Annotated in this window: 53 protein-coding genes (1 of these 53 only partly in view); 29 read left to right on the forward strand and 24 right to left on the reverse strand. The window is 63.1% G+C overall.

What is annotated here, in order from left to right:
• Positions 1-219 precede the first annotated feature (219 nt).
• The 6 genes from cobA to P3T42_RS13330 all read right to left on the reverse strand — a co-directional run bounded on the left by cobA (position 220) and on the right by P3T42_RS13330 (position 6,416).
• Complete coding sequence (gene cobA / locus P3T42_RS13305; RefSeq protein ID WP_074302752.1) at positions 220-975, reverse strand: uroporphyrinogen-III C-methyltransferase; 756 nt, start codon at positions 973-975, stop codon at positions 220-222.
• A 72-nt stretch (positions 976-1,047) separates the two neighbouring features.
• Complete coding sequence (locus P3T42_RS13310) at positions 1,048-2,364, reverse strand: sulfate adenylyltransferase subunit 1 (RefSeq protein ID WP_171991779.1); 1,317 nt, start codon at positions 2,362-2,364, stop codon at positions 1,048-1,050.
• A gap of 18 nt (positions 2,365-2,382) precedes the next feature.
• Entirely contained in the window at positions 2,383-3,345 is a 963-nt protein-coding gene (gene cysD, locus P3T42_RS13315) for a sulfate adenylyltransferase subunit CysD (RefSeq protein ID WP_074302754.1), read from the reverse strand.
• Between the two features lie 85 nt (positions 3,346-3,430).
• A complete protein-coding gene (locus tag P3T42_RS13320) occupies positions 3,431-4,171 on the reverse strand; it encodes a phosphoadenylyl-sulfate reductase (RefSeq protein ID WP_429306313.1) in 741 nt (246 codons plus the stop codon).
• Positions 4,168-4,713: a DUF934 domain-containing protein gene (locus tag P3T42_RS13325; RefSeq protein WP_074302103.1), complete on the reverse strand. Its 546-nt coding sequence runs from the start codon at positions 4,711-4,713 to the stop codon at positions 4,168-4,170. The genes P3T42_RS13320 and P3T42_RS13325 overlap by 4 nt, the downstream gene beginning before the upstream one ends.
• A 23-nt stretch (positions 4,714-4,736) precedes the next feature.
• Complete coding sequence (locus P3T42_RS13330; protein ID WP_429306314.1) at positions 4,737-6,416, reverse strand: nitrite/sulfite reductase; 1,680 nt, start codon at positions 6,414-6,416, stop codon at positions 4,737-4,739.
• A gap of 217 nt (positions 6,417-6,633) precedes the next feature.
• Here P3T42_RS13330 and P3T42_RS13335 point away from each other — a divergent pair, with 217 nt between their 5' ends.
• The 3 genes from P3T42_RS13335 to P3T42_RS13345 all read left to right on the forward strand — a co-directional run bounded on the left by P3T42_RS13335 (position 6,634) and on the right by P3T42_RS13345 (position 9,280).
• Positions 6,634-7,575, forward strand: a complete 942-nt coding sequence (locus tag P3T42_RS13335) for a CysB family HTH-type transcriptional regulator (RefSeq protein ID WP_074302105.1) — start codon at positions 6,634-6,636, stop codon at positions 7,573-7,575.
• Positions 7,576-7,754: 179 nt separating this feature from the next.
• Positions 7,755-8,915 carry an ABC transporter substrate-binding protein gene (locus P3T42_RS13340; RefSeq protein ID WP_429306315.1) on the forward strand — a complete coding sequence of 387 codons (1,161 nt, stop codon included), beginning with the start codon at positions 7,755-7,757 and terminating at the stop codon, positions 8,913-8,915.
• A gap of 107 nt (positions 8,916-9,022) precedes the next feature.
• Positions 9,023-9,280: a hypothetical protein gene (locus tag P3T42_RS13345; RefSeq protein ID WP_074302107.1), complete on the forward strand. Its 258-nt coding sequence runs from the start codon at positions 9,023-9,025 to the stop codon at positions 9,278-9,280.
• A 52-nt stretch (positions 9,281-9,332) separates the two neighbouring features.
• On the opposite strand, the gene P3T42_RS13350 is transcribed toward P3T42_RS13345, so the two are convergent.
• The 7 genes from P3T42_RS13350 to P3T42_RS13380 all read right to left on the reverse strand — a co-directional run bounded on the left by P3T42_RS13350 (position 9,333) and on the right by P3T42_RS13380 (position 17,053).
• Positions 9,333-10,040, reverse strand: coding sequence for an NAD(P)H-binding protein (locus P3T42_RS13350; RefSeq protein WP_074302108.1), 708 nt, complete (start codon positions 10,038-10,040; stop codon positions 9,333-9,335).
• A gap of 53 nt (positions 10,041-10,093) precedes the next feature.
• Positions 10,094-11,245, reverse strand: a complete 1,152-nt coding sequence (locus tag P3T42_RS13355) for a Gfo/Idh/MocA family protein (protein WP_429306316.1) — start codon at positions 11,243-11,245, stop codon at positions 10,094-10,096.
• 112 nt (positions 11,246-11,357) lie between these two features.
• Positions 11,358-12,416, reverse strand: a complete 1,059-nt coding sequence (locus P3T42_RS13360) for a sugar phosphate isomerase/epimerase family protein (protein WP_074302110.1) — start codon at positions 12,414-12,416, stop codon at positions 11,358-11,360.
• 58 nt (positions 12,417-12,474) lie between these two features.
• The gene (locus tag P3T42_RS13365) at positions 12,475-13,437 is read right to left on the reverse strand and encodes a substrate-binding domain-containing protein (RefSeq protein ID WP_074302111.1); all 963 of its coding nucleotides are present in this window, start codon (positions 13,435-13,437) and stop codon (positions 12,475-12,477) included.
• A gap of 90 nt (positions 13,438-13,527) precedes the next feature.
• Positions 13,528-14,541: an ABC transporter permease gene (locus P3T42_RS13370; protein WP_074302112.1), complete on the reverse strand. Its 1,014-nt coding sequence runs from the start codon at positions 14,539-14,541 to the stop codon at positions 13,528-13,530.
• Complete coding sequence (locus P3T42_RS13375; protein WP_429306317.1) at positions 14,522-16,009, reverse strand: sugar ABC transporter ATP-binding protein; 1,488 nt, start codon at positions 16,007-16,009, stop codon at positions 14,522-14,524. The genes P3T42_RS13370 and P3T42_RS13375 overlap by 20 nt, the downstream gene beginning before the upstream one ends.
• Positions 16,010-16,012: 3 nt before the next feature.
• Positions 16,013-17,053, reverse strand: a complete 1,041-nt coding sequence (locus P3T42_RS13380) for a LacI family DNA-binding transcriptional regulator (RefSeq protein ID WP_429306561.1) — start codon at positions 17,051-17,053, stop codon at positions 16,013-16,015.
• A 234-nt stretch (positions 17,054-17,287) separates the two neighbouring features.
• On the opposite strand from P3T42_RS13380, the gene P3T42_RS13385 reads away from it, so the two are divergent.
• The 5 genes from P3T42_RS13385 (at position 17,288) to P3T42_RS13405 (ending at position 22,193) form a co-directional block, all read left to right on the forward strand.
• A complete protein-coding gene (locus P3T42_RS13385; protein ID WP_429306318.1) occupies positions 17,288-17,941 on the forward strand; it encodes a protein-L-isoaspartate O-methyltransferase family protein in 654 nt (217 codons plus the stop codon).
• Positions 17,942-17,949: 8 nt separating this feature from the next.
• Positions 17,950-18,273: a rhodanese-like domain-containing protein gene (locus P3T42_RS13390; protein ID WP_074265535.1), complete on the forward strand. Its 324-nt coding sequence runs from the start codon at positions 17,950-17,952 to the stop codon at positions 18,271-18,273.
• A gap of 380 nt (positions 18,274-18,653) precedes the next feature.
• Positions 18,654-20,030, forward strand: coding sequence for a DUF3443 family protein (locus P3T42_RS13395; protein ID WP_429306319.1), 1,377 nt, complete (start codon positions 18,654-18,656; stop codon positions 20,028-20,030).
• A 172-nt stretch (positions 20,031-20,202) separates the two neighbouring features.
• Positions 20,203-20,640 (forward strand): DUF2844 domain-containing protein, encoded by a 438-nt coding sequence (locus P3T42_RS13400; protein ID WP_074302117.1) that lies wholly within the window; start codon positions 20,203-20,205, stop codon positions 20,638-20,640.
• 32 nt (positions 20,641-20,672) lie between these two features.
• Entirely contained in the window at positions 20,673-22,193 is a 1,521-nt protein-coding gene (locus P3T42_RS13405) for a DUF3443 domain-containing protein (protein ID WP_429306320.1), read from the forward strand.
• A gap of 109 nt (positions 22,194-22,302) precedes the next feature.
• On the opposite strand, the gene P3T42_RS13410 is transcribed toward P3T42_RS13405, so the two are convergent.
• Positions 22,303-23,640, reverse strand: a complete 1,338-nt coding sequence (locus P3T42_RS13410) for an aspartate aminotransferase family protein (protein ID WP_429306321.1) — start codon at positions 23,638-23,640, stop codon at positions 22,303-22,305.
• Between the two features lie 362 nt (positions 23,641-24,002).
• Here P3T42_RS13410 and urtA point away from each other — a divergent pair, with 362 nt between their 5' ends.
• From urtA to ureG, 13 genes are all read left to right on the forward strand, one after another.
• A complete protein-coding gene (urtA, locus tag P3T42_RS13415) occupies positions 24,003-25,301 on the forward strand; it encodes an urea ABC transporter substrate-binding protein (protein ID WP_074302120.1) in 1,299 nt (432 codons plus the stop codon).
• Positions 25,302-25,460: 159 nt separating this feature from the next.
• Positions 25,461-27,086: an urea ABC transporter permease subunit UrtB gene (urtB, locus tag P3T42_RS13420; protein ID WP_429306322.1), complete on the forward strand. Its 1,626-nt coding sequence runs from the start codon at positions 25,461-25,463 to the stop codon at positions 27,084-27,086.
• Position 27,087: 1 nt separating this feature from the next.
• Positions 27,088-28,278 (forward strand): urea ABC transporter permease subunit UrtC, encoded by a 1,191-nt coding sequence (gene urtC / locus P3T42_RS13425; RefSeq protein ID WP_074302122.1) that lies wholly within the window; start codon positions 27,088-27,090, stop codon positions 28,276-28,278.
• Positions 28,275-29,138 (forward strand): urea ABC transporter ATP-binding protein UrtD, encoded by an 864-nt coding sequence (gene urtD, locus P3T42_RS13430; protein ID WP_074302123.1) that lies wholly within the window; start codon positions 28,275-28,277, stop codon positions 29,136-29,138. Before urtC ends, urtD begins: the two co-directional genes overlap by 4 nt.
• Positions 29,139-29,980: 842 nt before the next feature.
• The gene (gene urtE / locus P3T42_RS13435) at positions 29,981-30,673 is read left to right on the forward strand and encodes an urea ABC transporter ATP-binding subunit UrtE (RefSeq protein ID WP_074302124.1); all 693 of its coding nucleotides are present in this window, start codon (positions 29,981-29,983) and stop codon (positions 30,671-30,673) included.
• Positions 30,674-30,817: 144 nt separating this feature from the next.
• Positions 30,818-31,699, forward strand: a complete 882-nt coding sequence (locus P3T42_RS13440) for an urease accessory protein UreD (protein WP_429306323.1) — start codon at positions 30,818-30,820, stop codon at positions 31,697-31,699.
• A gap of 544 nt (positions 31,700-32,243) precedes the next feature.
• Positions 32,244-33,047 carry a transporter substrate-binding domain-containing protein gene (locus tag P3T42_RS13445; RefSeq protein ID WP_074302126.1) on the forward strand — a complete coding sequence of 268 codons (804 nt, stop codon included), beginning with the start codon at positions 32,244-32,246 and terminating at the stop codon, positions 33,045-33,047.
• Between the two features lie 161 nt (positions 33,048-33,208).
• Complete coding sequence (ureA, locus tag P3T42_RS13450) at positions 33,209-33,511, forward strand: urease subunit gamma (protein WP_074266173.1); 303 nt, start codon at positions 33,209-33,211, stop codon at positions 33,509-33,511.
• A 19-nt stretch (positions 33,512-33,530) separates the two neighbouring features.
• On the forward strand, positions 33,531-33,836 hold the full coding sequence (locus tag P3T42_RS13455) for an urease subunit beta (protein ID WP_074302127.1): 306 nt from the start codon (positions 33,531-33,533) through the stop codon (positions 33,834-33,836).
• Positions 33,837-33,906: 70 nt separating this feature from the next.
• The gene (ureC, locus tag P3T42_RS13460) at positions 33,907-35,613 is read left to right on the forward strand and encodes an urease subunit alpha (RefSeq protein ID WP_429306324.1); all 1,707 of its coding nucleotides are present in this window, start codon (positions 33,907-33,909) and stop codon (positions 35,611-35,613) included.
• A gap of 2 nt (positions 35,614-35,615) precedes the next feature.
• Complete coding sequence (gene ureE, locus P3T42_RS13465) at positions 35,616-36,245, forward strand: urease accessory protein UreE (RefSeq protein ID WP_429306325.1); 630 nt, start codon at positions 35,616-35,618, stop codon at positions 36,243-36,245.
• A complete protein-coding gene (locus P3T42_RS13470; RefSeq protein WP_429306562.1) occupies positions 36,232-36,912 on the forward strand; it encodes an urease accessory protein UreF in 681 nt (226 codons plus the stop codon). The genes ureE and P3T42_RS13470 overlap by 14 nt, the downstream gene beginning before the upstream one ends.
• A gap of 12 nt (positions 36,913-36,924) precedes the next feature.
• Entirely contained in the window at positions 36,925-37,572 is a 648-nt protein-coding gene (gene ureG, locus P3T42_RS13475) for an urease accessory protein UreG (RefSeq protein ID WP_074302131.1), read from the forward strand.
• 34 nt (positions 37,573-37,606) lie between these two features.
• On the opposite strand, the gene P3T42_RS13480 is transcribed toward ureG, so the two are convergent.
• The 5 genes from P3T42_RS13480 to P3T42_RS13500 all read right to left on the reverse strand — a co-directional run bounded on the left by P3T42_RS13480 (position 37,607) and on the right by P3T42_RS13500 (position 43,438).
• A complete protein-coding gene (locus P3T42_RS13480) occupies positions 37,607-38,359 on the reverse strand; it encodes a Fic family protein (RefSeq protein ID WP_429306326.1) in 753 nt (250 codons plus the stop codon).
• A gap of 117 nt (positions 38,360-38,476) precedes the next feature.
• Entirely contained in the window at positions 38,477-39,778 is a 1,302-nt protein-coding gene (gene waaA / locus P3T42_RS13485; protein WP_429306327.1) for a lipid IV(A) 3-deoxy-D-manno-octulosonic acid transferase, read from the reverse strand.
• Between the two features lie 67 nt (positions 39,779-39,845).
• Positions 39,846-40,730, reverse strand: coding sequence for a Kdo hydroxylase family protein (locus P3T42_RS13490; RefSeq protein ID WP_429306328.1), 885 nt, complete (start codon positions 40,728-40,730; stop codon positions 39,846-39,848).
• A 124-nt stretch (positions 40,731-40,854) separates the two neighbouring features.
• Positions 40,855-41,856: a lipopolysaccharide heptosyltransferase I gene (gene waaC, locus P3T42_RS13495; RefSeq protein ID WP_074302135.1), complete on the reverse strand. Its 1,002-nt coding sequence runs from the start codon at positions 41,854-41,856 to the stop codon at positions 40,855-40,857.
• Between the two features lie 187 nt (positions 41,857-42,043).
• Entirely contained in the window at positions 42,044-43,438 is a 1,395-nt protein-coding gene (locus P3T42_RS13500; RefSeq protein WP_429306329.1) for a phosphomannomutase/phosphoglucomutase, read from the reverse strand.
• 255 nt (positions 43,439-43,693) lie between these two features.
• Here P3T42_RS13500 and P3T42_RS13505 point away from each other — a divergent pair, with 255 nt between their 5' ends.
• The 4 genes from P3T42_RS13505 (at position 43,694) to galE (ending at position 48,075) form a co-directional block, all read left to right on the forward strand.
• Positions 43,694-44,968, forward strand: a complete 1,275-nt coding sequence (locus P3T42_RS13505) for an oligosaccharide flippase family protein (RefSeq protein WP_429306330.1) — start codon at positions 43,694-43,696, stop codon at positions 44,966-44,968.
• A 125-nt stretch (positions 44,969-45,093) separates the two neighbouring features.
• Complete coding sequence (locus tag P3T42_RS13510; RefSeq protein WP_429306563.1) at positions 45,094-45,879, forward strand: glycosyltransferase; 786 nt, start codon at positions 45,094-45,096, stop codon at positions 45,877-45,879.
• A gap of 18 nt (positions 45,880-45,897) precedes the next feature.
• Positions 45,898-47,034 (forward strand): glycosyltransferase family 4 protein, encoded by a 1,137-nt coding sequence (locus tag P3T42_RS13515; protein ID WP_429306331.1) that lies wholly within the window; start codon positions 45,898-45,900, stop codon positions 47,032-47,034.
• Positions 47,035-47,046: 12 nt separating this feature from the next.
• Positions 47,047-48,075 carry a UDP-glucose 4-epimerase GalE gene (gene galE, locus P3T42_RS13520; RefSeq protein WP_429306332.1) on the forward strand — a complete coding sequence of 343 codons (1,029 nt, stop codon included), beginning with the start codon at positions 47,047-47,049 and terminating at the stop codon, positions 48,073-48,075.
• A gap of 84 nt (positions 48,076-48,159) precedes the next feature.
• Here galE and P3T42_RS13525 read toward each other — a convergent pair whose 3' ends face one another.
• The gene (locus P3T42_RS13525) at positions 48,160-49,461 is read right to left on the reverse strand and encodes an ArnT family glycosyltransferase (protein WP_429306333.1); all 1,302 of its coding nucleotides are present in this window, start codon (positions 49,459-49,461) and stop codon (positions 48,160-48,162) included.
• A gap of 323 nt (positions 49,462-49,784) precedes the next feature.
• Between P3T42_RS13525 and P3T42_RS13530 the strand changes: the two genes are divergently transcribed.
• On the forward strand, positions 49,785-50,780 hold the full coding sequence (locus P3T42_RS13530) for a glycosyltransferase family 2 protein (RefSeq protein ID WP_074302141.1): 996 nt from the start codon (positions 49,785-49,787) through the stop codon (positions 50,778-50,780).
• Here P3T42_RS13530 and P3T42_RS13535 read toward each other — a convergent pair.
• Positions 50,716-52,083 (reverse strand): O-antigen ligase family protein, encoded by a 1,368-nt coding sequence (locus P3T42_RS13535; RefSeq protein WP_429306334.1) that lies wholly within the window; start codon positions 52,081-52,083, stop codon positions 50,716-50,718. The two genes, P3T42_RS13530 and P3T42_RS13535, sit on opposite strands and share 65 nt — an antisense overlap.
• A gap of 50 nt (positions 52,084-52,133) precedes the next feature.
• On the reverse strand, positions 52,134-53,147 hold the full coding sequence (locus tag P3T42_RS13540) for a glycosyltransferase family 4 protein (RefSeq protein ID WP_429306335.1): 1,014 nt from the start codon (positions 53,145-53,147) through the stop codon (positions 52,134-52,136).
• A 7-nt stretch (positions 53,148-53,154) separates the two neighbouring features.
• Here P3T42_RS13540 and P3T42_RS13545 point away from each other — a divergent pair, with 7 nt between their 5' ends.
• On the forward strand, positions 53,155-53,430 hold the full coding sequence (locus P3T42_RS13545; RefSeq protein WP_429306336.1) for a hypothetical protein: 276 nt from the start codon (positions 53,155-53,157) through the stop codon (positions 53,428-53,430).
• A 240-nt stretch (positions 53,431-53,670) separates the two neighbouring features.
• Here P3T42_RS13545 and P3T42_RS13550 read toward each other — a convergent pair whose 3' ends face one another.
• Entirely contained in the window at positions 53,671-53,943 is a 273-nt protein-coding gene (locus P3T42_RS13550) for a hypothetical protein (RefSeq protein ID WP_074302142.1), read from the reverse strand.
• Between the two features lie 433 nt (positions 53,944-54,376).
• Here P3T42_RS13550 and P3T42_RS13555 point away from each other — a divergent pair, with 433 nt between their 5' ends.
• Positions 54,377-54,763, forward strand: a complete 387-nt coding sequence (locus P3T42_RS13555; RefSeq protein WP_074302143.1) for a GtrA family protein — start codon at positions 54,377-54,379, stop codon at positions 54,761-54,763.
• An 11-nt stretch (positions 54,764-54,774) separates the two neighbouring features.
• The gene (locus P3T42_RS13560; RefSeq protein ID WP_429306337.1) at positions 54,775-56,646 is read left to right on the forward strand and encodes a hypothetical protein; all 1,872 of its coding nucleotides are present in this window, start codon (positions 54,775-54,777) and stop codon (positions 56,644-56,646) included.
• Here the strand turns inward: P3T42_RS13560 and P3T42_RS13565 are convergent.
• Positions 56,643-56,724, reverse strand: partial view of a methyl-accepting chemotaxis protein gene (locus P3T42_RS13565; RefSeq protein ID WP_429306338.1) — the final stretch only. The gene runs 1,577 nt beyond the window's last position; the window shows 82 of its 1,659 coding nt (coding positions 1,578-1,659); its start codon lies beyond the right edge, outside the window — the gene reads right to left on this strand; its stop codon occupies positions 56,643-56,645. The genes P3T42_RS13560 and P3T42_RS13565 overlap by 4 nt on opposite strands.

Consider the following 56,724-nt stretch of genomic DNA (forward strand, 5'->3'; position numbering starts at 1 on the left):
ACGTTCCAGGGCATGGATGGGTCCGGGCGTTCGATTGCCCGAAAGTGTCAACCATGTCCCCGTACACCTGTCAGCTATGTCTCCAGTCTGTACACGGCGGCAAAGAAAGTAAGTGCCGCCCCGCACAGGGGCATCGCTAATAGACCACTAAGAAAGCAAGGAAAGGCCAACAAGATAGGAACAACAACAAAAACCAAGCCACAGCAGGCAAAGACCCTATCAAGCCGCACTAAGCAACGCGTCCAAGGAAGCCCCCACCTGCTCCCCATTCCGCACAGCAAAAGCCTCCCCAATCATAAGAAGACTAGGCTGAGAAGCATCGAGCCACTGCTGAGCCTCGCCGCAGGCAAGCGCAGAAAGCGTGAGTGTGAGCATCCGCTCACGAGCCGTGCTGCAGGCTTCGACGATGGCCACAGGCGTATGCCCATCACGCCCAGCATCAATCAACTGCTGAGCAATCTCGGGCCCACTATCCCGTCCCATATAGAACACGAGCGAATCCGCATTCACCTGCTCACGAATCGCCTGAGTATCAGCCGCCCGGCTATGGGTCGCCAACGCAACGCTACGAGACACGCCGCGCAGCGTCAAAGACCGCTTCAAAGAAGCCGCACTAGCCAGCGCAGCCGTAATCCCAGGCACAACCTCATACTCAATCCCAGCCGCCTCTAGCGCCCGCATCTCTTCATCAGCACGCCCAAACAACATAGGATCGCCGCCCTTGAGGCGAACAACAACTGCATGCTCCCGCGCCGCATCCACAATCTGCTTGTTGATGAACTGCTGCGCGGTGGAAAGCTGTCCACACCGCTTGCCAACCGCAATCTTGCGCGCATGCGCCGCATACTCCAGCATCTCCGGCTCGACAAGCGCGTCGTGCAACACCACATCCGCCGCGCCAAGCAACCGAGCGCCCCGAACCGTGATGAGATCCGCAGCCCCTGGCCCTGCGCCGATCAGATACACCTTACCCATTTGCCTCAACCCCATTCGTCCGGTTCGTGCAAAACCGCAGCCGCGTACACCCATCAAGCCGTGGCGGATCCGTCAGGCCGAAAACGCCCGGATCATCCCAGCCGCCACCGTATGGTGCGTCGCCTCGTCGATCAGCACGAATGCCCCCGTGCCCTGATGCGAGTCGTACACGTCGCACACCAGCGGCTTTTGCAGCGTCAACGCCACCCGACCAATGTCGTTCATCGTCAGATCGAGACGGTCCGTCGCATGCGACAGCGTATGCACATCCAGCACCTGCCTGATCGCGCCAATGCGCGCAAACACGGTATTCGTGGTCTGCTTCAGCAAATACTTGCGTTGCGTCGACAACGGCGTGTCGTCAAACCAGCACAGGTCGGCTTCGAGCTTCTTCGCCGGTTCCGGCGCCGCTGCACGCAGCACGAACGTATCGCCGCGCGACACGTCCACGTCTTCCGTCAGGCGAATCGTCACCGTCTGGCCCGCAAAAGCGCGGTCCACCTGCGCCGTGCCGCCCGGCACCGGAGCAATGATCTCCGCCACCGTCGCTTCGCGGTTCGCCGGCAGCACCACGATCGTGTCGCCCACCTTCACTTCGCCCGCTTCGATCCGGCCCATGTAGCCGCGGAAATCGTCCGCCTGGCTGCCGTCCTGGCGCGCCACCCACTGCACCGGGAAACGCAGCGCCTGGCCCGTCGGAATCTCCACCGGCAACGCTTCGAGCAGGTCCAGCAGCGGCTCGCCCGCGTACCACGGCATGCGTTCGCTCGCCGTCACGATGTTGTCGCCCTTCAGCGCCGACACCGGCACGAAGCGCACATCGCTCAGACCCAGTTGACGCGCAAGCTCGACATACGCATCGCGGATTTCGTTGAAGCGCGTTTCGCTGTAGTCGACCAGGTCCATCTTGTTGATCGCCACAATCGCATGCTGCAAACCGAGCAGCTTGACGATCGCGCTATGGCGCTTGGTCTGCGGCAGCAGTTGCGCCACGCCGTTTTCAAACGTGACGCGCGTGGCGTCGACCAGAATGATCGCGGCATGCGCCGTCGATGCGCCCGTCACCATGTTGCGCGTGTACTGCTCGTGACCCGGCGTGTCGGCGATGATGAACTTGCGCTTCGCCGTAGCGAAGTAACGGTAGGCAACGTCGATGGTGATGCCCTGCTCGCGTTCGGCTTCGAGGCCGTCCGTCAGCAGCGACAGATCGATTTCGTCGCCCACGGTGCGCTTGTTCTTGGCGCGCGACAGTGCCGACAGTTGATCGCTCAAAACAGCCTTGCTGTCGTACAGCAGACGTCCGATCAGCGTGCTCTTGCCGTCGTCGACGCTACCCGCCGTAATGAAGCGCAGCACGCCGAGGTCTTCCGGTTGATGAATGCTCATGATTTCACTACCCTCGTGTGCTTAGAAATAACCCTGCTTCTTGCGCTGTTCCATCGCGGCTTCGGACACCTGATCGTCCATCCGCGTCGCGCCGCGTTCCGTGATCTCGGTCACGGCCGTTTCGGCGATGATCTTCTCGAGATCGTCGGCGTCGCTTTCCACCGGGCAGGTGCAGCTAATGTCGCCCACCGTGCGGAAGCGCACCTGGGCAACTTCGCTCGTCTCGCCTTCACGCATCGGCGTGAGCGGCGTGACCGGCACCAGCAGGCCGTTGCGGCGCACGATTTCGCGTTGATGCGCGTAATAGATCGACGGCAGTTCGAGCTGCTCGCGGGCAATGTATTGCCACACGTCCAGTTCAGTCCAGTTCGAGATCGGGAACACGCGCAGGTGTTCGCCGTTGTGCAGACGCGCGTTATACAGGCTCCACAGTTCCGGGCGCTGCGCCTTCGGATCCCATTGGCCGAATTCGTCGCGAAACGAGAAGATCCGCTCTTTGGCACGGGCCTTTTCTTCGTCGCGGCGCGCGCCGCCAATCAACGCGGTGAATTCATGTTCGGCGATCGTTTCGAGCAGCGTCACCGCTTGCGCGGCGTTGCGCGAATCCGTCTCGCGGCGCAGGCGCACGGTGCCGCGCTTGATCGAATCTTCGACGTGGCCCACCACCAGCTCCGCGCCGATTTCCTCAGCACGGCGATCGCGGAAGTCGATCACTTCCTGATAGTTATGGCCGGTGTCGATGTGCACGAGCGGAAACGGCAGCACGGTCTTGCGGTTCGCGCCGAGGCCGAATGCCTTCAACGCCAGATGCAGCACAACGACCGAGTCCTTGCCGCCCGAGAACAACAACGCGGGCTTGCTGCATTCGGCGACCAGTTCGCGCAGGATGTGAATCGATTCAGCTTCGAGCCAGTCGAGGTGATCCATCCGGTTCGCCGTGTTGGTGAGCGGTGCGTTGACAGTGGAATCGAGCGTGGTGCTCATGTTCGGGTCCTTCGTGAGTTCGTGTCGCAGGCGGTTGCCCGCGTCACGCAAATATTCTATCGAGAATCGAAACCGGCTTCGGCGTTCAGGCGGAAGCGTTTTCGCTGACGACGGCAATTGGAATCGTGGTGATGTGCAGGCCGCATTCCTTCGTATCGCGCGATTCCCACCACCAGCGTCCTGCCCGGCTGTCCTCGCCGGGACGAATCGCCCGCGTACACGGTTCGCAGCCAATGCTCGGATAACCGCGCGCATGCAGCGGATTGACCGGCACGTCGAAAGCCGTCAGGTACGCCCACACATCGGCTTCGGTCCAGTCCGTCAGCGGATTGAACTTGGCGATATTGCGCGCCGCGTCGTGCTCTTCCTCGTGCAGTTCGGCACGCGTCACCGACTGTTCGCGACGCTGGCCCGTGACCCACGCGCTCACGTCGGACAGTGCACGGTTCAGCGGCTCGACCTTGCGGATTTCGCAGCAACGCTTGCGCAGGTCGACGCTTTCGTAAAACGCGTTCAGGCCATGCGACGCGACGTACTCGTCGACCGATGCCTGTTGCGGATGAAACTGTTCGATCGCGTAGCCATAGCGCTCTTTCACACGGTCGAGCATGCCCAGCGTTTCCGCATGCAGGCGGCCGGTGTTCAGCGAGAAGATGCCGATCTTCACGTCGCGCGAAAGAATTGCGTGAGTGAGCAGCATGTCTTCGGCCGCGAGGCTGCTGGCGAACTTCACGTTCTCGTGGCGCGCCGCGATCGAATCGAGCAACGCATTCAGGCGCTCGATCTTCGCAGCCAGCTCGGGCTTCACAGACGCAGCGGCAGTCATACCGAAGCCTTCTGCGCAGCAGCCGCTGCTTCGCGGCGGCGGAACAGCGGCGACGGGTTGTCCACGGCGCCCTGATACTGCACGGTGAATTCGTCGAACGCTTTCAGTGCATCGTGCAGGTCTTTGTCTGCACGCAAGGCGTACGCGTCGAAGCCGCAGCGGAACATGAACGTCAACTGGTCGCGCAGCACGTCGCCGATCGCGCGAACTTCGCCCTTGTAGCCATAACGCTCGCGCAGCAGGCGCGCAATGCTATAGCCGCGGCCGTCGCGGAACACCGGGAAGTCCACGGCGATCAACGCAATCTTGTCGAAGTCGTTCACGATGTCAGCCGGTTCGCTGTCCGGCGCGAGCCACACGGCGATTTCAGCGGCGCTGCGCGAGGCCGTCAAGGCCTCCCGCTCAGCCTGCCACAACGCGAGCGGCACGATCAGCTTGCCGGCCGGCAACGCGTCCACTGCGGGCAAGGCACCGTCTTCCGCGGCACGCACCACCGTCCAGTCGTCGTTGACGATCGTGCGGTTCTTGATGATAGAAGCCATCTGTTCAGTATCCTTTGTCTCGGTTACGCGTGAGCCGGTTGACGCGATGCGTACACGCGTTCCTTGAACGGGGTCATGCCGATGCGGTTGTACGTTTCGATGAAGCGCTCGCCTTCAATGCGATGCTCCACGAACGTATCGATCACCTTCGACATCACGTCCGGCATCTCTTCCGCCGAAAACGACGGGCCGATTACACGGCCGAGATGCGCGCCCGTCGCGCCCGTCCCCTGCTCGCCGCCGAGCGTCACCTGATACCACTCCGAGCCGTCCTTATCGACGCCCAGAATGCCGATGTTGCCGACGTGGTGGTGACCGCAGGCATTGATACAGCCCGAAATGTTCAGCGACACGTCGCCGAGGTCGTACACGTAATCCAGATCGTTGAAGCGTTCCTGGATCGCGAGGGCAATCGGAATCGACTTCGCGTTCGCCAGCGAGCAGAAATCGCCGCCCGGGCAGGCGATGATGTCGGTCAGCAAACCGATATTCGGCGTCGCAAAACCTTGCGCCTTGGCCTTTTCCCACAGGTCGAACAGATCGCGCTTCTTCACGTTCGCCAGAATCAGGTTCTGTTCGTGCGACACGCGAATCTCGCCCAGCGAATACGCGTCGGCCCAGTCGGCCACGGCTTCCATCTGCGCATCCGTGGCGTCGCCGGGCGCGATCGTGGTCGGCTTCAACGACAACGTCACCGAAGCATACCCGGTCACCTTGTGGGGACGCACATTGCGCTCCACCCAGCGGGCGAAGCCGCGGTTTTCCAGCAGATGCTTTTCGAACGAGGCGTCGGTGTCCGGCAGATTGTCGTACTGCGGCGGCTGGAAGTATTGCGACACGCGGTCCACTTCGGCTTGCGTCAGCGTGGACGGGCCGTCCTTCAGGTGCTGCCATTCCTCTTCGACTTCGGCCGAGAACTTCTCCGGGCTCAACGCCTTCACCAGGATCTTGATGCGCGCCTTGTAGATGTTGTCGCGGCGACCGTAGCGGTTGTACACGCGCAGCACGGCTTCGCAATAGGTCAACAGATGCTGCCAGGGCAGATCGCGGCGAATGATCGCGCCGATGATCGGCGTGCGGCCCATGCCGCCACCGGCCAGGATGTCGGCCACCAGTTCGCCCTGCTCGTTGGTCTTCAGATACACGCCCATGTCGTGGATCTGCACGGCCGCGCGGTCTTCCTTCGAACCGGACACGGCAATCTTGAACTTGCGCGGCAGCCAGGCGAATTCGGGGTGGAACGTCGACCATTGACGCAGGATTTCGGCCCACGGACGCGGATCGACGAACTCATCGGGCGCGACGCCGGCGAACTGGTCGGCAGTGATGTTACGGATACAGTTACCCGAGGTCTGAATGCCGTGCATCTGCACCGCAGCGAGCTTGCGCAGGATTTCCGGCGTTTCTTCGAGCTGGATCCAGTTGTACTGGATGTTCGAGCGCGTCGAAAAATGGCCGTAACCGCGGTCGTGTTCGCGTGCGATCTGCGCCAGCACGCGCATCTGGTCGCTGCGCAGGTTGCCGTACGGAATCGCGATGCGGTGCATGTACGCATGGCGCTGCATGTACAGGCCGTTCTGCAGGCGCAGCGGACGGAACTCCTCTTCGCTCAATTCGCCCGACAAGCGGCGGCGAACCTGATCGGCGTATTGCGCGACCCGTTCATCGACGATGGTCTGGTCGTACTGATCGTATTGGTACATTCGGGGACCCCAGTTTGCGTTACACGCAGCGCTCCGGTTGCGCCACGCAAAGACCTCAGCCTTTGCCAGTGCGGCTGAGCGGGACCTTCGAGACCCCCCGCTCATTTGCTAATGACAAAAACAGATATCCATATTGAAAAAGATGGGGAAATAGTAATAAACTCCCCATATACTTCAAACGACTAAAAAATTCTTTTGATATGCTCAGAGGTTATATATGAACCTGCACCAGTTCCGCTTCGTGCGTGAGGCCGTGCGGCAGAACTTCAACCTCACCGAAGCGGCCAAGGCACTGTATACAAGCCAGCCTGGCGTCTCGAAGGCGATCATCGAGCTCGAAGACGAGCTGGGCGTCGAAATCTTCACCCGGCACGGCAAGCGCGTGCGCTCGCTGACGGAACCGGGGCGCATTATCCTCGCTTCCGTCGAGAAGATCCTGCAGGAGGTAGAGAGCCTGAAGCGCGTCGGTAAAGATTACGCGGCGCAAGACCAGGGCAACCTCGTGATCGCCGCCACCCACACGCAGGCCCGCTACTCACTTCCGGCCGCCATCGCCGAATTCAAGAAGCGCTTCCCGAAAGTTCACCTTTCGATTCTGCAAGGCAGCCCCACGCAGGTCGCGGAGATGGTGATTCACGACCAGGCGGATCTGGCGATCGCCACCGAGGCGATCGCCAACTATAAGGAGCTGGTCTCGCTGCCCTGCTTCCAGTGGCACCACGTCGCCGTGATGCAGCCGGATCACCCGTTGCTCGACCGCAAGCTGCTGTCGCTCGACGATCTGAGCCAATTCCCGTTGATTACGTATGACAACGCGTTTGCGGGCCGCACCAAGATCAACGAGGCGTTCCGGCTGCGCGGGCTCGCGCCGGACATCGTGCTGGAGGCGATCGACGCCGACGTGATCAAGACCTACGTCGAACTGGGGCTGGGCGTCGGCATCATGGCCGATATCGCCTTCAACGCCGAGCGCGACCGCCACCTGCGGGCCATGCCGGTGGGCCATCTGTTCGGCAGCAACGTCACGCGTGTGGCGCTGAAACAGGGGGCTTACCTGCGCAGCTATGTGTATACGCTCGTCGAACTGTTGTCGCCGAGCATGAACCGCAAGCTGATCGAACAGGCGCTCAAGGGCGAACACGAAAGCTACGAGCTGTGAAGAGTGCCCCCAAACCTGTCGCTTCGCGCCAGGCCCCCCGAGGGGGTGCCAAGAAAACTTGGGGCGGCCCGGCGTTTTCTTGGCGCGTGCCCCCAAACCTGTCGCTTCGCACCTGCCAAACTCTTGCATTGCGCTTTTTGAGCCGCTTCAATTTCCGCTTCCCGCTACGGAGATTTTCGATGATGTCGTATAAAAAGAGCCTGCGCGGCATCGCCGCGCTCGGGGCCCTGCTGGCCGCAACGGCCGCACATGCCGACCTGAAAGTCGGCATCGATCTGTCGAGCACCGGCCCTGCAGCCGTGATCGGCATTACCAGCAAGAACGCCATGCTGATGTGGCCGGACACGATTGCCGGACAGAAGGCCGACTACATCATCCTCGACGACGGCTCGGACCCGGGCGCCGCCGTGCGCAATATCCACAAGCTGATCAACGAGGACCACGTCGACGTGATCGTCGGGCCGAATATCACGCCGGCCGCGATGGCCGCGCTGGACCCGGTCGCGGACAGCCAGACGCCGATGATCACGCTGATCGGCTCGGCGAGCGTCGTCGAACCGCAGGAAGGCAAGCGCGTGTGGGCCTTCAAGATGGCGCAAACCGATAGCGCGATGGCCGACGTGATGACCCGCTACATGTCGAACCACAACGTCAAGACGGTGGGCTTCATCGGCTTTGCCGACGGCTACGGCGAAAGCTGGCTCAACGAGTTCTCGAAGTTCGCGGCGCTGCGCCACATCCAGTTAGTTGCCACCGAGCGCTTCAACCGCACGGATGCGAGCGTCACGGGTCAGGTGCTGAAGGTGATGGCGGCCAAGCCCGATGCGATTCTGATTGCGGGTGCGGGGACGCCGACCGTGTTGCCGCAGCGCACGCTGATCGAACGCGGCTTCAAGGGCCCGATTTACCAGACGCATGGTATCGCGACGCCGGAATTCATCAAGCTGGGCGGCAAGGATGTCGAAGGGACGTTGTTCCCCACGCAGCCCGTGGTGGTGGCGCGCACGCTGCCGGCCGATCATCCGGCGAAGAAGGCTGCGCTAGCCTTCGTCAACGCGTATGAGGCGAAGTACGGTCCCGGCTCGGTCACGCAGTTTGCCGGCGATGCGGCCGGCGTGTATCCGCGCTTGCAGGATGCCGTGGCGCGGGCGCTGAAGACGGCGCAACCGGGGACTCCAGCGTTTCGTGTCGCGCTGCGCGATGAGTTGGAACACGCGCATGAACTGGTGGTGCCGAACGGGGTGGTCAATACCAGCGCGAAGGATCACGTCGGGCTGGATCAGCGGGCGAGCGTGATGGGGATTATCAAGGACGGGAAGTTTACGTATTTGAGTCAGTGAGCGGTCAATGATCTGGGTGGGCCGCGGCCGGAAGGCTCGCGGAACCACGCAGCGGCGACGCGTTGTTGTTACAGTAGTCGTCTTTCTCCCCTCCAGCAGTCCCCACCATGCGCACCACCCGAGCCATCCACGCCGTCGAGCGGCTGAAAACCCGCAGCGGCAATCCGCAGTTTGCGGCGATCAGCCTGTCCGGCGGGCTGTTTTATCTCGTCGACAAATCGAGCGGCACCGACAAGAAAGTCTCCGACCCGCTAACGCTCGACGACTTCGTCAAATTCGTCGACGCGTTCGGTCCGCCGAAGCCGCGCAAGGCGAGCAAGCTCGACCTCGCGTTCGAAGAGCAGATCAGGAAGAGCAAGAGCTGAAACCTGCCCGAGTGGGCCACGTCAGGCGCCTGGCGCGAGCCGAACCCGGCCGCTAACGGCACAACGGCGGCGCGCGATGCAGCGCATCGTTCTCGATGATATTGACGCCACGCGTATCGTCGCTGAGCACCTCGGTCACCAGCGCCCGCGCCACCCGCTCGACGGAAACGGAGCGCCACTTCAGCGGCAAATACACGCCAAGGTGCCGCGCGACGCTCTCCAGCGGCCGGCTCTCGGTGCGCTCGCCCATCAGGAACGAAGGCCGTACGATGGTCAGCACCGGATAGTCGAGTTTCTTGAGCCCGTCCTCCACATTCCCTTTCACACGGCTATAAAAAGTCCGCGCGTGCGCATCGGCGCCGATCGCGCTGACAATCGCAAAGTGGGACGCACCATGGCGGCGCGCAATGCCGGCAATCCGCAGCGGATACTCGTAGTCCACTTTACGGAACGCGTTCTGCGATCCGGCCGTGCGGATGGTCGTGCCCAGTGCGCAGATCACCGAATCGACCTTGAAGATGTCCGAATCCGCGTCGGGCCAATCGTAGTCGATCACATGCTCGACGACCCGGTTGGTCGCAGCCGACCCCGTCACCGCCGCACCCGACGCCCGCCGCACCAGCATGCGCACCTCGCCGACCCGGTCGTCGCGGGCGAGCAGGCGCAGGCACGCACTCCCGACGAGGCCCGTGCCGCCAAGCAGCAACACGGTCTGTTTGCGGACGACATTGGCCTGACTGGACGCGAAGGAGGTCGACATGCGTGAGTCCGTAAAAAGGGGCACCGCCGCATCTTACCGCGTCGACAAAACCCTTACCCGGCTCGCACTTCCTGAAGCTGTCCTTGCGCCGCGCTGCTCGCGAGTACCGCCTCGATGAAATGCAGACCCGCAACACCGTCGTCGACGGTCGTGAGAAGCCGGCTTTCGGGCGGAGGCGCTTTGCCCGCATTCAGCGCCTCGATCTGCAAGGCAGCGTCCTGATAGAGCTGCGCGAACGCCTCCAGATAGCCCTCAGGATGCCCCGCCGGCACACGCGTGGCATGCGCCGCGATCGCGCTCGTCACCCGCCCGCGCGTGAGACGCTGCGCTGCGCCGCCCAGCGGCGTGAACCACAGTTCGTTGGGGTTCTCCTGATCGAAGGCGAGACCCGCCTTCGTGCCGTAGACGCGCAACCGTAACGCGTTCTCCGCGCCGCTCGCCACCTGGCTCGCCCACAGCATGCCGCGCGCGCCGTTCTCGTAGCGCAGCATCGCCTGCACGTGATCGTCGACGCGGCGGCCAGGCACGAAGGTGTGCAATTCGGCCGAGAGCCATTTAGGCTTCATCCCGGTCACGAACGACGCAAGGTGATACGCATGCGTGCCGATATCGCCGAGGCACCCTGCCGGGCCGGCCTGCTGCGGATCGGTGCGCCAGCCGGCCTGTTTGTTGGTGCCGGATTGTTCGATCGGCTCCGCCAGCCAGTCCTGCGCGTATTCGACCTGCACGACGCGCAGCGCGCCGAGTTCGCCGGCCTCAACCAGTTCCCGTGCGTGACGGACCATCGGATAGCCGGAATACGTATGCGTCAGCGCGAACAGCCGCCTCTTCTCGTGCGCGAGCCTGGCCAGCGCCTGTCCTTCGGCGAGCGACACGGCGAGCGGCTTGTCGCAGATCACGTGGATGCCCGCTTCGAGAAACGCAGTCGCCACCGGCGCATGCAGATGATTCGGCGTGACGATCGCCACCGCGTCGATGCCGTCGTCCTGGCGCGCGGCTTCCGTCTGCGCCATCTCGCGCCAGTCCGCGTAGCTGCGAGCGATGCCGGCTTCCGCCGCGCTCGCGTGAGCGCGCTGCGGATCGGACGACAACGCGCCCGCCACCAGTTCGAAGCGGTCGTCGAGGCGCGCGGCGATCCGGTGCACCGCGCCGATGAACGCGCCCTGCCCGCCGCCGACCATGCCCAGCCGTAACTTTCGTGTCATGGAAGAAACTCCTTTGATGATGCGCCCAAGTCGCTCAAGTCGCTCAGGTCGCTCAGGCCCGCGTCGCCGCGCGCAGGTGACGCTAGCGTTCGCCGCAACGACGCTCCGACGCTCAGATGCCCAGCACGCGCTTCAATTGCGCTGTATCGACGCCGCTGCCCGCGAAGTCGTCGAACGCATGTTCGGCGACGCGAATGATGTGGCGGCGAATAAACTCGGCGCCCTCGCGCGCGCCATCTTCCGGATGCTTCAGCGCGCATTCCCATTCGAGGACGGCCCAGCCCGGATAATCGTATTGCGCCATCTTCGAGAAGATCGCGCCGAAATCGATCTGGCCATCGCCGAGCGAGCGGAACCGCCCTGGGCGTTCGGTCCAGTTGCTGTAACTGCCGTAGACACCCGCCTTGCCGGTCGGACGAAACTCCGCATCCTTCACATGGAAGGCCTTGATGCGCTCGTGATAGATGTCGATGAACGCGAGGTAATCGAGTTGCTGCAGCACGTAGTGGCTCGGATCGAACAGGATGTTCGCGCGGCGCTGGCCGCGCGTTCCGCTCAAACGCTCCAGAAAACGCTCGAAGGTCACGCCGTCGTGCAGATCCTCGCCCGGGTGCAATTCGTAGGCGACATCCACACCCACCTCGTCGAACGCGTCGAGAATCGGCGTCCAGCGGCGCGCCAGCTCATCGAACGCGGCATCGACGAGACCCGCGGGCCGTTGCGGCCACGGGTACACATACGGCCAGGCGAGCGCGCCCGAAAACGACACATGCGTGTCGAGCCCGAGTCGTCGCGACGCCTGCGCCGCCAGCTTCAGTTGCGCGATCGCCCATTCGGTACGCGCTTGCGGATTGCCCCGCACGTGCGGCGCGGCGAAGCCGTCGAACAGCAGGTCGTAGGCAGGATGCACCGCCACCAGTTGGCCCTGCAGATGCGTCGCCAGTTCGGTGATCTCGACACCGGCGTCGGCCACGACGCCCAGCAGCTCGTCGCAATACGTCTGGCTCGCCGCGGCCTGTTCGAGGTCGATCAGACGCGCGTCGACGGGAACCTGAATGCCCTCGTAGCCGAGACTCGCAGCCCACGTGGCCATGTTTTCCAGCGTGTCGAAGGGCGCCTTGTCGCCCAGGAACTGGGCCAGGTAAATCGCCGGTCCCTTGATGGTCTTCATCGTGTCGCTCCTCGGTCAAAGGCTGGGCCGCACGCCGCCGGGCGCGCGGCCCAGCGCGTTAAAACGGCGAATCCGGGAAGTAGTAGTCCTTCGCGTTGTCTTTCGTGACGAGCACCGACGGCACAATCGTCTTCGCCGGCAGCGTCTGGCCCTTCAGACGGGCTTCGGCGGTCAGCTTGATGGCGTCGTAGATGAACTTCGGCGAATACGTGACGTCCGCGTTGATCAGCTTGTCGCCGTCCAGCACGCGCTTGATCATCTCTTTCGAGCCGGCGCCGCCCAGCACTTCCTTGATGTCGGTGCGCTTCGCCTGATCGATGGCCTTGAGCACGCCCACCGACATGTCGTCATCGGCGGACCAGACCGCGTCGATATGCTTGAAGCGCGTCAGGTAGTCCTGCATGACCTTGAACGCATCGTCGCGATTCCAGTTGGCGTATTTGGCGTCGAGCACCTTCACGCCGGGGCAGGCCTTCAACGCTTCGGTGAACGCGCTATAGCGTTCGTTATCGAGCGTGGTCGGAATGCCGCGCAACGCGACGATGTCGCCCTGGCCGTTCAGGCTCTTGCAGAAGTACTCGCCGGCCAGCCTGCCGAATGCCGTGTTGTCGCCGGCCACGTACGCATCCTGCGCGCTGGTGTCGGTCAGGCCGCGATCCACCACCGTCACGTAGATGCCCTTCTTCTTCACCTGCGCCACCGGCTGCGTCAGCGAAGCCGATTCATGCGGGAAGATCACGAGTGCGTTGATCTTGTTGACGGTGACCATGTCCTGCAACTGGTTGGCCTGCTCCGGCGCGCTCGCCGACGTTTTGAGGATCACCTTCAGGTCCGGATGCGCCTTCTCCATGTCCTCCTTGGCCTTGTTCGCCCACCAGTCGATGCCGCCCGTAAAGCCGTGATCGGCCGTCGGGATCGCCACGCCCAAGATAACCTTGTCGTCGGCACGCGCTGCGCCGGCGGCCCCTAGTATCCCCAACGCCAGCACGCCGGCGCCGATCGCTCGAATGACCTGCTTCATGGTGTGTCTCCAGTGTTTATGAGGCGCTTTCGTGCGCCAAGGATTATTGAACTGCTTGCCGCCATGCCTGCATGTGCCCACTGCTCCTCTTTACCGCCGCCCGCGCTGCAAAAACGCCACAACGATAATCACCGCCCCCTGCACCGCCGCGTTCAGATACACGCTGATGATGCTGGTGAGATTCAGAATGTTCGCGATCACCGACAGCAGGATCGCGCCGATCACCGTGCCGATCACGCGCCCCTCGCCGCCCTTGAGCGCGGTACCGCCGACCACCACCGCCGCGATCGCCTCCAGCTCCCACAGGATGCCGGTAGTGGGCGTGGCCGAACCGAGGCGCGGCACGTAGAGCACCGTCGCCACGCCCACACATATACCAAGGAGTACGTAAGTCACGATCTTCACCGTATCGACGCGAATCGCGGCATAGCGCGCAACCTGTTCGTTCGAGCCGATCGCCTGCACGTGCCGGCCGAACGCGGTGCGGTTCAGGATCAGCGTGCCGCCTGCCGCCACCACCAGAAACACCCAGATCGGCACCGGCACGCCGAGCAGGCTCGCGTAATACACGGGACTATAGAGATCGGTCAGCGAGTTGTTGAGCGTGAGCGCGCCGCCGTCGGCCAGCCACGTGAGCACCGCGCGAAAGATGCCGAGCGTGCCCAGCGTGACGATGAACGGCTCGATACGCCCCTTGGTGATCAGCAGGCCATGCGCCCAGCCGAACAGTCCGCCGAGGACAAACGCCAGCGCAATGCCGATGGCGATGATCGCAAGCGGCGCGAAGGTGTGTCCGCCGACACCCGCCGACAAGCCGTTCATCAGCCAGATCATGCTGCCGGCGATCAAGGCGGCCATCGAACCGACCGACAGATCGATGCCGCCGGAAATGATCACAAAGGTCTCGCCGACCGCGATGATGCCGATGAACGACGTGCGCGTAAGCACGTTCATCAGGTTGTCGACGGTGGCGAAATCGTGATTGAGCAAGGTGCCGACAATGCACAGCACGACGAGGCCCACCAGCGGCCCCAGCCCGTACAGATGATGCGCGAGACGCATCGCGCGGCCGGCTTGAGCGGCTTCAGTGGGTGCCGGTCGCATGGGCGATCAACTCCTCTTCGGTCAGGTGGTCGAGATCGAGCGTGGCCTGCAGGCGACCCGCACGCATCACGGCGACGCGATGGCACAGGCCGATCAGCTCGATCAGTTCGGATGAAATGACGATCACCGCGCGCCCTTGCGCGGCGAGCCGGTGAATCAGGAAATAGATGTCGCGCTTCGAGCCGACATCGACGCCGCGCGTCGGCTCGTCGAGCACGATCACATTCGGCCTCGGCTGCAGAAACTTGGCGAGCGCGAGCTTCTGCTGATTGCCGCCAGAGAGCATGCGGGCGCGGCTCGACAGGTCGCCGGTGCGAATGCCGAAGTCCGCGACGGCCTGCTTGAGCGCCACGCGCCCCGCTTTCAGATCGAGCAACGGATGCGCGTACTGCTCGAGCGTCATCAGCGTGAGGTTGTCCTGCAGGTTCAGATTGACGTGCAGCGCCTTGCCTTTGCGGTCCTCGCTGAGATACGTGAGGCCGTGGCGCATCGCATCGAGCGGCCGTTTCACTTCCACGACATGGCCGCCAATCTCGATGCGCCCCGCGCTGCGGCGACGCAGGCCAAGGATGGCCTCGAAGGCTTCGGTGCGGCCGGCGCCCACGAGACCCGCGAAGCCGAGCACTTCACCCGCGCGCACCTCGAAACTCAACTGCTCGACCCAATCCGGCACGACCAGGCCTTCGACCTTCAGGGCGACTAAAGCGTCAGCCGCCACCGCGGCCTTGTCCGGGAACATATCGGACACGTCGCGCCCGACCATCAGGTTCGCCATCTGCTGACGCGCGAGCCCCGCGGTCGCGCCGCGCGCGACGAAGCGGCCATCGCGCATCACGATCACCTCGTCGGTGATGTGCTCGACTTCATCGAGCTTGTGCGAGATGTAGATGATCGTCACGCCCTCGGCCTTGAGTTTCGTCATCAGCGCAAACAGGCGCTCGGTCTCGGATGGGGTGAGCGTGGCCGTGGGCTCGTCCATGATCAGCAGACGCGCGTTACGCGACAACGCCTTGGCAATTTCCACCATCTGCTTTTCCGCGACGATCAGCTCGCGCACTTTCGTATCCGGCGGTTTCTTCAAGCCCACCTGCGCGAGATAGCGCGTTGCCTCCGCGCGCATCGCCGCATCGTCGAGCAGCCAGCCACGGCGTTTTTCGTGCCCCAGGTACATGTTCTGCGCAATCGACAGATGCTCCGCCAGGTTGAACTCCTGGTGGATCAGCACGATGCCCGCCGCTTCGGCCTCGCGCGAACTGGCGAACTGCTGCGCCTGACCGTCGATCAGCAGCGTGCCGGTGGTCGCCGCCTCATAGCCGGCGAGGATTTTCATGAGCGTCGATTTGCCCGCGCCGTTCTCGCCCAGCAATCCGTAGATGCGGCCCGGCGTCAGTTCGAAACTCACGCCATGCAGCACGCGCACCGGGCCGAAGTCTTTGCGGATGTCGTCGAAGCGCACGGCGAGGCTCATGGCTTACGCACTCCCGCGAATCACGAGCCGGTGCGGCAACAGCACGCCGGGCACGTTGGCCAGCGGATTGGCCAGGCGCTGCAGCAGCAGGCGCGCGGCGGTTTCGCCGAGCTCGCGCATGGGCTGCGCGATGGTCGTAAGCGGCGGGTCGATCTGCGCTGCGAGCGAGATATCGTCGAAGCCGACCACCGCGACGTCGTCCGGCACGCGCTTGCCGACACTGCGCAGGCCGTGGATCACGCCGATCGCCAGTGTGTCCGACACCGCGAAGATGGCGCTCGGCGCGTCGCGTTGCGACATCAGCAGCGCGGCGGCCGAGGCCCCCGCTTCGTAGTCGAGACTGTTCAGGTTCATGCGCCAGCGCTCGTCGGGCGTGATGCCGGCTTCGCGCAGGGCGTCGAGGTAGCCTTGCTGGCGTTGCCGCGCGTAGAGGTAGGCGACGTCGGAATTGATCAGGCCGATGCGCCGATGCCCTTGCGCCAGCAAATGACGCACGGCGTCGCCGGCCGCGCGGTAGTTGTCGATCCCCACGTACGGCACGCCGACCGCCGGATCGAACTCGCAGCACGCCACCCACGGCAGCGCGCCCGATTCCTCGGCGAGCGCCTGCTGCACGGTGGCCGGGTCCAGACAGATGGCGCCGTCCGCGCGACGCCGCCGCAGCAGGTCGAAGTAGCTGCGCTCGCGGCCGGGATCGGCACCCGTGTCGCACAGCAACATGAAATAGCCGTGCTGGCGCGCCACGCCGTCGATGCCGCGCACGATCTCCGCGTAAAACGGGTTGCCGACGTCCGGCACCATCGTCAGCAGCAGGCGGCTCTCAGCCGTGCGCAGGTTGCGGGCGAGTTCGTTGACGCGGTAGCCGCTCGCGTCCACCGCCGCCAGCACCTTGTCGCGCGTGGCGGGACGCACGTTCGAGTGGCCGTTCAGGACCCGCGACACGGTCGCCACGGACACGCCGGCCTGCTCGGCGACGCCCGCAATGGAATTGCCGTCGGACGGCGGGCTTCCGGTTCGGGGTTCGTCAGTTTCAGATTGAGGCAGTCGGGCCACGTTTTTTTGCCGCGAAAATGTAATCGATTACATTTTTGAGCGATGGTCCGGCGAATCGCAAGGACCGTCTTGTAGGGATTAACACGGGCCGGGTTGGCACCAGGTTGGCCCCGGATTGCCGCCCTGTTGCCCGTCAGGAGACGGGTTTCGCCCCCGGTTTGGTACAATTCCGAAGTTGTCCCGAACCCCCACGAGTCGCACCTAAACCGAACCGCCGAATCCACCATGAATATCGAACAAGCGCGTTTCAACATGATCGAACAGCAGATCCGTCCCTGGGAAGTGCTCGACCAGGACGTGCTGAACCTGCTGTCGATCGTCAAGCGTGAAAATTTCGTCCCCACGGTCTACCGCGAACTGGCTTTCGTCGACTTCGAAGTGCCGCTGCCGGCCGGCCAGCACATGCTGGCGCCGCGCGTCGAAGCGCGCGTGCTGCAGGAACTGGCGGTGAAGAAGCATGAGAGCGTGCTGGAAATCGGCGCGGGGTCGGGTTACATGGCGGCGCTGCTCGCAAACCGCGCGCAGCACGTGCTGAGCGTGGATATCGAGCCGGAACTCGCCGAACTGGCGAAGGCCAATCTGGCCGCCAACGGCGTGCTGAATGCGGAAGTCGTCACCGGCGACGCCTCGCGCGGCTGGCCGACGGCTGCACCCTACGACGTGATCTGCGTCTCGGGCGGCCTGCCCGTCCTGCCGCAAGAAATCCTCGAGCATCTGAAGATTGGCGGCCGTCTGGCGGCGTTCGTGGGCACCGCACCGGTGATGAAGGCGCAGATCATTACGCGCATCGACGAGAAGCAGTACCGCATTGCCGATGTGTTCGAGACTTACGTCGAACCGCTGATCAACGCTCTGCAGCCGCCGCGCTTCAAGTTCTGAGACCACTGATGCAAAACCTGACCGCTCCCGCTCTGGCCGAATGGCTTGCCGATCAATCGCGTCCCGCGCCCGTGCTGCTCGACGTGCGCGAACCGTGGGAAATCCAGACGGCGTCGATCGCCGGCGCCGTGTCGATTCCCATGCGTGAGATTCCGGCCCGCAGCGAAGAACTCGACGACGACGCGCAGATCGTGTGTGTTTGCCATCACGGCGCGCGCAGTGCGCAAGTGGCGATGTTCCTCGAATCGCGCGGACATAAGAACGTGTTCAATCTGCAGGGTGGGATTGATGCGTGGTCGCGCCAGGTTGATCCGGCTGTACCGACGTATTGATTTGAGTCGGGTTGTGCACGGGCCGCGGTCGTTTTAGCTGCGGCTTGTGCAGTCCGATTGATGTTTTCCTGGTTGCACCTGGTTGTGAGGCAGGCCTCTCCATGAGGCACCCTCCAGCGCGTTGAGAATCCCCCAGCCATCGCAACAGCAGCGCTGCAGGCGCCACAACGGCGCGTACGCTCCCGTCCTGTACTCCCCTCTGCTTCACGATCTTCCGCGCCTCCGCCTTTACCCGCGTTTCGGCTAATCGCTGAACGCGGCGATGTTTCGCTTGATCGCTCCAGAAATTTCCCAAGGTATCCTCAGCAACGTCTCTGGCACCATGCTGCGACCTGTTCGATCCGCAGTGACGCGCGTCGATTCCCGTAGAGCAAGAGACCATGAAAACATCCCGTTCGACGCTCGGCGTTGCGATGCTTGCCTTCAGTATGGCGCTTTCAGCCTGTGGCGGAGGCGGCAGCGCAGGCAACGGTAACGCCTCGGGCAACTCGGCCATCGACTGGCCGGCCACGCCTAACTCGCCTGCCGCCCCCAGTTGGCCTGCCAATTCGGGGAGCGGCTCGTCCACCAGCAACAGCACACCGGGCGGCACCATGCCGGCCAATCCGACCAATGCCCCAGCCAACGGGCCGGCCACCATTACGCCGGTCAGTGGGTCGAATACCGCAACGATCACCGTCGACGGCAAGACCATGATCAACCAGCCGTATGTGACGATCACGCTGTGTGCGTCTAACGCACAGGGCAGCAGTCAATGCGCGACGGTCGACCGCATGATCCTCGACACCGGTTCGAGCGGCGTGCGAGTGGTAGCCAGCGCGCTCAGCAGCGCCTTCGCCGCGCAGATGCCGGCGCAAACCGGCGCAACCGACGACCCAGGCGGCAACGCGCCGATCGCGCAATGCGCGACGTTCGGCTCCGGCTTCACGTGGGGCTCGGTGAAGCGGGCCGCGGTGACGATCGGCGGTGAAACCTCGAGCGTGATACCCGTCCAGCTGATAGGCGACGCAAAGTTTGCCGTGCCCACCGATTGCAGCGCGCGCGGCGGCAAGGACCTCAGCACGGTGAGCGCCTTGGGCGGCAACGGCATCGTCGGCATCAGCAATCTGGTGTATGACCACGCGGCTTCGGCGAACACGATCTACCCCGCGGCGTTCTACTATTGCTCGAGCGCCACCTCATGCACCAATACCCGCGTGGCCGTGAGCAAACAGCCGATGAACCCGGTTGCCGCGTTCCCCAGCGACAACAACGGCACGATCATCCGCTTGCCGGGTTTGTCGTCCGCGGGAGCGGGCGGCGCCACGGGACAAGTGATATTCGGCATCGGCACGCAGCAGAACAACACGATGCCATCGGGCGTGAATATCCTGCCGCTGAATCAATACGGCTATTTCACCAGCGTCTATAAGGGCCGCTTGCTCACCGTGAGCGCGGTGGACAGCGGCACCAACATGTTCGTCTTCCCGGACAGCGCAATCCCAATCTCGAACGGCTTCTACGTGCCTGCGGCGCCGCTTGCGCTTGCCGCGATCTTCCAGGCTGCGAGCGGAGCCGGTACGCCGATCAACGTCCCGTTCGAGATCGCTAACGCCAATAATCTGTACGCGAGCGGCAATGCGGCCTTCAATAACTTTGGTATGAACGCGTCGGGGATGGTTCTCTGGGGGCTGCCGTTCTTCTATGGCCGCACCGTGTACACCGTACTCGAGAACGCGAAGGTCGGCGCGCAGGCCGGGCCGTTCGTGGCCTTCTAACGCGCGGCTACCGTGCTACGTGCCGGCGGGCAGACGTCGTGCGGCCTCCGCCGGTCAGCTTTATCCAGGCACCGTCAATGAAGCGCTTTCCGGCTTCGCTTTAAGACGTTTCCGACCGTTTGGCTCGCCGCTCGCTGGCAACATGCTCCGACCTATTTTTCGGAGCAATGTGATGAAATTTGTAAAGATCGCGCTGGCGATTGCAACGTTATTGCCGCTCGCGTCTTACGCGACGCTGGGTGGCGCGCCGGGCGCGGCCTCGTCTGCTCCGAAGGGGCTTCGTTCGATGCTCCAGACCACGGCAGCCTACTCCGTGCATGCATCCGTCGATGCCGACGGCGTCACCGTGCGCGAGTACACGCTGCCGGACAACGTCGTCTTCGCCGTCACGTGGCAGGGTCCGGTGCGGCCCGATATGAGCGCGCTGCTCGGCAGCTATTTTCAGCGCTTTGTCTCCGCAGGCGAAGGACGTGCCCACGGCACCGGTCCGATGATCGAGCGCAGCGGCGATCTCGTGATTCAGTCCGCCGGCCGGCCCGGCAATTTCTTCGGTAAGGCGTATGTCCCGCGCCTCGTGCCCGCCGGCGTCAATGCAGACGATCTGCAGTAAGACGAACTGTAGATTCTCTGGAAAACGCGATTATGAAGAAGTTGAACAAGACACTGTGCTTCGCACTGCTGAGCGCTAGCGTGGCGGTTTCCGCGTGTGGCGGCGGTGGTGCTGGCGATAAGGGCGATGGTAATGCGGCGCAGGATAAGGGTGACACGGTGGTGCCGGTTACGCCTACGCCGAGTCCGAGTCCTTCGCCGAGTCCGACACCAGGTCCCACGCCGAACCCACGCCCGACGCCTACGCCGACGCCCACTCCTGCACCGAGTCCGACGCCAGCTCCGAGTCCGACGCCTACGCCGGTCCCTACGCCGACTCCAACGCCAACTCCAACCCCAACGCCTACACCAACTCCTACACCTACACCTACACCAACTCCAACACCGACTCCAACACCGACTCCAACACCGACTCCAACACCGACTCCAACACCCGTCGTCAATAACACTGCACCGATCGTCGTTGACCGGACGATGAACGGCATCAACAGCCTCTACGTGACCGCGACGATCTGCTATCCCGGCACGCAAGGTAGCAACCAATGCGCGACCGTCGATCACATGCTGCTCGACACCGGTTCCGTCGGCGTTCGCGTACTAGCAAGCGCGCTCGGCTCGGCACTCCCTTCGCAATTGCCCGCACAAACCGGCGCCACCAACGACCCGACCGGCAACGCGCCGATTGCCCAATGCGCGATCTTCGGTTCCGGCTATACATGGGGGTCTGTCAAGCGAGCGGACGTGTCGATCGGCGGCGAATCCGCCGGGAATCTGCCCATCCAGGTCATCGGCGACGGCGCCTTTGCTACGCCGTCGGATTGCGTTTCACGCGGCGGGACCAACATCGGCGCCATCGCGAAGCTCGGCGCGAAGGGCGTTATCGGTATAGGGTCGGGCATACGCGACTTCCCGGCCGCTGCGCAAACCGTGTTGCCAGCGACCTATTACTACTGCGCGTCGTCGGGTTCTTGCACTGGCGCACGCGTGCCGCTCGATACGCAAGTGATGAACCCTGTCGCCGACTTCACGTCGGACAACAACGGGACGATCATCAGCCTGCCCCCGCTGCAGGCAGGAGGTCAAGCTACCGCGATGGGCCAACTGATATTCGGCATCGGCACCCAGCAGAACAATGCGTTACCCTCGAGCGCGAACATTCTGAAGTTGGATCAGAACGGCCTCTTCACAACGGTCTATAAAGGCAGCGCGCTGACCAGTGCGATCGATAGCGGCACGAACGTGTACTACTTCCCCGACACCACGATCCCGACCGCGTTCGTATGGCCGGACACGTGGTACGCCCCGTCGACGCCGCTCAGCTTGTCAGCAGGCCTGAAGGCGAGCAATGGCAGCGGCTCGTCCGCAACGGTACCGTTTTCATTGAGCAACGCGGCCAACCTGCTGGCGAATCCTTATGCCGCCTACGATAGTCTCGGCGCACCGTTGTCCGGGGGATTCATCTGGGGCTTGCCGTTCTTCTACGGCCGCAACGTGTATACCGTGCTCAACAACGCCAAGGTCGGTTCGCAAACCGGACCGTTCGTCGCCTTCTAAATGACGAGCGTCACGCGCGACTAAAAACGAGAGGCTGGCGCCGCAAGGCTGCCAGCCTCTCGTCATCGCAGGGCGCACGCTCACCCCTCAGCCACGCCTACCGCGCTTCCTAAGCCACCTCCTTCAACACCTCCCTCACCGTGGCAAAAATCTCCGCGATCTGCCCGTCCTCAACGATAAGCGGCGGCGAGAACGCCAGAATATCCCCCGTATAACGCGTCAACACGCCCTTCTCATAGCAGCGCACAAACACGTCATACGCCCTGGCCCCGGGCGCTCCCTCACGCGGCGCCAGTTCCACCCCACCCACCAGACCCAGATTACGCACATCGATCACATGCCGCGCATCGCGCAGCTTGTGAATCTCCCGCTCGAACACCGGCGCCATCCGCGCCGCGCGCTCGAACAGACCCTCGCGCTCGTACAGATCGATCGTCGCGCACGCCGCCGCAGCCGCAATCGGATGCCCTGAATAGGTATAGCCATGAAACAGCTCGATGCCGGCCGGCGCCCCGTTGACGATCGAGTCGTGAACCTTTGCACTCGCCGCCACCGCCCCCATCGGCGCGGCGGCGTTGTTGGTGCCTTTGGCCATCGTCAGCAGATCGGGCGTCACGCCAAAATATTGCGCGGCAAACGGCGCCCCAAGCCGGCCCCAGCCGGTGATCACCTCGTCGAAGATCAGCAGGATGCCGTGCCGGTCGCAGATCTGGCGCAGCCGCTCCAGATACCCCTCAGGCGGAATCAGCACACCGGTCGACCCCGCTACCGGCTCGACAATCACCGCCGCAATCGTCGACGCGTCGTGCAGCGTCACGATGCGCTCCAGTTCGTCGGCCAGGTGCGCGCCCCACTTGGGCTGCCCCTTCGAAAACGCCGCCTCCCTGATATTGAGCGTATGCGGCAAATGATCGACCGCAGGCAGCAAGCCGCCCGAGAACGCCTTGCGGTTCGGCGCAATCCCGCCCACCGAGATGCCGCCGAAGCCCACGCCGTGATACCCCCGCTCCCGCCCGATGAAGCGCGTGCGTTGCCCCTCGCCCCGTGAGCGGTGATACGCCAGCGCGATCTTCAACGCGGTATCGACGGCCTCCGAGCCCGAGTTCACAAAGAAGATGTGCTTCAGGTCGCCGGGCGTGTGCCGGGCGATCTTCGTGGCTGCCTCGAAGGCCTTCGGGTGCCCCATCTGGAAGGTGGGGGCGAAATCCATCTCGGCCGCCTGCGCCTGCACCGCCGCCACGATCTCGTCGCGACAGTGGCCGGCGTTGACGCACCAGAGGCCCGCGGTGCCGTCGAGAATGCGCCGCCCGTCGTGCGACGTGTAGTACATCCCTTTCGCGCTCGCCAGCAGGCGCGGCGCGCTCTTGAACTGACGGTTCGCCGTGAAGGGCATCCAGAACGCGGCCATATCCGGGGGATTGGCGCTCGTTGTCACGCGCTCGTTCATTTCGTGTCTCCTCGCAAGGTGGGTCTTTCAGTGTAGGCAGTCGCACGCTCATGCACAAAGGCGCGGCGGAGATGCACCGTGGCCGCTCCTTGGCGGCGAAGGACGCTTCGTTGCAGCGCGGCACGCACCGCAAGGAGGCGGGTCGCCGCGAAATGCACCAGTTTTGCGCTCAGCGCGCATAACGCCACAGAATTAACCCGCACAGCACGACCGCATCGCAGCGTGCATCCCGCCCCTTGACGGTCAGTTTTACCACTTGGCATGTGCCTTGCAGTAGTGGTCGGGCAAACCATGCAGGACAGCCTTTCATGGCTGGAATCGACGCCCATAAAACACTCTTCACTAATGGCAAGGGGTAGCAAATGAAACGTCGCAGTCTGTTGAAGCTCGGGTCAATGTCTGGCGCCTTGGCGCTCGCCGGCCAGAGTCCGTTTGCTAATGCGCAATCCGCCACAGGGCCGATCAAGGTCGGCATCCTGCATTCGCTATCGGGCACGATGGCAATTTCGGAGACCTCACTGAAAGACACCGCCTTGATGACCATTTCGGAAATCAACAAGAGCGGTGGCGTGATGGGCCGGCAGATCGAGCCGGTCGTGGTGGACCCGGCCTCGAACTGGCCGCTGTTCGCCGAGAAGGCACGCCAGCTCATCACCCAGGACAAGTGCGCGGTGGTGTTCGGCTGCTGGACTTCGGTGTCGCGCAAGTCGGTACTGCCGGTGTTCGAAGAACTGAATGGCCTGCTCTTCTATCCGGTGCAGTACGAAGGCGAAGAAATGTCGCGCAACGTATTCTACACGGGCGCAGCGCCGAACCAGCAGGCGATTCCGGCCACCGAATACCTGATGAGCGCCGAAGGCGGCGGCGCCAAGCGTTTCTTCCTGCTCGGCACGGACTATGTCTATCCGCGTACGACCAACAAGATCCTGCGCGCGTTCCTGCAGTCGAAAGGCGTCCAGGACGCCGATATTCAGGAGGTCTACACACCGTTCGGCCACAGCGACTATCAGACCATCGTCGCGAACATCAAGACCTTCTCGCAAGGCGGCAAGACTGCGGTGATCTCGACGGTCAACGGCGACTCGAACGTGCCGTTCTACAAGGAACTCGGCAACCAGGGCCTGAAAGCAACGGACGTACCGGTGGTGGCGTTCTCGGTCGGCGAAGAAGAACTGCGCGGCATCGACACCAAGCCGCTGGTGGGCAACCTCGCGGCATGGAACTACTTCATGTCGCTGCGCAATCCGGAGAACACCAAGTTCAAGGCGATGTTCGCCAAGTGGGTCAAGGACAACAACCTGCCCGGCGGCGACAAGCGCGTGACGAACGATCCGATGGAAGCCACCTTCGTGGGCATCCATATGTGGAAGCAGGCGGTTGAAAAAGCCAAGAGCACGGATGTGGACAAGGTGCGCGTGGCGATGATCGGCCAAAGCTTCAACGCACCGTCAGGCTTCGTGCTGACGATGGACGGCAATCACCATCTGCACAAGCCGGTGATGATCGGCGAAGTGCGTGCCGACGGCCAGTTCAACGTGGTGTGGCGCACCAAGACGGCTATTCGTGCGCAACCGTGGAGCCCGTTCATTGCCGGCAACCAGGGCAAGCCGGATGTGGTCAGTTCGATTCCGGCGTTCCTGCGCCGTTCGCGAGTGGCCTGACGTAACGGAGGGCGTGCAGCGCACGCCCGCACAGGTCCAGTTGCGCCGGAGGATTCAGGCCGACTGGACGACGCACCCGCCTCACTAGCGACCCGACGGCGCGGCATCTCTGGCGGATTCGATGCCGCGCCGCCTGCCGGTCAATCTTCAAAGGGCATCATGGCGTTTTCCATTTTGAGGCTCACACGGCGCAGTATCGGTGCGCTGGGTATCGCGCTCATCACCGTCGCACCGCTGGCGGCGTTTGCGCTGACCCCAGCCGACGTCGCGCCGCTCGCCGCCGACGACTTCGACGCGAAATCCGCGGCGATCGACAAACTGATCGCCAATCACGACGCGCCGTCGCAAGCGCTGCTCAAGGCATTGTCCGAGGACAATGCGCTCACGACCGACTCCGGCGAAGTGCTGATCCAGGACGGCGACACGACCAAAGACGTCATCACCGGCAAGACGGTCAGCGCACCCGATGCGCAACCAGTCACGCTGAACAATCTGCTGCGCTCGAAGGTGTCGGGCGCGCTGTCGGGTTCGCAACTCGACTCTCCGGATCTGGAAACGCGCCGCGCGGCGATTAACGCGCTGCTGCAGAATCCCGATCCTTCGATGAAACCGTTGATCGACGCGCAGCGCGCGAAGGAAACCGATCCGGGTCTCAAGAAGAAACTCGACACGCTATGGGCCATGACGGCGCTGCACAACAGCGACCCGGCAACGCGCCTTGAAGCCGTGCAGCTCGTGGCCGCGCGCCACGACCTCGACATGAACGAACTGCTGCGGCCGCTCGTCGCGAAGAAGCCCGACGGTACGTTCGTGGAAAGCGACGACCGGGTGCGTGCCGCTGCGCAGGCCGGCATCGACGAGCTCGACTCGATCCAGCGCCGCAGCCAGATTGCGGGCACGCTGTTCGCGGGCCTGTCGCTCGGCAGCGTGCTGCTGCTGGCCGCGCTGGGACTCGCCATCACGTATGGGCTGATCGGCGTCATCAATATGGCGCATGGCGAGTTCCTGATGATCGGTGCGTACGCAACGTATGTGGTTCAGAACCTGTTCCAGCGCTTCGCGCCTGGCGCTTTCGACTGGTATCCGCTGCTGGCGGTGCCGGCCTCGTTCGTGGCGGCGGCGCTGGTGGGCATGGTGCTGGAGCGGCTCGTGCTCAAACATCTGTATGGCCGTCCGCTCGAGACCTTGCTCACCACCTTCGGCATCAGCCTGATCCTGATCCAGGCGACCCGGATGATCTTCGGCGCGCAGAACGTGCAGGTCAGCAATCCGGCGTGGATGAGCGGCGGCGTCACCGTGATGCCCAGCCTGATCCTGCCGTATAACCGGCTGGCGATTCTGGCGTTCTCGCTGATCGTAGTCGGCATTGCCTGGGCGGTGCTGACGAAAACGCGTCTCGGCCTGTTCGTGCGCGCCGTGACGCAAAACCGCCGTATGGCTGCGTGCGTCGGCGTGCGGACGGCGCGAGTCGATTCGTACGCCTTTGCATTTGGTGCGGGCATTGCGGGCTTGGGCGGCTGTGCGCTTTCGCAGATCGGTAACGTCGGTCCGGATCTGGGTCAGAGCTACATCATCGATTCTTTCATGGCGGTGGTGCTGGGCGGCGTCGGTCAACTGGCCGGCACGGTGATCGGCGGCTTCGGACTCGGGCTGATCAGCAAGGCGATCGAACCGTTCTGGGGCGCTGTGCTCGCGAAGATCGCGGTGCTTGTCCTGATCGTGCTGTTCATCCAGAAGCGGCCGCAGGGGATGTTCGCCCTGAAGGGCCGCAGCGCGGAGGCATGAGATGACATCGGCAACCTCCCCCGCTTCCGTCACACCGTCCGGCACGGGCGCGCCGCCGGGCACCGAACGTGCCGCGCAGTCGGGCTTCGCGCTGGGCTTGCCGCCGCGTCCCGCGCTGTTGTCGCGACCGGCATGGATCGCGCTGATTGCGCTGATCGTCGCGATCGGCCTGGGTGTGCCGTTCTCGGCGCTGGTGCTGCCGGAAACGAGCGCGTTCCACCTGTCCGCGTACATGATGACGCTCACCGGCAAGTTCATGTGCTACGCGATCGGCGCACTCGCACTGGATCTCGTATGGGGATATTGCGGCATCCTAAGCTTGGGACACGCACTGTTCTTTGCGCTGGGCGGCTACGCGATCGGCATGTACCTGATGCGTGCGATCGGTCACGACGGCGTCTATCAGAGCGATCTGCCCGACTTCATGGTGTTTCTGAACTGGCACGCGTTGCCGTGGTACTGGGAAGGCACGCAGCATCTCTGGTACGCGTTGCTGCTGGTGATCCTGGTGCCGGCCGTGATTGCCTGGGTGTTCGGCTTCTTCACGTTTCGCTCGCGAGTAAAGGGCGTGTACCTGTCGATCATCACGCAGGCCATGACGTTCGCCGCGATGTTGCTGTTCTACCGCAACGAAACCGGCTTCGGCGGCAACAATGGCTTTACGGACTTCAAGCGGATCGGCGGCTTTCCGATCACGCATCCGGGCACGCGCACGGCGCTCTTTCTGATTACGTTTGCGGTGCTGGTGCTGGCGTTTCTGGGTGCGCGGGCCATCGTGACCTCAAAGCTTGGACGCGTGGTCACAGCGGTGCGCGATGGCGAAACGCGGCTGATGTTTCTCGGCTACAGCCCGCTTGGCTACAAGCTGTTTATCTGGACGGTGTCGGCGATTCTGTGCGGGATTGCTGGGGCGCTGTATGTTCCGCAAGTTGGCATTATCAATCCGGGCGAGATGTCGCCGGGCAACTCGATTGAAATGGCGATCTGGGTGGCGGTGGGCGGACGCGGCACGCTGATTGGACCGATTATCGGAGCGTTTGCTGTGAATGGCGCGAAGAGCTTTTTCACGGCGAACTTCCCTGAATACTGGCTGTTCTTTCTTGGCTTGATCTTCGTGCTGGTGCCGTTGCTGCTACCGAACGGCATCATGGGGTTGCTCGAACTCGCGATGCGCAAGAGGGATCGCTCATGAACGAGAACCCGATGGTGCCTGACCTGGCTTTACCGGAAGACCCTGCAGAACACTCTCTGAGCGGCGTCGCGGATTTTGGGCGAGTGGTGACACCGGGCGAGATTGATGTGTCGCACGGGACGATTTTGTATCTTGAGGATGTGACGGTTAGCTTCGACGGGTTCCGGGCGTTGAATGCGTTGACGTTGTCGATCGATGTGGGCGAATTGCGCTGCATCATCGGGCCTAACGGCGCGGGCAAGACGACGATGATGGATGTGATTACGGGGAAGACTGAGCCGGATTCCGGCAAGGTGTTTCTTGGACAGACGATCGATCTCACGCGGATGAACGAGCCGTCGATTGCGCGAGCGGGGATTGGGCGCAAGTTTCAGAAGCCGACGGTGTTTGAGCAGCATCCGGTTTGGGAGAATCTCGAGCTGGCGATGAAGGCTGACAAGGGATGGTGGGCTTCTTTGCGGGCGCGGCTGGATCGGGAGGCGCAGGCTCGGATTGAGGAGACGCTTTCGCTGATTCGTCTTGAGAGTGAGGCGAGGCGGTTGGCTGGGGAGTTGTCGCATGGGCAGAAGCAGCGGCTCGAGATTGGCATGTTGTTGATGCAGCAGCCGGCGCTTCTTCTGCTTGATGAGCCTGCGGCTGGCATGACCGATGATGAAACTATGCAGTTGGCCGAGCTTCTTAATCATCTTCGTGGCACTTGTTCGATGATGGTTGTGGAGCATGATATGGAGTTTGTTGCTGCTCTCTCTGGCGAGGCCGGGAAGGTCACCGTTATGGCTGAAGGACGTGTTCTCGCTCATGGCACGCTTGATGAAGTTAAGCAGGATGAGACTGTTATTGAGTCTTATCTGGGGCGGTGAGGGTTTTTTTTTGCCTGCGGCGGCTTTGTTGTTGGTGGTTGGTGGTTGGTGGTTTGCGTTTGGTGTTGGCCTTTCCTTGCTTTCTTAGTGGTCTATTAGCGTTGCCCCTGTGCGGGGCAGCACTTACTTTCTTTGCCGCCGCAAAGAAAGTAAGCAAAGAAAGCGGGCTGCCACCGCTAGCTCGTAGTGAGCCATCTAGGTCCGCTACCGGAAACGGCCCAAAACGAGACAGTCTCTCGCACCACACTCGCCAGTGACAAAGGACTCATTCATCCCGCGTGCGCACCTCGTGCGCCCCGGTACGGTTCACCATACGGTTGCCCGCATTTGTCCGTTGCTCACCACAACGCCCCAAATGCTCACTGTAAGTGCCGTAGTTACAGAACAAGCTAGCTCGTAGTCACACCCCGGGACAGTTCGGCACACTTAGATTTCGCGGTTGGCGGTTGGCGGTTGGCGGTTGATAGTGGTTAAAGGCGGTGCTAGCGGATAGCGTTTTGGTGGGGAGTTATGCCTGACGGCGGGGCGCGAAGCGCGACGCTGGAGCGGATGAGTGCCTTGTCACTAGCGTGGGTGGTGCGAGGGCAGGTCTTGTGTTGGGCCGTTTCCGGTGGCAGACCGAGATGGCTCACTAAACGCTAGCGGTGGCAGCCCGCTTTCTTTGCTTACTTTCTTTGCGGCGGCAAAGAAAGTAAGTGCTGCCCCGCACAGGGGCGAAGCTAATAGACCACTAACAAAGCAAGGAAAGGCCAACAAGGTAGGAACAACGACAAAACCAAACCGCCGCAGGCAAACCCCCCATCTGCAAGCAGCAAAAAAAAGAACCCAGAGGACAAACAGCAATGCTAGAAGTGGAACACCTAAACCAGTACTACGGCGGCAGCCACATCCTCCGAGACGTGAAACTAACAGTACCAGACGGTAAGCTAACGGTACTATTAGGCCGCAACGGCGTAGGCAAGACAACGTTACTGCGTTGCCTGATGGGCGTCGTCCCAACAAAAAGCGGCGCAATCTCCTGGCGCGGCACGCCGCTAACGAAACTGCCAACGTATGCCCGCGTAGCAAACGGCCTGGCCTACGTCCCCCAGGGCCGCGACATCTTCCCGCGCCTGACGGTAGAAGAAAACCTGCTGGTAGGCGCCGCCAGCAAAAAAGCCCCATCCAAAATCCCCGACCGCATCTACGAACTCTTCCCAGTCCTAAAAGACATGCGCAGCCGCCGCGGCGGCGACCTGTCCGGTGGACAGCAGCAACAACTCGCCATCGGACGCGCCCTCATGAGCGAGCCGCAACTGCTCATCCTCGATGAACCCACCGAAGGCATTCAGCCCTCCATCATCCAGGACATCGGCCGCACCCTGCGTCAACTCGTCGAAGAAATGGGGCTCACCGTCCTCCTCGTCGAGCAGTACTACGACTTCGCCAAAGCCATCGCCGATCGCTACTGGGTCATGAGCCGCGGTGAAATCGTCGCCGGCGGCGAAGGCGCCAACATGGACGCCGACGGCGTACGCGCCCTGATCGCGGTGTGATAGCAGGACGTTCACGCGTGCTATCCTCGCCGCACATCCTCTCGGTACGCTCGTCGCTGCAGATCAGGTCAAGCGCATCCATGACCTCCGGCAACAAGCGTCCGTCAGGCAGTCGTCACGCACCGCCCTACTACGCCTACCCGCATGTCGCTTCATGAAAACCATGCCACGCTCGCGTCTGCGCATTGCGCCGCGCACGCAGAGTGGCGCGCCCGGCTCGAACTCGGCTTCGCGAAGCACGGTGAACGCACGACGCTCGCGCATCGTCTGCACGACGGCCCGCTGCGTGTGCAACGTCCGCTCTACCCCGAAGGCCAGGCCGTCTGCCACGCGGTGATCGTACATCCCCCTGGCGGCATCGCCGGGGGCGACCAGCTTCACATTGACGTGGCGCTCGAGGCCGGTACGCACGCGGTGCTAACCACGCCCGGCGCCACGAAGTGGTACAAGTCGAACGATCGTGCCGCACGCCAGCAGATCGAAGTTCGCGTCGGCGCTCATGCGAGGCTCGACTGGCTGCCGCAAAACAACATCGTGTTCGATCACGCCAACGCCACGCTCGACTTCACGCTGACCCTGGCCGAAGGCGCGACCGCGCTCGGCTGGGATGCGACGCAACTGGGCCGCCAGGCAGCGGGCGAGCGCTGGTCGGCCGGCACGCTGCGCGCTTCCTCGCGGATCGTCGGCCCGGACGGACAATTGCTCTGGCTCGAACGAGCCAACCTTGCCGCAGCCGATCCGCTGCGCGACGCCCCCCAGGGCCTCGCAGGATTCCCCGCGTACGGAACGTTATGGGCGGTGGGTTCCGCTTGCGACGACGCACTCGCCGAAACGCTGACGGCCGGACTTCCGTTCGACGACAGCTTGCGCGCAGCCGCCACCTGCGTCACACCGGGGGTAGTACTGATTCGCGCGGTGTCACGCTCAATGGAATCGCTGCAACGAGCGCTGACCGAGTGCTGGCTGCAACTGCGTCCGATCGTGCATGGCGTGGAGGCGGTACCGCTGCGAATCTGGACGACCTGAAAACGGATGGAAGTCCGCCCGCCGGACCGGCTAAGCCCGGGGCCACGATCTCGATGCCCCCACCCCCACCGTTTGCGCATGGCCCATCTTCCGCGGAGCTTCCGGCGTGGACGAGGAGCGGCATAGTGAACCGTACCGTGGCGCACGAAGTGCGCACACGGGATGAATGAGCGCTTTGTCACAAACGAGCGAAATGCGAGAGCGGATCTCGTCTCGGACCACACCGGGCGGCCAAACAGAGATGGACATCTACGAGCTAGCGGTGTGAGCCCGCTTTCTTTTGCCTACTTTTCTTTGCGGCGGCAAAGAAAAGTAGGTGCCGCCCCGCACAGGGGCAACGCTAATAGACCACGAAGAAAACAAGGAAAGGCCAACCAGGCACCAAACAGGAGCAAACAAGGCCCAGAAGAGGTGCAAGCCCACCGAAAACCCCGAGCATGCGCAGCCCCACCCCTCTGGCATACACCTTGCTCGCAAAAGCACCACGAACACTGCCGCACCAGACGGCAACCACCCAGCTCCGCCCACCACCGCTTAGATAGACATGACCCAACCATCGCACCGCCGTGCGCGCCGCACCTGGCTCGCCACCCTCCTGCTCGCACCGGCCCTGGCATTAACGACACCAGCGGCCCACGCCGACGCCCTGGACACCATCACCAAAGCCGGCGTACTAAAAGTCGCTGTCCCCGAGGACTATCCACCGTTTGGCTCAGTCGGCCCCGACATGCAACCGCAAGGCTACGACATCGACACGGCCGCGCTGCTCGCCAAGTCGATGAACGTCAAACTGCAACTGGTCCCGGTCAACAGCGCAAACCGCATCCCCTATCTACAGACCAATAAAGTCGACCTGGTCATCTCATCACTCGGCAAGACCCCCGACCGCGAGAAAGTAATCGACTTCTCGAACGCCTACGCCCCCTACTATCAGGGCGTGTTCGGCCCCGCCGACATCAAGGTGAGCGGCCCGGCCGATCTCACCGGCAAGACGGTCGGCGCGACGCGCGGCGCACTCGAAGAAATCGCCCTCACGCAGATGGCGCCGAACGCCACCATCAAGCGTTTCGAAGACAACAACGCCACCATCGCCGCGTTCCTCTCCGGTCAGGTGCAACTGATCGCCGCCGGCAATATCGTCGCCGCGGCCATCAATGCGAAGAATCCGCCACGTCGCCCAGAACCCAAGTTCGTCATAAAGGATTCACCATGCTTCGTCGGCATGAATAAAAATGAAAGCCGGCTGCTGGAGAAGGTCAACGCCGCCATCGCCCAAGCCAAGGCCGACGGCACGCTCAACACCATGTCGAAGAAGTGGTTCGGCGCGCCGCTGCCCGCAACGCTGTAAGCACATCGTTAGTTTTACTTGATATCTTTGTAAACTGATCTGGCGGTAAGCTTGTCGCGGTTCGTCCTGTGCCGGTCTCAGGGCGGACACCGCGACGCACGCCTCCGATGGCATCCGACGCCTGGCCCCTCTGGGACGGGCGCAACCCAACCACATATCCGATGAAGCTGACACCCCGCGAGAAGGACAAGCTGCTGATTTTCACAGCCGCGCTGCTGGCCGAGCGCCGCCGCGCGCGCGGCCTGAAACTGAATTACCCGGAGGCGATTGCGTTCATTTCGGCGGCGCTGATGGAAGCGGCGCGCGACGGCAAGACGGTCGCCGAAGTCATGCACTACGGCACCACGCTACTCACGCGCGACGACGTGATGGAAGGCGTGCCGGAAATGATTCCGGACATTCAGGTGGAAGCCACCTTCCCTGACGGCACGAAGCTCGTGACCGTCCACCATCCGATTCCTTGACCCCGCCCCGGAGCCCCTGATGATTCCCGGCGAAATTCTCACCGACGACGGCGAGCACGAACTCAACGCGGGCCGCGCGACGGTCACGGTCACCGTGTCGAACACCGGCGACCGTCCGGTGCAAATTGGTTCGCACTACCATTTTTATGAAGTGAATCCGGCGCTGTCGTTCGATCGCGAAGCGGCGCGCGGCTTCCGGCTGAATATCGCGGCAGGTACCGCCGTGCGTTTCGAGCCCGGCCAGGAGCGCACCGTCGAACTGGTCGCGCTGGCGGGCAACCGCGTCGTCTACGGCTTTAACGGCAAGGTCATGGGACCGCTCTGAGGCGTGGCATGAGCCCCGTCGTCAGCGCGCGTTGCGCACACCCGTCCTGCCACTTTCCGGATTTCACACCATGACTTTACGCATTGGCCGCCGCGCATACGCGGAAATGTTCGGCCCCACGACCGGCGATCGCGTGCGACTCGCCGACACCGATTTGCTGATCGAAATCGAACACGACTACACGACCTACGGCGAAGAAGTGAAATTCGGCGGCGGCAAGGTGATTCGCGACGGCATGGGCCAGTCGCAGCGCGTGCACGCCGACGTCGTGGATACGGTCGTGACCAACGCGGTGATCCTCGATCACTGGGGCATCGTCAAGGCCGATATCGGCATCAAGAATGGCCGTATCTTCGCAATCGGCAAGGCCGGCAATCCGGACATTCAACCCGGCGTGACGATTGCGATCGGCGCGGCCACCGAAGTGATCGCCGGCGAAGGGTTGATCGTGACGGCGGGCGGCATCGATACGCACATCCACTTCATCAGCCCGCAGCAGATCGACGAAGCCCTCACGAGCGGCGTGACGACGATGATCGGCGGCGGCACGGGTCCGGCAACCGGCACCAATGCCACCACCTGCACGCCGGGGCCGTGGCACCTCGAACGCATGCTGCAGGCCGCCGACGGCTATCCGATGAACATCGGCTTTCTCGGCAAGGGCAACGTGAGCCTGCCCGATCCCGCTACCGAGCAGATCGCCGCGGGCGCGATCGGTCTGAAGCTGCACGAGGACTGGGGGTCGACGCCGGCGGCGATCGACAACTGCCTGTCCGTCGCCGACGACACCGACACCCAGGTCGCCATCCATACGGATACGCTCAACGAAGCCGGTTTCGTCGAAGCGACGGTGGCTGCCTTCAAGGGCCGCACGATCCACACGTACCACACCGAAGGCGCAGGCGGCGGCCACGCACCGGACATCATCAAGGTCTGCGGCGAGGCGAACGTGCTGCCCTCGTCGACCAATCCGACCCGGCCGTACACCGTCAACACGCTCGAAGAGCACCTCGACATGCTGATGGTGTGCCACCACCTGGATCCGTCGATTGCAGAAGACATCGCGTTTGCGGAGTCGCGCATTCGCCGCGAGACGATTGCGGCCGAAGACATTCTGCACGACCTCGGCGCGCTGTCGATGCTGTCGTCCGACTCGCAGGCCATGGGACGGGTAGGCGAAGTGATCATCCGCACGTGGCAAACCGCGCACAAGATGAAGGTGCAGCGCGGCGCGCTGCCCGAGGACAACGCGCGCGCCGACAACTTCCGCGCCAAACGCTACGTCGCCAAGTACACGATCAATCCGGCCATCACGCATGGGATTGCGCACGAAGTCGGCTCGATCGAACCCGGCAAGTGGGCCGACCTGGTGTTCTGGGAACCGGCGTTTTTCGGCATCAAGCCGTCGTTGATCCTCAAGGGCGGCATGATTGCGATGGCGCAGATGGGCGATCCGAACGCCTCCATCCCGACGCCGCAACCGGTGCACTACCGCGAGATGTTCGCGACGCGCGGCGGCGCTTTGGCGCGCACCTCGCTGACCTTCGTATCGCAGATGAGCGCGGATGCGGGCATTGCCGAGCGCTACGGTTTGACCAAGCGCATCGTGCCGGTGAAGAACTGCCGCAACATCAGCAAGGCCGACATGATCCACAACGCGTGGCGTCCGGCGATCAGCGTCGATCCGGAAACGTATCAAGTGGTTGCGGACGGCCAGTTGCTGACCTGCGAACCGGCCACCGTGCTGCCGATGGCGCAACGCTACTTCCTGTTCTGACCATGCGCACTATCGACAAACTGATCGATCCGAAGATCAAGCTCGCCGCCGTACTGGTGAAGCGCGCGCCGACGCTCACGCTCGATTTCGACGCGCGCCGCAAGAGCCGTCTGGCGGCGACGCTCGATAACGGTGAAGAGGTGGCGCTAGTGTTGCCGCGCGGCACGGTGCTGCGCGACGGCGACGTGCTGGTGGCGCAAGACGGCACGCTGGTGCGCGTGGTCGCCGCGGCCGAAGCGGTGTTGATGGTCACCGCGCGGGACCGGCTGACGCTCACGCGGGCGGCTTATCATCTGGGCAACCGGCACACGCCGGTTGAGGTGGGAGCGGAGTATCTGAAGCTCGAATACGATCCGGTGCTCGCCGATATGCTCAAGCGGATCGGCGCGCTGGTCGAGCAGGTCACGCTGCCGTTTCAGCCGGAGTCCGGGGCTTATGGCGGTGGGCATAAGCACGGGCATGACGAGACCTTTGCCGAGGACTATGCGCTCGCGCAGCAGGTTTATGGCGAGCATCATGGGCACGATCATGGCCACGGGCATGACCATTCCCACGACCACAGCGATTGCGACGCGTCCTGCGATCACGACCACGGCCACGATCACGACCATTCCAAGCATGCGCATCGCTGAACTCACGGCTTTGCTGCATCTCGCGTCGCCGGCGCTGCCGATCGGCGCGTTCAGCTATTCGCAGGGTCTCGAAGCCGCCATCGAAGCGCACCTGATCACCGACGCTGACAGCGCCCGCGACTGGATCGCGAGCGGTCTCACCGACGTCCTCGCGCTCGGCGAACTGCCGTTCCTCGCGCATCAGATCGAACGCTGGCAAGCGCATGACGCGACAGGCCTCGCGCTTGCCAACAGCGAATTCCTCGCGAGCCGCGAGTCCGCCGAACTGCGCCGCGAAACGGAACAGATGGGCTGGTCGCTGCGGCAGTTGTGCGTGTCGCTCGAATGGGGCGACGCCGAGCGCCGCGCCACGCTGGCGGCCATGACGCCCCTGGCGCAACCCACAGCCTTCGCGTTCGCCGCTTATGCTCACGACGTCTGCGCAGACGCAGCACTCGCCGCTTACGCCTTCAGTTGGGTCGAAAACCAGGCCGCAGCCGCGTTAAAAGCCGTCCCGCTCGGACAACTCGCAGGACAACGTATCATCGTCGCACTGCGTGCGCCTATCGACGCCGCCGTCCAACGCGCACTGGCCACACCCCCTGACGACATCAACACCTTCGCGCCGCAACTGGGCATCCTGTCGGCGCGTCACGAGTCGCAATACTCGCGGCTCTTCCGCTCATAGAAGATATCGATCATGAACGCACCTCAGCATCACACCGCTCATCGTACGAAGAAACTGCCGCCGCTGCGTGTGGGCGTCGGCGGCCCGGTCGGCTCCGGCAAGACCACGCTGCTCGAAATGCTCTGCAAGGCGATGCGCGACCGCTACGACCTCGTCGCCATCACCAACGACATCTACACGAAGGAAGACCAGCGTCTGCTGACGGTGGCGGGCGCGTTGCCGGCCGAACGCATCATGGGCGTGGAAACGGGTGGCTGCCCGCATACCGCGATTCGCGAAGACGCCTCGATCAACCTGGAAGCCGTCGACCGCATGCTGACGCGCTTCCCCGATGCGGACATCGTGTTCATCGAATCGGGCGGCGACAACCTGGCGGCAACCTTCAGCCCGGAACTGTCGGACCTGACGATCTATGTGATCGACGTGGCCGGCGGCGAAAAGATTCCGCGCAAAGGCGGCCCGGGGATCACGAAGTCGGACATTCTGGTGATCAACAAGACGGACCTCGCACCGATGGTCGGTGCGAACCTCGACGTGATGGCATCCGACGCGAAGAAGATGCGCGGCGAGCGGCCGTTCGTGATGTGCAATCTGAAGGCGCTCGACGGCCTGGATGAGGTGATTGCGTTTATCGAGAAGAAGGGGTTGTTGACGGTTTGATCTGAGCGCTCGCGTCGGATCGTCGCGGTGCGTCTTACCCGGACGCCGGATGGCATTGCGCGAGGAAGGCCATCATCTCGGTCGCATCCTTCGACGTATAGAAGTGCACCATCTTTTCGTTGAAATCGCCGGCGCGCTGTGCCGGGACACTGATGGCATCAATGCCGTTCGACATCAGCACGCCGTTCATCATAAAGCGGGACGTGCGCTTGTTTCCGTCAAAGAAAAACTGCTGCAGCGCGCCGAAAAGAAAAAAGGCACAGCCTCGCTCGAACGGATTCTCGACCTGTTCCGTTAGCGCATGCGCGCCTGCCGCAAAAACGCGATTCAGTTCGGGGGCACCTGCAATGGTAGGCAACGGCGTGTAACGCCCTTTTTCCCCCAATGCTACGTCCGGTGTGTAATGCGTTTCTTCCCCCTCGCCACGGAACACCCCCCACTCGAGCGCCTCATTCCGCGCCACAATGCGATGCAGATCGCAAAACGTCACCTTATCCAGTGCGAACCGCTCTCGTTGAACAAGCGACAGTAGATACTTCGAGCTGTCCGCGAGATTCAGGATCTGCTCCTGATCGGATATCTTCCGGCCGCCGACAGTCACGCCATCGAGCAACGTCTTGACCTCGGGAAATGTGAACGGATTGCCCTCAAGTACGCTTGCATCCCAAACGAACTCCGGCAGCATCCGATGGAAGCGAAAGCAAACCCGTTTAGTCGAATGGGTTGGCAGATCGTTTGGAATCGCTGCGCGGTCCCACTGGAAGCCAAGGTCGGAAAAGAGCGTCATAAGTGGATCATGGAGAAAGCGTTGGGCAGCGCGCCAGCGTAAGCGTCGATAGCCATTGTTCGCAGAATATACGATTTACCGCCGCACAAAACAAACCACCCAGCGCCCCCGCGCCGATCACTCCGGCACCAACGCCATCAACACATCCACCGTGCGCGCCGTCGCGCCACGATGGCGCGCGGCGAACGCCGACGCCGCGCCGCCCATCGCTGTGCGCCGCGCCTTGTCGTTGAACAGCTCGCGCAGCGCCCGGGCCAGATCCGCCGGATCCTGCACCTGCACCGCGGCCCCTGCCGCGACCGCATCGGCCGTGGCCTGCGTAAAATTGAACACATGCGGCCCGATCAACACAGGCACGCCCACCCCACACGCCTCGATCAGATTCTGCCCACCCAGCGGCAACAGACTCCCGCCGATAAACGCCAGATCCGACGCCGCATAGTAAGCGCCCAACTCGCCCATCGAATCGCCGAGCAGCACCGTCACGTTCGCCGGCAACGCCCGCGCCACACTCTGCGCCGAGCCGCCCGCCGCACCCGGCGCCCACGTCGAACGACGCTCATAACGCAGCCCCATCCTCTCGACCAGCGCCGCCACTTCGTTAAACCGCTGCGGATGACGCGGCACCAGAATCAGCAACGCATCCTCGACGCCCAACGCCGCAAACGCCTGCAGCACCAGCTCTTCCTCACCTTCGCGCGTGCTCGCCGCCACCCACACCGGGCGGCTGCCGATCGCCGCACGCCACGCATGACCACGCGCCGCGAGTTCAGGCGGCGTGGTCATGTCGAACTTGAGATTGCCGAGCACCGCCACGTTGCGCGCACCCAGCGCCGTCAAACGCTCGGCATCCGACGGACTCTGCGCCAGCACCCGCGAGAAGCCGCCGAATACTTCGCGCGTGCCCTTGCCGAACTTCGCCGCCCGCCTGAACGAGCGCGCCGACATCCGCGCATTGGTGAGCACCAGCGGCACATCGGCCCGCCGGCACTCGTCGATCAGTGTCGGCCACACTTCGGTTTCCATCACGAGTCCGAGCGACGGCCGCCACGCACGCAGGAAGCGTCGCACGGCATGCGGCATGTCGTACGGTACATAGCTGCGCAGCACGCGGTCGCCGAAGAGTTGCTCGCCGGTGGCGCGGCCACTCGGTGTCATATGCGTGAGCAGAATGCGCGCATCGGGCCGCGCTTTCAGCAGCGCCTCGATCAGCGGCTGCGCGGCGCGCGTCTCGCCCACCGACACCGCATGCACCCAGATCAACGGCGCGTCGTCTTCCGGCAGCCGTCCGCGCGTATGGCCGAAACGCTCGCCGATATGCTCGCGATAGCCGCGCTCCTTGCGCGAACGGATCAACAGGCGCAGCACCGCGAGCGGCGCCACGATCCACCAGAGCGCGTTATAGAAGGCTCTTAGCATCCGCACTCCGCGCTCACGTCCGCATTGAAATCGAAATTGGCGCAGCCCCGCGCAAAGCCGGCGGCGCTCAAACCAGCGCCCTGCCCTTGAGGCGTTCGAGGATGCCAAGCGGCGCGCACTCGGGCTGCGCCATCGCCTTGACCGGCAGGAAGAAGGTCTGTTCCATCATGAACTGGCCGGACATCACCGCATGCGAAGTCTGGTCGGAAAAACACACCCACACGCAGCCCGGCGGAAACGGCATGGTCTCCTGCGGGCTCGACTTCTGATACTCGAGATCGGCCTTCATGCCGTCGTGCAGATTCAGCATCAGATGGTCGTATTCGCTGCGCGGCGATTTGGTCACGTGCAACAGGTTCATCAGCCACGCCGAACCCGGCATCTGCGGCTTGATGGCCGGCAGGAAGCGTTTGGCCATGTCCTCGAACGGCTCGCCCACCCGCCATACGCGCGGCGTGCCGTGCGGATTCACGTTGGTGAAGACGCGCAGAATGCGCTCGCCGTAGTTCGGGCGCGACGGGAAAGCATCCACGTGCAGGCGGCTATCGTCCTTGCGCCACGAGGTTTGACGCGTTTCCACCTGATGCAGCCGCAAGCTCGTCGGCGCGACGCGCAGCTTGCCGTCATATTCGGGGAAGAGGCCGTCCACCAGCGTGCGGGCGTTGGCCTGATAACGCGCAATCAACGCGCGCACAGCCGATTGCGTCACCGCGTCGCCCACCACGCCATGCAACGCGCCGCCGTTCGGTTCGAGACTGATGTTCTTGCGGTTCGGATCGGCCAGCGCCGGGTCGAGCAGCGCCTGCTCGCCCCCTTCGATCGCAAAGCGCAGATTGGGGAAATACAGCACCTTGCCGCGTTCGACGCCGGCCAGCAGCGTCTCGCGCGGCACGGACAGGTTGTGTCCGTGCCAGTCAGCGCTTGCAACTTCGATGATCTGGGTTTCGTTCATGGTCGCCCTTGAAAGCGGATGGAGCGTAATGCGGGTGGCCGGTGGTCCGCTGCGGTCGCCGGTCGCCAGCCGCCGGTCGTTCGCAGCCGGCTGCCAGACCGGTCGCCGGTTAGCCGCCCTCGCGTTACAACAGCCCGAAAGCGGTCAGCGCGGCCTTCACCTGCTGCAGTGTCGGCGGTTGGCCGGCGGTGCCGAGATTGACGACATTCGGCGACCAGTAGCCACCGGTGCGCCAGGCGGTCGCGAAATTGTACAACTCGACCGTAGGCCGCTTCAGCGCAGCCGCGATATGCACTAGACCTGTATCAACCCCAACCGTGGCCGCCGCGCCTTCGATCAGCCCCACCACCGCCGGCAGCGACAGCCGCGGCGGCACGATGGCCGCGGCGCCGAATTCCTTGGCGAGCCGCTCGCTGGTCACGCGCTCGGCGTCGCTGCCCCACGGCAGCACGATCGACGCGCCGCGCAGCACCAGCGACTGCCCCAGCTCGATCCACGCGGCGTCGGGCCATTGCTTGTCGGCCCGCGAGGTGGCATGCACGAACACCACGTAAGGCACCGGCAGGTTCAGATTCGCCTCGGACAGCGCCAGCGCCGCGCGCCCGGTATCGAGGCCGAAGTCGATCTCGTCGGTGGGTTGGGGTTTGGGATCGTCAAGCGCGGCGGCGACCAGTTGGCGCGTGCGTTCCACGACGTGGGTACGCGGCTCGATCGGCACGCGCTTGTCGTAGAAGAAGCGCACCGGCCATTCGTAACCGGCGCCGTCCGTGCGATTACCGAGGCCCACCACCGGCCCGCGCGCCATGCCGGCCACCCAGGCGGTCTTGATGAGCCCCTGGCAGTCGATCACCAGGTCGTACTTCTCGGCGGCAAGCGCGCGGCGAAACGCGCCGATCTCGCGCCAGTTCTCCAGCGACAGCAGCCGCTTGCGCCAGCGCCGCAGCGAGACGGGAATGGCCCGGCGCACGCCGCTCACGAGCTGCACCAGGCCGACGAAGCTCTCTTCGACGAGCCAGTCGATCTGTGCATCGGGATGCCGGCGGCGAATGTCCGCGATCACCGGCATGTTGTGAACGACGTCGCCTAACGACGACACCCTCACGATCAGTATCTTTTGCACGCTCAAGGAGTGGAACGCCGGTCATCCGGCCAGAAGATGCGTTGAAAGGACGGCAATTTTAGCGCGTCGCGTGCAAAAACCATGAAAAAACGCGGCGCGGTATGTGGATACCGCGCCGCGCGGGGCGCCGATCGAGGCTGGCGCGTGCAGCCGAGCCTCTGGCCGGCTGCACGCGCCGCCGCCGTTGCAGCGGTCAGAACGGCAGTTTGGCGTCCGGCTTCTCGGCCAGAATCACGCGGCGGAAGTCTTCCTGGATGCGCGAGAGCGCGGCGTCGTTATCCGCCTCGAAGCGCATCACGACCACCGGCGTGGTGTTCGACGAACGCGCCAGACCGAAGCCGTCCGGGTACTCGACGCGCAGGCCGTCGATCTTCACGACGTCATCCGCGCCGGTGAACTGGGCGCTCTTCTGCAGACGCGCGATCAGTTCGAAGTTTTCGCCTTCTTCGAGCTTCAGTTGCAATTCCGGCGTGGAATGCGAGTTGGGCAGCGAATTCAGCAGCGCGCTCGGATCGGCCACGCGGGCGAGGATTTCCAGCAGACGCGCGCCCGTGTACAGGCCGTCGTCGAAGCCATACCAGCGGTCCTTGAAGAACACGTGGCCGCTCATTTCGCCCGCCAGCGGCGCGCCGGTTTCGCGCAGCTTGGCCTTCACCAGCGAGTGGCCGGTCTTCCACATCAGCGGTACGCCGCCCTTGTCCTTCACCCACTTCGCCAGATTGCGCGTGCATTTGACGTCGTAGATGATCTGCGCGCCCTGGTTGCGCGACAGCACTTCTTCGGCAAACAGCATCAGCTGACGGTCCGGATAGATGATCTGGCCGTCCTTGGTGACGACGCCGAGGCGGTCGCCGTCGCCGTCGAACGCGAAGCCGATTTCAGCGTCGGTTTCCTTCAGGGCCTTGATGACGTCCTGAAGGTTTTCCGGGTGAGCCGGGTCCGGGTGGTGATTCGGGAAGGTGCCGTCGATCTCCGTGAACAGTTCGACGATCTCGCAGCCGAGCTTCCTGAACAACTTGGGCGCGAGGCCACCCGCGACGCCGTTGCCGGTATCCACGACGATCTTCAGCGGCCGCGCCAGCTTGATGTCGCTGACGATGCGCTCGAGGTACACGTCGGCGATGTCGTAGTCCGTATAGCTGCCGGCGCCGCTGGCGAAGTTGTCGTCGACGATGCGCTGATGCAGCGCGAGAATCTGCTCGCCATAAATGGCTGCGCCACGCAGCACCATCTTGAAGCCGTTGTAGTCCGGCGGATTGTGGCTGCCCGTCACGACGATGCACGAGTCGACGCGGCGCTCGCCGCCTGCCAGCTTGAGCGGCACGCTCGCGGCGAAATAGCCCACCGGCGTCGGCACCATGCCGACGTTGACCACGTCGACGCCCGCCGAGCGCAGCCCATCGGAGAGCGCCGCGATCAGGTCGGGACCCGACAGGCGGCCGTCGCGGGCCACCACGACGGCGTCGCCGCCTTGAGCACGCACTTCACTGCCGAACGCGCGGCCGATCAGACGAGCGGTCTCAACGTCGAGTGTCTTGCCGATCACGCCACGAATGTCATACGCCTTGAAGATAGATTTGGAAATCATGGTTGGCTCACTTGCGTGCATTGGAAAAGTTGACCGGCACCTTCTGGGGGTGTTCCGCGTCATGAGTGGTCATCGCGCTGCGCCCTTGCCGGAGGCACTCCGGTTCCAACTTATAATTGCGCTTTTCAGACACGCCTTACAGACGACTATTCTAATGCTTAGACGCCCTCCATTCGCAAAGTTGCCGCTCCAGACGGCCAGGTGGGCAATTGCACCGACAGCCGTGTCGTATCGGGCCGGGCGGGCAGGCGCTGGATGCTGACGCTCAAAGGCTTATCCGCTCGCTTCGCCAATCCCGACGTCACGCGGGCGTTTGCGAATATCGTCTGGCTCGGGCTGGAACGGGTCACGCAGATCGCCGTGGCCATTGTCATCAGCGGCATGCTGGCGCGCTACTTCGGCCCGGATACCTTCGGCAAGTGGCAATACGCCAATACGCTGCTGCTGGTGCTCTCGCCCATCACCTGGGTGTGCGGGGCCGAAATCCTCGTGCCGACCATCGTCAAGCGGCCGCCCGAACAACTGGGCACCGTGCTCGGCAGCGCCTTTGCGCTGCGCCTGTCGGTCTCGGCCGCTGCGCTGCTGCTCACCTGGACCGGCATTGCCGCCGGACTCACCGATCCGCTGGTCGGCGCCATGCTGGCCGGGCTGGCCGTGACGATGCTGTTTCGCGAGCCGTTCGTGGGCGTGATCAATTCGTGGCTGCAGAGCATGACCTACAGCAAGCCGCAATTGCTCACCAGCATGAGCACCGCGGTCGTGAAGGCCGCGCTCGTGTATCTGCTGGTGCGGGCCGCGACTACGCCTTCGCGCTTCGGCTGGTTGTGGGCGCTGGAGTCGGCGGCGATCGGCGCCGTGCTGCTCGTCTATTACATCAGGCGGCATGGCGGCACGCTCGGCTGGCATCTCGACCGCTCGCTGTTTCGCCACTTCGCCACCGCCGGCACGGTGTTCTGGCTCGGCCTGATCTGCATGTACCTGTTTCTGAAACTCGACCGGCTGATGCTGGAGCGGGCCATTTCGTTTGCCGATCTCGGCCGCTATTCGGCCGCGCAGCAACTCAACGAGAACTGGATCACGCTCGCGTTGATGCTCGCGCAGACCATCGCGCCCGCCTTCGTCTATCGCGTGCAGGAACCCGCTCACCTGCGCCGTAACATGTGGCGCCTGACCGCCATGACGGCGGCCTTGATGATCGGCGGCGCGGTGGTGCTCGACCTGCTCGCGGGCCTCATCATCCGCCGCGTGTTCGGGCCGGACTACGAAGGTTCGATCGGGATTTTCCGCTGGGCTGTGTGGCTTTCGGTGCCGGCCGGCATCGAGGCGATCGGCAATCTGATCGTGCTGAAATATCAGGCCAAGTTCGTGTTGCTGGCGAAGTGGCTGCTGGCGCTGGCCGTGGCGTTCGTCGTCAACCTGCTGGCGATTCCGCGCCTCGGCGCCTATGGCGCGCTGGTCGGACTCGCGGTGGGCTATCTGGCCGCCGCGTCAGTCAACCTCTACTACATCCGTCTCAAGCTGCGCTCATGACGAACTCATCCGCCTCCGCGCACAACCCGTCGCCTGCGCCGGCGCCGCACACATCGCGCGGTCCGCAAGACCCTGCGGGCCCACTTCGCGCGTCGGATGCCGCCCTCGGCGACGTCGCCGTGTTGATGCCCGCGTATAACGGCCAGGCCGACGTCGAGCGCACGCTGGCTTCTTTCGATGAAGACGCGCCGGTGCACGTGCTGATTGTCGACGACGGCAGCACGCCGCCGATCGTCGCCCCTGCCCTGCCGAACCTGACGATCGAAGTCTTGCGCATGCCGCAAAACGGCGGCATCGAGAAAGCGCTGCAGACCGGCATCGACGCTCTCGCCGAGCGCGGCTTTCGTTATGCGGCACGGATCGACGCAGGCGATCTGACCGTGCCGCACCGGCTCGCGAAGCAGCGTGCCTATCTGGAAGCGAACCCGCGAGTGGCCGGTCTCGGCATGTGGACCCAGGTGGTCACGCGCGCCGGACAGCCGCTCTTCATGTTGACGCCGCCCTCCGCGCCTCAGGCAATCCGCCGCCTGCGCTTTTATCGCAGTTGCCTTGCGCACCCGTCCATGACGCTGCGCATCGACGCGGTGCGCGAGGTGGGCAACTATCGCGCGGATTACCGCTCGGCCGAAGACCTCGATCTGTTCCTGCGTCTGATGGAGCGCTACGACTGCGCGAACCTGCCCGAACTGGGCCTGTACTACGAGCTGAACGAAGGCGGCATTAGCGCCACCAAACGACGCCGCCAGGTCAGCTCGACGCTGCGGCTGCAACTGCGCTACTTCAACGCCGGCAATCTGTACGACTGGCTGGGGCTCGCGAAGAATCTGCTGCATCTGGTCACGCCCTATCGCGCGTTGCAGGCCGTCAAGCGCAGGCTGTTTGCGTCGTCGCGCGCCGGCCATCAAAACTAAAGCCCCTGTCAAACCGCCATGAAGTCCAACGTTTCGCTGCGCATTACACTCGTCTGCAATACTGCGTGGGCAATCTACACGTACCGGCAAGGGCTGATCCGCGAGCTGGTCGCAAGCGGCGTCGAAGTGACGGTGCTGGCGCCGCGCGACCGCACCTTCGATCTGCTGGGCGCCATGGGCTGCCGCTGCATCGACTTGCCGGTGGCGTCGAAAGGCACCAATCCGCGCGACGACCTGCGCACGCTGTGGGCGCTCTACCGCCACTACCGGAGCATCCGGCCGCACATCGTGTTTCACTATACGATCAAGCCGAACATCTACGGTTCGATTGCGGCTAAGCTGGCAGGCGTCGATTCGGTCGCGGTGACGACAGGGCTCGGCTACGTCTTCATCCAGCAGAGCCGCGCCGCGCAGGTCGCCAAAAAGCTGTACCGGTTTGCGTTCCGCTTTCCGCGCGAGGTCTGGTTTTTGAACCGCGACGATCAGGCCGCGTTCGTCGATCAGAAGCTGCTCGTGCATCCGGAACGCGCCCGCCTGTTGCACGGCGAAGGGGTCGATCTCGAGCAGTTCGCCTTCACGCCGCTGCCGGACAAGCCGCATTTCGATTTCGTGCTGATCGGCCGGCTGCTGTGGGACAAGGGCGTGGGCGAATACGTGGAAGCCGCGCGACGCTTGCGCGCGCGCTATCCACAGGCGCGCTTCCGTATGCTCGGGCCGGTGGGCGTGGATAATCCCAGTGCCATCACGCGCGACGAAGTGGCCGCGTGGGAGCAGGAAGGCGTGATCGAATATCTCGGCGAGGCGCACGATGTGCGGCCGTTTATCGCCGCAGCGGATTGTGTCGTATTACCCTCGTATCGTGAGGGCGTGCCGCGCACGCTGATGGAAGCGTCGGCGATGGGCCGGCCGATTGTCGCGACCGATGTGCCCGGCTGCCGGGAAGTGGTCGCGGACGGCGTCAATGGCTTGCTGTGCGAAGTCCGCAATGCGGAGAGCCTGGCTGGGCGGCTCGCACAGATGCTCGACATGAGCGGCGCCGCGCGCCGCGCCATGGGCGAACGCGGCCGGCAAAAAGTCGCCGCCGAATTCGACGAGCGCGTAGTGATAGAAAAATATAAAGACCTGGTTCGCAACTTGACGGGCGTTTCACTTTAACGGAGCAACAGCATGGCCACGAAGGGCACGATTCTGGTAACGGGCGGCGCGGGTTTCATCGGCTCGCATACGTGCGTCGAACTGCTGAACGGCGGCTACGACGTCGTCGTGATCGACAATCTCGTGAACAGCAATCGCGAATCGCTCAGGCGCGTCGAGCAGATCACCGGCAAGAGCGTGACGTTCCACGAAGCCGACGCGCGCGACGAAGCCGCGTTGCAGCGCATTTTCGACGCGCATCCGGTCACGGGCGCGATCCACTTTGCGGCGTTGAAGGCGGTGGGCGAATCGGTGTCGAAGCCGATCGAGTACTACAGCAACAACGTCGGCAGCCTGCTCACGCTGCTTGGCGTGATGCGCGATCGCAACGTGAAGCAGTTTGTGTTCAGCTCGTCGGCCACTGTGTATGGCGTGCCGAAGAGCTCGCCGATCGACGAGTCGTTCCCGCTGTCCGCCACTAACCCATATGGGCAGTCGAAGCTGCTCGCCGAGCAGGTGCTGCGCGATCTCGAACTGTCGGACCCGAGCTGGCGCATCGCAACGCTGCGCTATTTCAACCCGGTGGGCGCGCATGAAAGCGGGCTGATTGGCGAAGATCCGGCCGGTATTCCGAACAATCTGATGCCGTATGTCGCGCAGGTGGCGGTGGGCAAGCTCGAGAAGCTGCGCGTGTTCGGCGGCGACTATGAGACGCCGGATGGCACCGGTGTGCGCGATTACATTCATGTGGTCGATCTGGCGCGTGGGCACCTTGCTGCACTCGATGCGCTGGTCAGGCACGATGCGAGCTTTGTGGTGAACCTGGGGACGGGCCAGGGGTATAGCGTGCTCGACGTGGTGCGTTCGTTCGAGAAGGCTTCGGGCCGGCCGGTGCCGTATGAGATCGTGGCGCGGCGTCCGGGGGATGTGGCGTCGTGCTATGCGGATCCGGCTGCTGCGGCGAAGCTGTTGGGGTGGCAGGCGGAGTTTGGTATCGAGCGCATGTGCGCGGATCACTGGCGGTGGCAGGAGAAGAATCCGCGGGGGTTTGAGGGAGCCTAGAGGCTCTGCCGGGAGACGCATGGACACATGGGTCTCCCGGTCACTGGTTGGACCGTGGCGTCTCGCGCCGGAAGGCTCAACGGATCAATGAGCCTTCACAGCCGCCGCAGCGCAGGCTCGCCCGCTGCAAAGCAGATACATACGTTCCTTGCCTAGCATGCCCGTCCAGACAACGGCGGTGCCCGGTCGATCCGCAGTCCGGGTGAGCAGCCAGCCGTCCTGCATGTCAGCCGGGACCCAGGTGATCGGCGCAGCGGGCCAGCGCTGGCTATCAATGTTGCCGTTCACAGAAAGGCCTGCGCTTGAAGGGTCATCCGTATAGATTCGATCGGCTCCGGTGATGGCGACGATCGACTTCGCCACAGCCGCCGCATCGCCATGCTGTCTTGTCTGGACGATCGGAAAAACCACCAGCGCCACGAACTTGAGTCCGATAACCACCGCCACGCAGTACACGGCGATTCGCACCGTGCGTTCATTGAGCGTGGCGAGCCTTCCGGCCAGCACAAACGCGATAAACGGGTACAGCGGCAGAATGTAGCGGATGCTGCCTTGAGGCGAGAGCCAGTAGGGCAGGAAGTTAAGCGCCGCTGCGAGTGCCGCCGTCGTTTCCCATGACCGTGTCTCACTCGATCCCGAGGACTGACCTCGAAGCACGCCATACGCAACGACCGCGGACACCGGGAGAAACCGGCAAAACGTTTCGACCGGGAATGAGACGACTTGCCTCAACCACTCCAGCAGGTTGGCCGGCAACATCCGCTTCAGAACATCCCCCGTCATTGCGCCGCCCTCATGGCCGGCAAGACCTGTGCGGCTAGTCAGGTAGAACCATGCAAACGGGGCAGCGATGCCCGCGACATAGCAGAGCACGGCGGACGGCTTAAGTAGCGTCGACCTTGCGTCCGGGTGCCGCAAGAAAACGACCGCCCACGTCCCCAGCACGAAGACATAGGCGGTCAGCGCTTTCGTCAGGAAGGCGGCCGTCACCAGGACCATCGCAAAGCCGATCGGCGCCACGGTTTTGCGCTTCGCAGCGACCATGATGGACGCCATGGCGCCGAACGTCAGCAGTGCAAAGAGTGGATCCGAGTACGCCAGCCAGCCGTGATAAAGCAGCGCGTCCGAGCTGAGAAAGACCAGCAGCGCAAGCCATGCCGCGCGGCGTGTGCCGCCCAGCGCACGAACAAACGCAAACAGGCTCGCGGCCGTGAACACGGTTGCCAGCGCTGTGACCAACCGGCTCGCCACCAGCACATGTGCCGGACCGAGCGTCATGGCGAAAGGCAGCATCAGCCAGTTCAGAAACGGCGGTCGGCCATATGCGTTGCCGTACAGGACCGGGTTGGACCACAGATGCCCATGCCACATTTCGAGTGTCGTCATGGTGTACACGCCTTCCTCGCCAACGTAGGGGAAGAAAAGGCTGGGTACAAAACTCACAACGGCGGCCACCAAAAGCCAGCGCCAAAGCGTAGGCGTTTCCCCGTGTTTCATGATCGATTTTCCGTATGCCGGTCGGAAGGAGACGGCGTTCTTGTAGAATGGCGTTCGCACGCGTACGTCGCGCATGCGCGCCGGAGTTTATCACCCTTTGTTTGCGGCCTATTTTGGCTTTTCTTTATTAGAAAATGAGCCGGCAGTCTCCATTCGTGCCGGTTAAATAAAGCCGTTCGCAATCCAAAGCGAAGCGGTATCGGGGAATCGAGATGTCACACAACACGGGTGTCGAGGAATACCGGCCGCTGCTGACCATCGTTGCGCCGGCCTATAACGAGCAAGAGGTATTGCCCGAATTTCACCGCCGGGTGTCGGCCGTGCTCGATACGCTCGATGTGCCCGCAGAAATCCTGTACGTGAACGACGGCAGTACCGACGCCACGCTATCGGTCATTCGGCAACTTCATGCCGACGACCGGCGTGTAAGTCTCATCGACCTGTCGCGGAATTTCGGCAAGGAGATTGCGATGACCGCCGGCTTCGACCACGCCCGAGGCGAAGCCGTCATTGTCATCGACACCGATCTGCAAGACCCGCCCGAACTGATTCCTGAAATGATCCGCTTGTGGAAAGCGGGCCATGATGTCGTGTACGCGCAGCGCGAGTCGCGCGAAGGCGAAACCTGGCTGAAAAAGGCAACGGCACATTGCTTCTACAGGCTGATCGATCGGGTTGCGCACGTGCGCGTCCCACGCGACACAGGCGACTACCGCCTGTTGTCGCAGCGCGCCGTTCAGGCGTTACGCCAGATCAAGGAGCATCATCGCTTCATGAAGGGCCTGTTTGCATGGGTGGGCTTCAATCAGATCGCGGTGCCGTACCGTCGTGACGCGCGCTACGCCGGCGTCAGCAAGTGGAACTACTGGAAGCTGTGGAACTTCGCGCTTGAGGGCATCACGTCCTTCACGACGGTGCCCCTGCGTTTCGCCACCTATCTGGGCCTGGGGACCGCCGCGCTCGCCTTTTCGTATGCCGTGTTTGTCTTCTGGAAAGCGCTCATGTATGGCGACCGCGTGCACGGTTACCCTTCGCTCATGATCGTCATCCTGTTCCTGGGAGGCGTCCAGTTGATGACGCTAGGTGTGATCGGCGAATACGTCGGCCGCACCTTCAACGAAACCAAGGGCCGGCCGCTTTACTTCACGAATCAGGTGAGCCTTGGGACGACGAACCGCCAAAAAGCAGAATGCCCGTCAGGAGAATGAACAGATTCCCTTCGGTGAAATTGAGCAGCAACGAGTTCGCGAAACACCCCAGCACGAAAGCGAGCAGATAACCGCCAACGACCGTGGCCGCCAGTGTGTCGACCCGCCGGCATTCGCGCCCAACCGCGACGAGCAACCAGACGAACAGCGCGACGCCCAGCAGCCCGAGTTGCACGCCCATCAGAAAGAACTCGTTATGGGGATTGCTCGCCATGGCCGCGTGGCCACCGGTGCTGTTCTTCGCGAGCTTTTCGAATTCGGGGCGCACGCTGCCGGCGCCATAGCCGAAAATCGGCCGTTCGCGGATCAACGCCAGACTGCGTTGATAGAACTCGAGCCGCACGCCCATCGAGGTATTCTGGTTGTAGACCTCGAATTGCTGGATCTCCTGCCCTGTCTCCGCTAGCCGCGAATGCTTCGCGGTGAAGGCATAGGCCACGAGGCACAGGCAGACCGCAACGCTCGCCACTGTGGCGATCCAGCGCGTGCGCCGGTCCTGGCGCCGCGATTTCAGAAGTTGAACGGCAACGAAGACCACCATGTAGGCGATCGCCACCACCTGCCCCGTGCGCCCCTCTAGCACGAACAGGACGTTCACCATCGCCAGCGCGGCGACCAGATACAGCAGCCAGCGTCCGATGCCTTTGCGCACCGTCGTGGCGAGCGCCATGGCCAGATAGCCCAGAAACGCCATCATCAGGCCGCCCGAAATGTGGTCCTTGAAGACCCACGCTTTGGTCATCGGGTCGCTGCCGTGCATGGGACCCACCGCGGTCCAGCCGAAGAAGTTCGTGTACGTGAGCAGCATGCTCAACGTCAGCGCGGAGAACAGCCCCCATATCGCGGCGACCTGCCACTTCGACCGGTCGCTGCCGTAGAACACCACGAACAGCACCGGCAACATCAGCAGCTTGCGGTACTTCAACAAGAAGCTGAACGCCTCGTCATGGCTCGCCGCACTGTAGACGATGCTCAGACCGAGCACAGCAAACAGCGTGAGCGCAGCGACGTTCACCGGCGACGTAAAGATCTTTCTGCATGCCCGCCACGCCTCGGGAGACAGCAAGGCGAACAGCAACACCAGCCCGGAGCCGAGATTCACGCCCGCCGTGGAGATCGGGACCGCGCACAAGGTGACAAGCGCACACACTCTCGCGAGCAGCAGCGCATACGACTCCGATTGGGACCGCCAGCCTACGCCCAGCGTTGCCGAGTGACCATGCTTGAGCGCGTCGGCGCTGCCCGTGGAGGCGGCTCCGGTTTGCAGTGGCGTGACTTCGCCGGTGATGTGCGGTGCGACCATCGGAAAACCTTTTCGCTATATGAACTTCTGGATTCGAAGATCTTAGCTTGTCAACGGTTCGCCACCAAGGCTTCCTCGCCCTGATTCCGATAGGGCCGGACCGCGCTACTCTCTTGCGCGGTAAAGAATTGCGCACGCTGGTCGAGCGCGGCTGCCGAATACATCGATTCGACGGTCTCCCGGGCGCGCTGTCCGACCGACGCACGCAGCGCAGGATCGGCCAGCAACGTGGCCACAATCTGACGCGCCTGCTCGGTGGTGTCGAAGATAAAGCCGTTCTCGCCATGCCGGATCCAGTCGGCATAGCCGCCGCGCCGGTGACACACCACCGGCAGCGCGCAGGCCATCGCTTCGAACACCACTCGGCCAAACGTTTCGACGTGCGACCCGGTCCGATAATAGAAGACATCGAGCGAGCGCATAAAATCGGCGGCCGGCGTCGCGCCTTCCGGAAAGAGTTCGATGTTCGGCTGGTCCCCTAGCGCTCCAGCGAGGGTGGTAGCGCCTTGCAGCCTCACATCGACGCCTTGGGCCGACCACTCCCGGTACAGCGCGAGGTCTTCGTCATCATGCTTGTCCGCGGTATCGCGGCTCATCCGGCCGACGACAGGCCGGCTGCGCGTTGCGGGCAAGCCTGGTTTGAACTGCTCAATGTCGATAGGCGACGGATGCACCACGCCATCCACACCCACCTGGCGCTTCTGGAACTCGGAGATGAACACGTACTCCGTCTCCGGCCAACGCAGCAGCTTCGGATGCGTTGAAGTCAGCGTCAGGATCTTCGGATGAAACGTGTTGTAGACGTAAATCAGCCGTTGCGGTACCGGTCCGAGATACGGCCACGTCCTGTGGCGCCAGTGCGAGCCGACGAAGACGTAGGTCCCGCCATTCGGCCGATGTCCCGGCGCGAGTCCGAGCGTCTTGATGCCGAACTGCTCGACCAGTTCAGGCGAACTCCGGGACGATGACGACCACAGCTTGACCTCGCTCCGCGTGTTCAGCAGCCTGGCAAGATGGAGGGTCTCCTGCTCGCTGCCGCCGTACGGATTCTGGAATCCGTTCACGAGATGAATGACTGGTTCGGGGCTGGATTTAAATGTGTTCGTCATTGGCGAAATGGCGCGAATTTTGTCGCCGGGATTGAACGGGTCAATCGCCGGGCTAGCTCCGGACAGCAAGGGTCTTACTGCGATCTTCATCAGCCGGGTAACGACAGAAACATTGAAAGATCGCGTAATGTGGCATTTGAAAGTTATTAAATCTTGTTTGACATCGGGCACGCTGTGCCTGGCCGCTCACCCCGCACGGGCGGCTCTCTTCGTTAACGGCGGGCGAAGAAATAACTGAATGGCACCATGAAACAAATTGTAACATCACGATGCCTGCCAAAAACAATATCGAATGCTCAGCATGCTTCCGGCATATCAAGGGTGCCGATTGCGAAGGCGAGCGAAACCGCACCACCCGCGCGCCTGTTTAGCGCGCCGCCGGCCTTTTACAAATGTGATTTCCCGGCCCGGCCGATGAAACGTACGACCGGTGGGACGGGGAGAGAACCCCTTAACCTCGCTCGAAGGAGGTGATGCCTCAATAGCAGTCGAACACCACTTCGATCATCTGATCCGTCACGCCCCAGACGCCTTCGGTGTGCACGGCGACGACATGCAATTGTCTGCCCTGGTCCTTGCAGTAGGCCGCGGCGCGCTTCGTCCCGACGGTTCTGACGTGATTCCACGACGTGAAGCTCCAGCGAGCCCGGCTCATCAGGGTCAGGTGGCCGTCCTGCCGCGAGTCGACACTCGAGACCGTGGTACAGGCAGACAGGACCCCGATGCTCGCGAGGTAGGCACTCCTTCTCATCGCAACACGCCAAAGTGAGGCGTGCAAATTCATGAACGCGGGCCCTGGGAATCGACGATGGATCAAAAGGCTAGGCATGTGAGCGGTGAGTAACGGCGAGTGTTTCGGCCACGCGATTGTATCGGCGGAATGGGCCTCGCAGTGTGTCAGTCCAAAATTCTTGGGCGTAGCGCATTTTGCCGGAATGGTCGCGCCAGAGGTTAAAATCCCGCCCAGTCGACGCTGGCCCTGCATCGGGCCCCTTTGCCCTACTCATCGCCTGCTGTGATGTCACCCACTATCGTGAAGCTATCCAAGACCAAGACGAGCCCGGTTCTGCCGACGGGATCGCAGCTCAATGCGCGTTCCAGCGAACGCCTTGAAGCTGGACCCCGCCCTACGCGCCCCCGTCTCTCGATCAAGCTGCACGTACCCGGCTGGAGCGCTCACTAGCATGCGCCAGCAACTGATTCGTTTCCTGATCGCGGGCGTCGCAGGGTTCGTGGTGGACGCCGGCATTCTGTACCTCGCGCTCGCCGTGGGTCTCGGTTACTTCGCCGGCCGCGCGGTGTCGTTCCTGTGCGCCGTATGGGCCACCTGGCAAATCAACCGCCGCTATACCTTCACCTCGGTGCGCAGCGAGTCGGCGTGGGTTGAGTGGTGGCGCTATCTTGCTGCGATGTCGGTGGGCGGCGTCGTCAACTACGGTGCCTATAGCGCGACCGTGCTCACGCTCAAGGGGCTGCCGTTCCTGCCTATTGTGGGCGTCGCGGTGGGATCGCTGGCGGGCATGGTCGTGAATTTTGCCTCGGCCAAGCTGTGGGTCTTCAGGCAACGCTGAGTCCCGCCAACATGAATACGGTAGAAAGCACTATTCCCCGCAAGTCGGTCTGGCGGCGACTTCTCTCTGTTGATCTGAATACGCCGCGCGCGTTGGCGACTGCCCGCGTCGGCGTGCCTTTGCTGTTCGGCCTGTGGTCGCTATGGTTGGGCCAGGATAAAAACTGGGACCTGTTTAACTACCACCTGTACAACGCTTTCGCGTTTTTGCACGACAAGCTTCACACCGATTTCGCCCCGGCCGGGATGCAGACTTACTTCAATCCCATGCTCGATGTCGGCTACTACGTGCTCAACGCCTATCTGTCGGCACCGCTCGTCGGCTTTCTGATGGGCGTCATTCACGGGCTCAATTTCGTACTGCTGCTGGCGATTGCGCGTCGCGCGCTGCCCGATCTGCCGGCCGAGGATCGCTACCGTGTACCGCTTCTGCTCGCGATAGCGGGCATCCTGACGGCGAATTTTCTCTCCGAGTTGGGCAACACCATGGGCGACGACACGACCGCCCTGTTCAGCCTCGCGTCGCTGCTCGTGCTGTTGACGTACTGGAACCGGCTCGCAAGCGCGTCCGCAAAGTCGTTCGGCATAGCGGTTCTGGGCGGATTGCTGGTCGGTGTGGGCATGGGCCTGAAGCTGACCAATGTGATCTACGCCGTCGCGCTGTGTGCCTCGCTGCTGCTGTTCCCTGCCACGCCTCTCGCCCGGGTTCGTCTCGCGTTTGTGTTCGGCATCGGCGTGCTTGTTGGGCTCTCGCTCAGCGGCGGGTACTGGCTGTGGAAAATGTGGGAGACCTTCGGGAATCCTGTCTTCCCGCAGTTCAGTTCCGTGTTCCCGAATGCGTTGACTCCGCGCGTCGGTGTGGCCGATACAAGCTGGCTTCCGAAGACGACGCTCGAGACGGTGCTATGGCCGTTCCTGTTTTCGCTGCACTCCAAGCGGGTCGGTCAGGCGACACTGCATCAGTGGATCTGGCCGGTGGTGTATGTCCTGTTCTGGGCATGGATAGCGCTCTGCGGTCTTCGCACGCTGCGCCGTTCCTCTTCGCACGGCAAAGCACTTGATCCACGCGCGCGCTACATCGTTGCGTTTGTCGCGCTCGGCTATCTGCTGTGGCTCAAGCTGTTCAGCATTTACCGCTACGTCGTCCCCATGGAGTTGCTGACGCCGCTCGTCGCCTTCCTGCTGCTGACGCAGTTGAGCGCCTATCTCACTGCCCGTCGGATCGCCGCGTGGACCTTGAGCGTGACAACGCTCGTCGTCGTGCTGGGCGGCGTCGAAACATGGGGGCATGAGAGCTGGGCGCGTCAGGCGTTCCGTGCGGAGACGCCGGGCCTCGACTCGCCACAAACGACAACCGCGATCATCGTAGGCGGAGATCCCGCCTGGGGATGGCTCGCGACGTTGTTTCCCGCCACGGTCGCGTTCACGCAGATAGGCGGGAATTTCCCTGGCACGCCTCTCTATGACGAGCACGTGCGGCAATTGGTGCGTCAACGCGGCGGCCCGGCCTTCGCGGTATTTGAGGTCAAAGATAACTGGCGGATCGAGTTCGTGGCCAAGATGAACCGGATCGCGGACGAGATCGGCTTCACCGGCAGCACCGAGGCATGCAAGCGCCTGCAGTGGACGGTGTCCCGCTTTCGCTTGCACGCGAGCGTCCAGTGGCTTTCCGGTGCGTCGTCGCAAGGACCTGCATGTCAACTAGGCCTTCGCGCCGACGACGTACACGACCCCGCGGCCGACACCCAGCGCTCGGTGGAGCAGGCCCGAGCGATCCTTGAGCAACACGGCTTTCTCATCGATCCGCTCAAGTGTTCGATCCATCGGGCCTATGTCGGCCAGGGGAATTATCCCTATCAGTGGTGTCAGGTCTCGCTACGCTAGGCCGCCTGAAGCGGCGCCACTGCGCCGCTGCCAAGCTGACCTGAGGATCTCCCGCGCCCGCTGGCGGCAAACGATTCG

This window comes from Paraburkholderia sp. GAS38 (genome assembly GCF_050434965.1).
GTDB classification, from domain to species: domain Bacteria; phylum Pseudomonadota; class Gammaproteobacteria; order Burkholderiales; family Burkholderiaceae; genus Paraburkholderia; species Paraburkholderia phenazinium_A.

Bases quoted from the DNA above. Each gene is read 5' to 3' on its own strand.
- cobA (WP_074302752.1), bottom strand. From the start codon at position 975: ATGGGTAAGGTGTATCTGATCGGCGCAGGGCCAGGGGCTGCGGATCTC.
- cysD (WP_074302754.1), bottom strand. From the start codon at position 3,345: ATGAGCACCACGCTCGATTCCACTGTCAACGCACCGCTCACCAACACG.
- P3T42_RS13320 (WP_429306313.1), bottom strand. From the start codon at position 4,171: ATGACTGCCGCTGCGTCTGTGAAGCCCGAGCTGGCTGCGAAGATCGAG.
- P3T42_RS13325 (WP_074302103.1), bottom strand. From the start codon at position 4,713: ATGGCTTCTATCATCAAGAACCGCACGATCGTCAACGACGACTGGACG.
- P3T42_RS13330 (WP_429306314.1), bottom strand. From the start codon at position 6,416: ATGTACCAATACGATCAGTACGACCAGACCATCGTCGATGAACGGGTC.
- P3T42_RS13335 (WP_074302105.1), top strand. From the start codon at position 6,634: ATGAACCTGCACCAGTTCCGCTTCGTGCGTGAGGCCGTGCGGCAGAAC.
- P3T42_RS13340 (WP_429306315.1), top strand. From the start codon at position 7,755: ATGATGTCGTATAAAAAGAGCCTGCGCGGCATCGCCGCGCTCGGGGCC.
- P3T42_RS13345 (WP_074302107.1), top strand. From the start codon at position 9,023: ATGCGCACCACCCGAGCCATCCACGCCGTCGAGCGGCTGAAAACCCGC.
- P3T42_RS13350 (WP_074302108.1), bottom strand. From the start codon at position 10,040: ATGTCGACCTCCTTCGCGTCCAGTCAGGCCAATGTCGTCCGCAAACAG.
- P3T42_RS13355 (WP_429306316.1), bottom strand. From the start codon at position 11,245: ATGACACGAAAGTTACGGCTGGGCATGGTCGGCGGCGGGCAGGGCGCG.
- P3T42_RS13360 (WP_074302110.1), bottom strand. From the start codon at position 12,416: ATGAAGACCATCAAGGGACCGGCGATTTACCTGGCCCAGTTCCTGGGC.
- P3T42_RS13365 (WP_074302111.1), bottom strand. From the start codon at position 13,437: ATGAAGCAGGTCATTCGAGCGATCGGCGCCGGCGTGCTGGCGTTGGGG.
- P3T42_RS13370 (WP_074302112.1), bottom strand. From the start codon at position 14,541: ATGCGACCGGCACCCACTGAAGCCGCTCAAGCCGGCCGCGCGATGCGT.
- P3T42_RS13375 (WP_429306317.1), bottom strand. From the start codon at position 16,009: ATGAGCCTCGCCGTGCGCTTCGACGACATCCGCAAAGACTTCGGCCCG.
- P3T42_RS13385 (WP_429306318.1), top strand. From the start codon at position 17,288: ATGAATATCGAACAAGCGCGTTTCAACATGATCGAACAGCAGATCCGT.
- P3T42_RS13390 (WP_074265535.1), top strand. From the start codon at position 17,950: ATGCAAAACCTGACCGCTCCCGCTCTGGCCGAATGGCTTGCCGATCAA.
- P3T42_RS13395 (WP_429306319.1), top strand. From the start codon at position 18,654: ATGAAAACATCCCGTTCGACGCTCGGCGTTGCGATGCTTGCCTTCAGT.
- P3T42_RS13400 (WP_074302117.1), top strand. From the start codon at position 20,203: ATGAAATTTGTAAAGATCGCGCTGGCGATTGCAACGTTATTGCCGCTC.
- P3T42_RS13405 (WP_429306320.1), top strand. From the start codon at position 20,673: ATGAAGAAGTTGAACAAGACACTGTGCTTCGCACTGCTGAGCGCTAGC.
- P3T42_RS13410 (WP_429306321.1), bottom strand. From the start codon at position 23,640: ATGAACGAGCGCGTGACAACGAGCGCCAATCCCCCGGATATGGCCGCG.
- urtA (WP_074302120.1), top strand. From the start codon at position 24,003: ATGAAACGTCGCAGTCTGTTGAAGCTCGGGTCAATGTCTGGCGCCTTG.
- urtB (WP_429306322.1), top strand. From the start codon at position 25,461: ATGGCGTTTTCCATTTTGAGGCTCACACGGCGCAGTATCGGTGCGCTG.
- urtC (WP_074302122.1), top strand. From the start codon at position 27,088: ATGACATCGGCAACCTCCCCCGCTTCCGTCACACCGTCCGGCACGGGC.
- urtD (WP_074302123.1), top strand. From the start codon at position 28,275: ATGAACGAGAACCCGATGGTGCCTGACCTGGCTTTACCGGAAGACCCT.
- urtE (WP_074302124.1), top strand. From the start codon at position 29,981: ATGCTAGAAGTGGAACACCTAAACCAGTACTACGGCGGCAGCCACATC.
- P3T42_RS13440 (WP_429306323.1), top strand. From the start codon at position 30,818: ATGTCGCTTCATGAAAACCATGCCACGCTCGCGTCTGCGCATTGCGCC.
- P3T42_RS13445 (WP_074302126.1), top strand. From the start codon at position 32,244: ATGACCCAACCATCGCACCGCCGTGCGCGCCGCACCTGGCTCGCCACC.
- ureA (WP_074266173.1), top strand. From the start codon at position 33,209: ATGAAGCTGACACCCCGCGAGAAGGACAAGCTGCTGATTTTCACAGCC.
- P3T42_RS13455 (WP_074302127.1), top strand. From the start codon at position 33,531: ATGATTCCCGGCGAAATTCTCACCGACGACGGCGAGCACGAACTCAAC.
- ureC (WP_429306324.1), top strand. From the start codon at position 33,907: ATGACTTTACGCATTGGCCGCCGCGCATACGCGGAAATGTTCGGCCCC.
- ureE (WP_429306325.1), top strand. From the start codon at position 35,616: ATGCGCACTATCGACAAACTGATCGATCCGAAGATCAAGCTCGCCGCC.
- P3T42_RS13470 (WP_429306562.1), top strand. From the start codon at position 36,232: ATGCGCATCGCTGAACTCACGGCTTTGCTGCATCTCGCGTCGCCGGCG.
- ureG (WP_074302131.1), top strand. From the start codon at position 36,925: ATGAACGCACCTCAGCATCACACCGCTCATCGTACGAAGAAACTGCCG.
- P3T42_RS13480 (WP_429306326.1), bottom strand. From the start codon at position 38,359: ATGACGCTCTTTTCCGACCTTGGCTTCCAGTGGGACCGCGCAGCGATT.
- waaA (WP_429306327.1), bottom strand. From the start codon at position 39,778: ATGCTAAGAGCCTTCTATAACGCGCTCTGGTGGATCGTGGCGCCGCTC.
- P3T42_RS13490 (WP_429306328.1), bottom strand. From the start codon at position 40,730: ATGAACGAAACCCAGATCATCGAAGTTGCAAGCGCTGACTGGCACGGA.
- P3T42_RS13500 (WP_429306329.1), bottom strand. From the start codon at position 43,438: ATGATTTCCAAATCTATCTTCAAGGCGTATGACATTCGTGGCGTGATC.
- P3T42_RS13505 (WP_429306330.1), top strand. From the start codon at position 43,694: ATGCTGACGCTCAAAGGCTTATCCGCTCGCTTCGCCAATCCCGACGTC.
- P3T42_RS13510 (WP_429306563.1), top strand. From the start codon at position 45,094: ATGCCCGCGTATAACGGCCAGGCCGACGTCGAGCGCACGCTGGCTTCT.
- P3T42_RS13515 (WP_429306331.1), top strand. From the start codon at position 45,898: ATGAAGTCCAACGTTTCGCTGCGCATTACACTCGTCTGCAATACTGCG.
- galE (WP_429306332.1), top strand. From the start codon at position 47,047: ATGGCCACGAAGGGCACGATTCTGGTAACGGGCGGCGCGGGTTTCATC.
- P3T42_RS13525 (WP_429306333.1), bottom strand. From the start codon at position 49,461: ATGACGACACTCGAAATGTGGCATGGGCATCTGTGGTCCAACCCGGTC.
- P3T42_RS13530 (WP_074302141.1), top strand. From the start codon at position 49,785: ATGTCACACAACACGGGTGTCGAGGAATACCGGCCGCTGCTGACCATC.
- P3T42_RS13535 (WP_429306334.1), bottom strand. From the start codon at position 52,083: ATGGTCGCACCGCACATCACCGGCGAAGTCACGCCACTGCAAACCGGA.
- P3T42_RS13545 (WP_429306336.1), top strand. From the start codon at position 53,155: ATGACTGGTTCGGGGCTGGATTTAAATGTGTTCGTCATTGGCGAAATG.
- P3T42_RS13550 (WP_074302142.1), bottom strand. From the start codon at position 53,943: ATGAGAAGGAGTGCCTACCTCGCGAGCATCGGGGTCCTGTCTGCCTGT.
- P3T42_RS13555 (WP_074302143.1), top strand. From the start codon at position 54,377: ATGCGCCAGCAACTGATTCGTTTCCTGATCGCGGGCGTCGCAGGGTTC.
- P3T42_RS13560 (WP_429306337.1), top strand. From the start codon at position 54,775: ATGAATACGGTAGAAAGCACTATTCCCCGCAAGTCGGTCTGGCGGCGA.